The sequence below is a fragment of the Streptomyces sp. NPDC016851 genome (genome assembly GCF_055562795.1).
Genome location: NZ_JBVHEP010000023.1, coordinates 117,498 through 158,210 on the forward strand (window position 1 = coordinate 117,498; position 40,713 = coordinate 158,210).

Genomic DNA, 40,713 nt, shown 5'->3' on the forward strand with positions numbered 1-40,713 from the left:
GGGCCGGGGGGGCGGGGCGCGGGGGGGGCGCCACGGGCGGCGGGGCACGACGGGGCGGTGGGGGGCCGGCCCCGCCACACCGCGGCCCTTTCGTGTGCGGGCTGCCGCCGGGTTCAGCCCTGCTGGAAGAGCTCAGCGGGCAGCGGTTTGAGGAGGGCGTACAGGTCGTCCGTGATGGGGCGGTCCCAGGCGGCGATGGTCACCAGGACGTTGTCGCTGCGGTCGAACTGCACGCAGGAGATGCGGCCCTCGGAGAGCTTGACTCGGCGCACGATCAGGAGGTTGTCGCCCTGCATCACCGGCACGTCCTCGGTGCTGACGACGGTGATCTCCTCGTCGTTCTCCAGCGCCAGCAGCAGCTGGGCCACCTCGAAGGGGACCTGGCCCTCGGGGACGTCCCGGGCCGGTGAGCCTTCCGGCAGATTGCCGATGATCATCGCGGGGCCACGGCCGCCGAAGAGGTCGTAACGCAGGAAGACGCCCTGGCAGGTGCCGTCGGGTGCGGGCAGCAGTCCCGCACCGAGGTTGCCGGGCCAGTCGCCCGGGTCCATGGCCAGTACGTCGAAGTCGGGCCCGGCGGGCGTGGCGCTGCGGCGGCGGAGGAACGACATGCCGCCATGGTACGTGGCCCGGCCTGCGAAGTGCCGCCCGGGCGACGACCCGATCGGGCTCAGGTGGTCTCAGACCGTCGTCCGGTGGCGTTGGTGGTGGCGGGCCACGCGGGCGCGGTTGCCGCAGGAGGGTTTGCACCACTCCTGGCGCGGGTGGTCCTTGAGGAAGTACCGCACGCAGCGGGGTGCGTGGCAGGCCCGCAGCCGGTCGCGGTCGGGGCTCGCGAGGAACGCGATCACGGCGTGCGCGAGGGCGGCGGTCAGGTCGTCGCCGCCGTGTACGGGCTGGTGACGGACGTCGGGTGCGGTTCCCTCGGGCCAGTCCAGGACGGGCACGGTGGGGGTGCGGGCGGCGGCTTCGTTGAGGCGCCGTACGGCTTCGGGTACGGGCAGGAGGCGGGCCGCGTCGGCGGGGCTCGGTTCGCCGGGGCGCACGGCGCGGGCGAAGAGGGCGCGGACGGCGGCCCGCAGGTCCCGGACGGCGGTGAGCTGGGCGGCGTCGGCGGTGAGACGGCCGGCGTCCGGCAGGACCTCGGGGTGTGCCCGGACCCAGGCGGTCAGGCCTGCCGGGTCGGTCAGGTCGTCGGCGACACCGCCGTCGCCGTCGTGCCGGACGGTGAGGGCCAGGTCCAGGGCGAGCCGGGCGTCCCTGCTGATCGGTTCCCGCATGGGCCTAATGATAGGCCTGCCGCTATCCATTACCTCGGGGTCAGTCCTCCGGCGGGGCCGGCGGGACCACCGCGACGGGGCTCGCGGCGTGCAGCAGGACGGCGTGGGTGACGGAGCCCATCATGCGGGCGGGTGCCAGCAGGTGCCGCCGGTGGCGGCCGACGACGACGAGGTCGGCGCCCGGGGACGCCGCCACGAGGTGTCCGGCGGCGTCGCCCGCCGCCGGAACCGTCTCGGCCCGGACGTCGGGGTGCCGTTCGCGGTACGGGGCGAGGAAGCCCTCGGCGAGGACCCGGGTCTCGTCCTCGATGACGTCCTGGTCGACGATCGGCGGGGGCATGTCGCCGGGCGTCATCCAGGGCTGCGCGGGCCACGGGTAGGCGGCGACCGCCTGGAGCCGGGCGCCGCGCAGGGCGGCCTCGGCGAAGGCGAACTCGAGTGTGGCCTCGTCGGGGCCGTCCACCTTCAGGCCCACGACCACGCGCGGGCCGGGACCGGACGGCGCCTCGCCGGGGACGTCGCGTCCGGGCCGGGGCACCACCACGACGGGGCACTCGGCGTCGCGGGCGGCGGCCACGCCGACGGAGCCGAGCAGCAGGCTGGCGAAGCCGCCGCGGCCCCGGGAGCCGAGGACCAGCAGCTGGGCGGAGGAGCTCTGTTCGGTCAGGACGGCGCTGGGCGCGCCCTCCAGGCCGAGGTACTCCGTGTCCGGCAGGCCGTCGACGCCCTCCAGGTCGGCGCGGACCCGGTCGAGCACCGGGTCTTCCTGCGGGTCCGGCGGCCCGGCCGCGAGTACTTCGGGCTGCGCCCAGTGGGCGTACTGGCGTACGTGCACCATACGCAGGGGTGCCGACCGGCGGCGGGCGGCGTCGAGGGCCCACTCCAGGGCGCGCAGGCTGCCGTCCGAACCGTCGACCGCCGCGATGACCGGCAGGGTGCTCATGGGTTCCTCGCCTTCCGGGATACGACCGTGCCTCCGGGGTCAGCCTGGCTCAGGCGCGGGCCCCGGGAGGACGTCTCAGGTCGCGTGTCCGGAAATGCGGGCGGAACACCCCCGGATCGGCGTCAGGTGAGGTCGAACTCCCCTTCCCGCGCTCCCGACACGAACGCGCCCCACTCGGCGGGCGTGAAGATCAGGGAGGGGCTCTCCGGGCGGGCGCTGTTCCGCATGGCGATGAAGCCCTCGACGAAGGCGATCTGGACATCCCCCCGCCCCCGGCTGCTGGACTGCCACTGTGCGTTGGTGAGGTCCAGCTCCGGCTTGTCCCAGCCCGTGAGCGGGCGCTGCTGGGTGGTGGTCTCGGCCACGTCCGTGCTCCTCCCGGTTCGTCGTCCGCGGCCAGCCTAGCGATCGTGCCCCATGGCCGACAGGGCACGTGAGCGGGACCTTTCAGGAGTCCGGGGGCTCGGCTCCCACCAGCCACATGGAGAAGAACTGCGAACCGCCGCCGTAGGCGTGCCCGAGGACCCTGCGGGCGCCGTCCACCTGGTGTTCCCCGGCCTGTCCGCGCACCTGGAGTGCGGCCTCGGCGAAGCGGATCATGCCGGAGGCGCCGATGGGGTTGGTGGACAGCACACCGCCCGACATGTTCACGGGCAGGTCCCCGTCCAGTTCGGTCACGCCCGCCTCGGTGAGTTTCCACCCTTCGCCCTCGCCGGCGAAGCCGAGGTTCTCCAGCCACATCGGCTCGTACCAGGAGAACGGGACGTAGATCTCGGCGCCGTCGATCTCGCGGCGGGGGTCGGTGATCCCGGCCTGCCGGTAGACGTCGGCCGCGCAGTCCTGGCCGGCCTGCGGGGAGACGAAGTCCTTGCCGGCGAAGAGGGTCGGTTCGCTGCGCATCGCGCCGCCGAGCATCCAGGCGGGCGGGCGCGGTGCCCGGGCGGCTCCGGCGCGGTCGGTGAGGATCATGGCGCAGGCGCCGTCGGAGGAGGGGCAGGTCTCCGAGTAGCGGATCGGGTCCCAGAGCATGGGCGAGGCCATGACCTTGTCGAGGGTGATGTCGTGCTCGTGCAGGTGGGCGTAGGGGTTCTTCAGCGCGTTGCGCCGGTCTTTGTAGGCGACCAGGGCGCCGATGGTCTCGGGGGCGCCGCTGCGCCGCATGTAGGCGCGGATGTGCGGGGCGAAGAACCCGCCGGCTCCGGCCAGCAGGGGCTGCTGGAAGGGGATGGGCAGGGACAGGCCCCACATGGCGTTCGACTCGGACTGTTTTTCGAAGGCGAGGGTGAGGACGGTGCCGTGGACGCGGGCCGCGATGAGGTTGGCGGCGACGAGCGCGGTGGATCCGCCGACCGAGCCCGCGGTGTGCACGCGGAGCATGGGTTTGCCGACGGCGCCGAGGGCGTCGGCGAGGTAGAGCTCGGGCATCATGACGCCCTCGAAGAAGTCGGGCGCCTTGCCGATCACGACGGCGTCGATGTCGGCCCACGTCCGCTCGGCGTCGTCCAGGGCGCGGCGGGCCGCCTCCCGGACGAGTCCCGCGATGGACACGTCCCGGCGTGCCGCGACGTGCTTGGTCTGGCCGACACCGACGACGGCCACGGGCTCCTTGCTCATCGGGGTTCCCCTTCGAGGACGGCGACCAGGTTCTGCTGGAGGCAGGGGCCGGAGGTGGCGTGGGCGAGGGCGCGGTCGGACGCGCCGCGGTGGATGCGCGCGGCGGCTTCTCCGATGCGGATGAGACCGGCGGCCATGATCGGGTTGGCGGCGAGGGCACCGCCGGAGGGGTTGACGACGACGCCGTCGCCGAGGCGGAGCGCCTTGCGCAGGACGATCTCCTGGGCGGTGAAGGGCGCGTGCAGCTCGGCGGTGTCGACGGGCCGTTCGAAGGCGCCGGCCCGCTCGGCGGCCAGGCGGGTGGAGGGTGAGTCGGTCAGGTCGCGCACGCCGAGGCCGTGGGCCTCGATGCGGTGGTCGATGCCTCGGATCCAGGCGGGGCGTTCGCACAGGTCGCGGGCCCGGTCGCCGGCCGCGAGGATCACGGCCGCGGCCCCGTCGCCGATGGGCGGGCAGTCGCCGGTGCGCAGCGGCCGCACGAGGTGGTCGCCCTGCGGGACCGGCCCCGTGAGCTGTGCGTGCGGGTTGGCGGTCGCCGCTTCCCGGTTGCGGGCGGCGACGGCCGCGAGCGCCGGTTCGTCGGTGTCGCCGGCGTCGATGAGGGCCTGCGCCTGGAGGGCGGCGAGCGCGACGGAGTCGGGCCACAGGGGTGCGACGTAGTACGGGTCGAGCTGGCGGGTGAGGACGTCGCGGACCGAGCCGGGCGAGGCCTTGCCGTACGCGTAGACCAGGGCGGTGTCGGCGTCGCCGGTGAGGAGTTTGGTCCAGGCCTCGTACAGGGCCCAGGCGCCGTCCATCTCGACGTGCGACTCGGAGATGGGCGGCCAGGCGCCGACCCCGTCGAGGGCGAGGGTGAAGGAGAAGGCGCGGCCGGCGAGGTAGTCGCTGGAGCCGGAGCAGGTGAAGTCGATGTCGGCGGTCTTCATGCCGGTCCGGTCGAGGACCTCGTGCAGCACCGGCATGAGCATCTCCACCTCGGAGAACTCGTCGCTGGTGCGCCGGTGGACGGTTTGGGCGAAGGCGACGACCGCGATCTCGCGGTCCCGCGGTGCGCTCGTCACAGCAGCTCCTTGTAGGTGTCGTAGTCCGCGTCCGGTTCGCCCGTGGGCCGGTAGTGGTCGGGATAACGGCCGCCCTCGGTCCACACGGGCTCGACGCGCAGCCCCATGCGGACCTCGTCGTACGGGATGCCGCCGATCCGGCCGTGCAGGGCGAGGTCCGCGCCGTCGAGGGCGATGTGGGCGTAGACGTAGGGCACCTCTATGTCGAGGTTCTTCGCCTTGATATTGACGATGCAGAACGTGGTCACTGTGCCGCGCGGCCCCACCTCGACCTGTTCGGATGTGGCCACCCCACATGTGGGGCACGCACCCCTCGGCGGGACGTAGACCTTCCGGCAGGACGGGCAGCGTTCGCCGACGGTCCGCCGGCCGCCGAGGGCGTTGATGTAGGCGGTCTGGGCGCGCCCGGGCGAGTAGGTGTAGTCGAGGCGGGCGGCGGCGACGATCCCGGTGACCGGGTCCTCGAACTGTCCCGTGGTACCCGTCAGTCGGGGTGGGTCGCCGTCGTACGGCTCGAAACAGGCGATGTCCGTGATGGCTCCGGTGCGTTCCGCCGCCCAGCGGATGCGGACGCGCATGCCGGTGTGCACAGCGTCGGGGCCCCGGGCGTCGAGGGCGTGCAGCAGGGCGGTGTCGGCGCCGTCGAGGCGGACCAGCGCCCAGGCGAAGGGGGTAGTGAGGGGCTGGCCGCGGCGAGGATCGTGGTTCCAGGCCCAGGTGGTGACCGTGCCGGTGGGGGCGACCTCGACGAGGTCGCGGATCTCCTCGGCGGTGACGGGGTCGTACTCGACGGGCGGGACGAGGATACGGCCGTCGCGGGTCTTCACCCCGAGGATCACACGTTCCCGCAGACCGGTCAGGAAGGCAGCCTGGACGGGCCCGAGGGAGCGGGTGAAGGGAAATTCGACGACGAGCGGCGCCTTGAGAACTGCGGACATTGAGGGCCTGCCTCCTTCGAATCGGCGTGCACGGGCGCGCCCCCAGAGGGGCGCGGGGAACTGCGCGCTCAGCCACCGACGACCCGCAGTTCTGAACCGGCCGAAGCCGGCGCGGCGCCTACGCGCGCTTGTAGACGGGCGGTCGTTTCTCCGCGAAGGCGCGGGCGCCCTCCTTGGCGTCGGCGGTGTCGAAGACGGGCCAGCCCCGGGTGAGTTCGGCTGCGAGACCGTCGGACTCGGTCATCTCGGCGGTCTCGTAGACGGAGGCCTTGACGGCCTCGACGGCCAGCGGGCCGCAGGAGTTGATCCGTTCGGCGATCTCCAGCGCCTTCGCGAGCGCGGTGCCGTCCGGGACGACGTGGCCGATCAGGCCGATGGCGGCGGCCTCGCGGGCGCTGTAGGGGCGGCCGGTGAGGAGCATCTCCAGGGCGTGGGTGCGCGGGATCTGGCGTGGCAGCCGGACCGTGGAGCCGCCGATGGGGAACAGGCCGCGCTTGACCTCGAACAGGCCGAAGGTCGCGGACTCTCCGGCGACGCGGATGTCGGTGCCCTGGAGCATCTCGGTGCCGCCCGCGACGCAGTAGCCCTCGACGGCGGCGATCACCGGCTTGCGCGGGCGGTGGTGGCGCAGCATCGCCTTCCAGTGCAGGTCGGGGTCGGCCTTGAGCCGGTCGCGGTACTCCTCGCCGGCCATGCCGTCGCCGGCGAGGGCCTTGAGGTCCATGCCCGAGCAGAACGAGCCGCCCGCGCCGGTGAACACGATCGAGCGGACCGAGTCGTCCGCGTCGGCTTCCAGCCAGCCGTCGTAGAGGCCGACGAGCATCGGCAGCGAGAGCGCGTTCCTGGCTTCGGGCCTGTTGAGCGTGAGCACCAGTGTGGCGCCTTCGCGCTGCACGGTGAGGTGTTCCGTCCCACCCATGGACAACTCCCCTCTCATGGAACGAGAACAGGTTGCAGTAGGGAGGGAGGCACTTCAAGGGTTTTCTGACAGACAGTCAGATTTCTTCGCGCGAGCCCTTCACAGTTGGACCGCCCTTTGCTCTGATGACCGGCGAACCGTCCGATGCCAGGCACGTCCCGGGGTCAGGAGGAGCGGTGGAGTACAACCTTGCCGACCTGTTCGAGTCGGTCGTCGACGTGGTCCCCGACCGTGAGGCGCTGGTGTACGTCGACCATCCGGGCACGGGCGCGGAACGCCGTCTGACGTACGCGGAGCTGGACGCGGCGGCCAATCGCGTCGGCCACCATCTGCTCGACAGCGGGATACGCCCCGGCGAGCACCTCGGGCTCCACCTCTACAACGGCGTGGAGTACCTCCAGACGGTGCTGGGCTGCCTGAAAGCACGGATCGTCCCGGTCAACGTCAACTACCGGTACGTCGAAGAGGAGTTGGTGTACCTCTACCGGGACGCTGATCTGGTGGCGCTGGTCTTCGACGCGGAGTTCACGGACCGGGTGGCGGCCGCGCGGCCCCGGGCGGAGAGACTGCGGCATCTGGTCCGGGTGGGTGCGCCGGCGCCCGGGGCCGCCGCGGTGCCCTGTGTGGACTTCTCCCGTGCGGAGGCCGCGGGATCACCCGAGCGCGGCTTCCCGGCCCGCTCGGGCGACGACCAGTTCATCATCTACACCGGCGGTACGACCGGGATGCCCAAGGGTGTGATGTGGCGGCAGGAGGATCTGTTCTTCGCGGGGCTCGGCGGGGGCGCGCCGACCGGTGAACCGGTGAAGAAACCGGAGGAGCTGGCCGAACGGGTCGCGGCCGGCGGCTCGGGGATCACCTTCTTCCCCACGGCGCCGCTGATGCACGGCACCTCCACCCTCACGGCGTTCATCGGCTTCAACTTCGGGCAACGGGTGGTGATCCACCGCAAGTTCGTGCCCGAGGAGGTGCTGCGGACCGTGGAGAAGGAGAAGGTCAGCAGTATCTCGCTGGTCGGGGACGCGATGCTGCGGCCGCTCATCGACGCGCTGAGCGGTCCGCTGCGGGACATCGACCGCTCGTCGCTGTTCAGCGTGTCGTCGTCCGGCGCGATCATGTCGGACACGGTGCGCCGGCAGTTCCGGGAGCTGGTGCCGAACGCCATGCTGCTGAACAACTTCGGCTCGTCGGAGTCCGGTTTCAACGGGACGGCGACCGAGGACTCGGGGCCCGAGCGGGGCTTCCGGGTCCGGGTCCACGCGCGCACGCAGGTGGTGGACCCGGCCACGTACGAACCCGTGCCGCCCGGTGAGGTGGGCCGGGTCGCCCAGTGCGGACACGTACCGCTCGGCTACTACAACGACCCGGCCAAGACCGCCGCCACCTTCTTCGAGAAGGACGGCCGGCGGTGGGTCCTGCTCGGCGACATGGCCACCGTCGACGAGGAGGGCGTGGTCACCGTCCTGGGCCGCGGCTCGCAGTGCATCAACACCGGCGGCGAGAAGGTGTACCCGGAGGAGGTCGAGCAGGCCCTCAAGTCCCACCCTGACGTCTACGACGCGCTGGTGGCCGGGGTGCCGGACCCCCAGTGGGGCCACCATGTGGCGGCGGTGGTGCAGTTACGGGAAGGCGCGCGGCGCCCGTCGCTGCAGGACATCCAGAGCCACTGCCGGGACCGGCTGGCCGGATACAAGATCCCGCGGCAACTGGTGATAGCGCCGGCCATCCAGCGGTCGCCGAGCGGCAAGGCGGACTACCGGTGGGCGCGGGAGGTGGCGGTGGCCGCGGACGGCTGATGCCATGGCGCAGACGGAGGGCTCGTTGCGCGACAGGACGCTGACGTGAGCCGGCCTACTTGAGATCCGTGCTCGGCTGACGGCGCCAGTCCCATCCGGGACAACGGTCCATCAGCGCGAGGAACTCGCGGGCCTGCAGGATCTCGTGATGGTTGGTGTCGACAAGACCGTCGAGACCAGGGAGGAGCTCGCTGAGAAGGGCCCGGGCCGCGTCCATGGACTGGCACGACACATAAGCCGCGTACGGTTCGCCGATCCGGGTCGTCACCTCGTCAAGCTCGTCGCGCTCGTAGTCCGCCAGGATCCCGCCCGAGAGGTCGATGCAGTACGAGTACCCGTGCCGGTGCAGCCTGTCGTCGCCCGTCGCAGGATCCGGCACGAGCTCGAAAGCACGGATTCGCCTCTCGAGCAACGGACGCCGCTCCGCGGGGACAAGGATGATCACAGAGGGCCAGGACACGTGTCTACCTCCCCCGTGACCGTAGCCGAATCGGTCCCCCGGCGGCTCCGGACACAGTTGATCGTGGCGGCTTCACCAACTCCCGGATGACGTCTCCTCAGCTGTTCACTCACGAAACCCGTGCCGCGCCTATCATCCTGTGACACGTTGGCACTTGCTCCGGGTGGGGAATGGCTGTGGAGATCCACGTCACCGTAGAGACGACAGGCACCGCAGACGTGCACGACCTGCGGCGGTGGCTCACCGCACAACCCCGCCTGCGGGGCCGCGTGACGCGGGCGGACGCCTCCGCGCCGCCGCGCCCGGGCACCATGGGGCTCGCCGCGGACGCCCTGCTCGCGCTGCTGGCCCCGGGCGGTGTGGCGAGCGTGCTGGCGGGCGCCGTCATCGCCTGGGTGCAGAGCCGGAAGGGCGACCAGTCGGTGACCCTGACCCGGCCCGACGGCACGCAGATCAGCGTGACGTCCACCCAGGTGCGCTCGATGGACCCCGCACAGGTGGAGGCGCTCGTCAGCCAACTCGCCGCCCAACTGGATCCGGCGCAGGATGCCGCCGCCGGCGATCCCGGGCGACAGCAGCCGGATGCCGGTGTCGGCGGGAACGGGGACGGGCACGGGACACCCGACCCGGCGCACCGGTCGGCCGCCACGCCGACCGGCCCCGCCCGCCCCACGGGCACGGGTCCGGACGGCGGGGCACCCGCCCTGTGACGGCCCCGGGACGGGTGCATCCGGACCCGGCCGGATCCGGGCTCTCCCTCGCCGGTGCCCGCGCCGTGCTCACCGGCACCGGGCGCCACCGCAGCGGCTCGCGCCTGGCCGACCTGCCCGGAGTCGACACCACCCTCGACGACCTGGCCCGACTGCTCCACGAACTGTGCGGGATGCCGCCGGAGCATGTCCTGCGGGTGCCGTCCGACGCCGGCCCGGAGGCCGTCGTCGAGGCGGTCACCCAGGCCTGCGAAGAGGCCGACGGCGTGGTGCTCTTCTGCCACGTCGGGCACGGGCTGCTGGGGCCGGGCAACAAGCTGTACCTCGCGACCCATTGGTCCATGGACGCCCAGCGGGTCGCCTCGGCAGTCCCGTACGAGACCGTCAAGGGCCTGCTGGAGGAGGCACCGTCCGGCAGTGTCGTCGTCCTGGACTGCTGCTTCTCCGGCATCTCCCAGGTGCCGCACGGCTCGGGCGCCGTCGGCCCCTACGCCCAGGTCCGCCCGTCCGGCAGCTTCCTCCTCGCCTCGGCGTCGTCCTACGCCCCGTCCTTCGCTCCGGAGGGGCAACGGCACACGCTCTTCGGCGGCAAGCTCATCAGCCTGCTCAGTGACGGCGACCCGGCCGGGCCGCCGATGCTCACCCTGGAGCGGCTCCACCGCGGCATCGAGGAGAAGTCGGACGACACCACTCGCCCCCACGTCTCCAGCGAGGGCACCCTCGGCGGACTCGTCATCGCGCCCAACCGTGCCTACCGGTTCCCCGGTCCGCCAGCCGCCGACCCGCCGGCTCCGCTGCCGTGCCCCTACTTCGGCATGAGGCCGCTCGGGCCGAAGGAGAGCACCTGGTTCTTCGGCCGGGACCGTGAACTGAACCAACTGACCGAAGCCGTGGAGGCGCCGGACGCGGAGCGCCGGCCCGTCATCGTCATAGGAGCCTCCGGCTCGGGCAAGTCATCCCTCCTCGGGGCCGGTCTGCTGGCCCGGCTGGACCATCACCACGCGACGGGACGGACGCGCACCTGGCCCGTCCTACGGATGCTGTCGCCCGGCAGGGCCCCGCTGCGGTCGTTGGCGAGCCAATGGGCCGAGGCGACCGGACTGCCGCCGGACACGGTGCTGGCGGAGCTGGCCGCCGGGCGCTTCCCCGCCCCGCCGGCGGACGCGCGGGGCGACCAGGAGCAGACCCGTCGCCCCGCGGCCGCCGTCCCCCGAGTGCTGGTGATCGACCAGTTCGAAGAGGTTTTCACCACCGCGGCGAAAACCGAGCGGGCGGAGTTCCTCCGTCTGGTGTCCGGCAGCGCCGACGGTGATCGGTCCGGGCCGGACGACGCCAGGCCCCGGATCGTGCTCGCCGTCCGAGCCGACTTCTACGGCGAATGCCTCGCCGACCCCGGACTGCGCGCCGCCCTCTCCTCCAACCCTCCGGTGCACTGTGCCCCTCTGGACGGCCGAGCGCTCAGGGACGCCATCGAGGGTCCTGCCGAGCGGAGCGGGCTGGATCTGGAGCCCGGACTGGTCGACCGCATCCTGTCGGACCTGCGGCGGCCGGACGGGGACACACCCGTCGAGGAGCGGCCGGCCGCGGCACTGCCGCTGCTGGCGCATGCTCTGCAGCGGACCTGGGTGAACCGTTCGGGCGCCAGGATGACTCTGGCCGGCTACCAGGCCACGGGCGGCATCTGGAACGCGGTCACGGAGTCGTGCAAGACCCTGCACGACGGCCTCACCCCCGCCGAGCGCCGATCGCTGCGGACGCTGCTGCTCAGCCTCGTGCACCTCACTCCCACCGGCGAACCCGTCGCCCGACGCGTCACCTTCGAGGACGTGCTGGCGGCACACGGCCCCGACGAGCGGGAACGTCTGCGCGTCGTCTGCGAGTTACTCCGGGAGAAGAGTCTCATCACGCTGGACCGGGACGGCTTGCGCATCGCCCACGAAGCCCTGCTGTACGCCTGGACCGACCTGCGCACCTGGATCCTGGGCGCCCGCGCCCGCCTGCTCGCCCGGCAGCAACTGACCGAGGCCGCCCACGCCTGGGACGCCGGCCACCGCCACCGGGACTATCTGTACACCGGCAACCGCCTGTCCGCGGTCCGCGCCTGGGCAGGAGCGGGCAACGGGCCGGACACCGCGAAGCGTCCGCCCGCTCCGCGGACGCCGCCCGAAGTCCCCTCGAACACGCCCGCGTCGGGGGCCGTCACCACGGACGAGGAGGACACCGGCGGCGACGCACCCCCTGTACTCACCGCCCTCGAACGGGAGTTCCTGCACAGCAGCCTGCGGGCCGACGGCCGGCGCAAGCTCACCCGCGCCCTGCTGACCGGCGGCGTCCTCGCTCTCGCCCTCCTCCTCACCGTCGTCGGGACGCTCGCCTACACCGAGCGCGCCAAGTCCCGGGAACAGGCCGCCGTCCTGGCCTCCGAGCGGATCGCGGCCCAGGCCGACGTGCTCCGCGCCCAGGACCCGGCGGCCGCGCTCGACCTGAGCCTGACGGCGTACCGGACCTCGCCCACCGAGGAGGCGAAAGCGAGTCTGGTGCGCTCCGCCCTGACTCCCGTCCACACCCGGCTCGCCGGACACACCAAGGGCGTCTACTCCGTCGCCTACCGTCCGGACGGAGCGGTGCTGGCCACCTCCGGCCGGGACGGCACGGTGCGGCTGTGGCACACCGGCGATCCGTACCGTCCTCGTCGGGGCCCGGTGATCCGCGTCGGCGCGAACTCGTCCGTGTTCTGGGCGCCCGACGGCCGCAACCTGTACGTCCAGACCGTCAAGGAGCTCCAGGTCTACGACCTTCGGCAGGTCGACCGCCCCCGTCGCACGGCCCGCGCGACCACCGAGGGCCTCGACCGGTCGTACCGGCCCGCTCTCAGCGCGGACGGCACGACACTGGCCGTTCCGCTGGCCCGGGGCCGCATGGTGCTGTGGGACCTGCGGAATCCGGCCGCCCCGGTTCCGCGCACGGTGCGGATGGCGGACGCCTCCCGCGACATGCTGGCGGTCACGTGGCGGCCCGACGGGAAGCTGCTCGCCGTCACGGCCGCGGCCACCAGGCCCGGCGGACGGGACCGCGTCCAGCTCTGGGACACCGCCGATCGCGCCGAGCCACGGCTGCGCACGACCCTGCGGAGGTCGGCCATCGCGATGGCCTTCAGCGCCGACGGCCGGTCGCTGACCACCGCCCTGCCCAGCCGCGGCGTCGTGACGCTCGACGTGTCCGACCTGGGCCGGGTGAAGCCATCTGACGGGCTCAGTGGCTACGGCAACTCCGCTGACGGCCTCTACTGGCAGATCGCCCGTTCCCCGGACGGCCGCCACCTCGTCGCGGCCGGCTCCACGGACGGCAACGCATGGATCTACCAGAACAGCGACGGCGCCACGGAACCGGACAGCTTCTACAAGGGCGAGGTGCTGCCCGGCAGTGTGCCGCTGGTCACCGTGGCCTACCGGCCGGACGGGCGGGGCGTGGTCACCGGTGACGAGAAGGGCGGTGTCCATGTGTGGAGTCCGCCTCCGCACAGTGTGGACGGGGCCTATGTCAGCTCGGATCGTTTCGGCCCCGGTGACGCGTTCGCGCCGGACCATCACCTGCTCGCCGCCGACGGCGACGATCTGAAGACCACCACCATCTGGCGGCTGACGGGGACGACGCCCCGCAAGGTGGCCACGGTGCCCGCGCCGTGGCGGTCCGTCGCCTTCCTGCCGGGCGGGGCGCTCTTCCTGGCCCGGGACCCGGACGGCCGGCGGACCGGCCTGTGGGACCTGTCCGGCGGCCGGCCCGAACTCCGGCACGTCTTCACCGGAACGCACGGTCCCACCGCCATCTCCGCCGACGGCGACCGCCTGGCCCTTCAGACCGGTGAGGACGGCCCTCTGGTCATCTGGGACGTCAGCCGCCCCGACCGGCCGCGCCGCACCGGATCGGTGCCGGTGGACACCGAGGGCTCCCTCACCCCGGTGTTCACGGCGCCGGACGTCCTCGCGGTCCTGTCCGGTAAAGGCACGCAGTTGTGGAACCTCGACCGGCCGGGGAGCCCCCGCCGGGGCCAGAAAGTGCCGGGCTCCGCCGTGGCCGCCGTGCCGCAGGAGGGCAGGCAGCAGGCCTTGTTGCTGGTGAAGCCGGCCAAGGGGCCGAAGGCCGACGAACGTCTGACGGTCTACCGGCTGTCCCCTTCGGCGACGGCCCGCAGGCTCAGGGACGACGTGACCGTCGACCGTCAGCGGTCCACGCTCACCTTCACCGTCCTGGACCACCGCTTCATGGTGACGCTGCCCGCCAAGATCGGGCAGCCCCGCGTGTGGGACCTCGACGAGCCCGCGTCCAGCGACCGCGGGGACCCGCCGGTCGGCCTGCCCGGCTCGCACTTCCTCATGGAGGGCGTCACGGCCGGAGACACGCGGCAGGGCGGGGTGGTCGCCGCCTGGCAGGAGCAGACCGGAGCTCGTGATCTGGCCGTCTGGTCCTTCACGGCCGACGCGTCGTCGGACGCCCCGCGCACCGGCCGCTTCGAGCTGATCTACGACGTCCCCGCCGTGACGGAGGGAATCGGCGGCTTCTCCGTCCGGCAGGTCAGCCCGAACGGAGACGCGCTCGCCCTCTCCACCGGCCCCGGCCTCACCGCCGGGCTCGGCGGCCAACTGGTCCTGCTGCCCACGGATCCCGGCCGGCTGGCGGGACTGCTCTGCACGGTGCGGCCCGGCACCGTCCCACGCGGCGTCTGGACGAAGGCCTTCCCCGACCTCGAGTACCACGACCCGTGCGGCTGAGCGGGCAGCCGCACGGGGACGGCCCGGCGCGCAGTCCCGCCGGAACGTTCTGACCGGTCCGGTTCCCGGCGTACTCTTTGCGCGCGGTTGACCTTCGTCGTTGAACGGGCGGTGACGGTCGGCCGTACGGAGCATGACGGACCCGGCCCTACGAGCTGGTCCGCCGTGCCAGCAGCAAGGCCATGTACGGAAGGAACCTCCGCGTGTCGCACCACACGCCGTCTCGTCACCTGCCCGACACCGACACGGAAGCCGACACCGCCGCGGCCGATCCGGCGGACGACGGCACCGAGTCAGCGGCCCTCGCGACGGAAGCCGCGGCAGCCGAGACGGAGCCTCAGGACGGCAGCGACAGGGCTACGGACGCGGCCGCACCGGCCACCGCCCGGAAACCCGGCCGATGGCGCGTATGGCGGGGATGGCGGGCAAGGAATCCACGCGCCTCACGCGCCCTGAGCGTCGGCACGACCGTCCTGGCCGGCGCGCTCGTGGTCGTCGCGCTGCTGCTGCCCAACCGGGTCGAGCGGATCGAGTTCGCCTCGTTCCTCCGGATTCCCGCCGAGGGCGTACTGCTCGCGGGGCTGCTGCTCGCGCTGCCGCCGAAGCCCCGGCGGATCATGGCGGTGGTCTCGGGCGCGTTCCTCGGACTGGTCACGGTCCTGAAGTTCGTCGACATGGGCTTCTACCAGGTGCTGGCCCGGCCCTTCGATCTGGTCCTGGACTGGATTCTGATCCAGAACGCCACGGACTTCCTGCGGGAGACGTTCGGCCGTACCGGCCAGGTGCTGGCGGTGATCGGCGTGATCGTGCTGTTCGTCGCCGTGCTGGTCCTCACCACGCTCGCCGTGGTGCGGCTGACGAACCTGATGGTCCGGCACCGTCCCGTCGCCGCCCGGACGACGCTGATCCTCGGCACGGCGTGGATCACCTGTATGACGCTGGGCGTGCAGGTCGGCACCGTGCCGATCGCCACCAAGGGCAACGCGGAGTTCCTCGGCAACCGGGTGGAGCAGGTGCGCGCGGGCCTGAAGGACGCGCGGGTCTTCCGGAAGCAGGCCGCCGTGGACGCCTTCGCGAAGACGCCGCCGGACCAGTTGCTCACCGGCCTGCGCGGCAAGGACGTCCTGTTCACCTTCATCGAGAGCTACGGCCGCGTCGCGATCGACGACCCGGCGATGGCGAAGCAGACCGACGCCGTGCTGAAGGAGGGCACCGGCCGGTTGAAGGCGGCCGGGTTCGAGTCGCGCAGCGGCTGGCTGCAGTCGCCGGTGACGGGCGCGGGCAGCTGGCTCGCCCACTCGACCTTCCTGTCCGGTCTGTGGATCAAGAACCAGCAGCGGTACCGCAGTCTGACCACGAGCGACCGCATGACGCTGACCAAGTACTTCGGGAAGACGGGCGCCTGGCGGACCGTCGGCGTCGTGCCGGGCGTGCGCCGCGCCTGGCCGGAGGGGAAGTACTTCGGCCTGGACCACATCTACGACTCGGAGCACCTCGGCTACCACGGCCCGTACTTCAGCTGGACGCCCGTGCCGGACCAGTTCAGCATGGAGGCCTTCCAGCGTCTGGAGCACGGCAAGAAGGACCGTGAGCCGATCATGGCGGAGATCATCCTGGCCTCCAGCCACAACCCCTGGTCCCCCATCGCCCGCATGATCGACTGGGAGGACCTGGGCGACGGTTCGGTGTTCCACCGGATCAAGAAGGAGGGCACCAACCCCACGGAGGTCTGGAAGGACCCGGAGAAGGTGCGCGCCGAGTACCGCAAGGCCATCGAGTACTCGATCCGGAGCCTGACCGAGTGGGTCGAGCGCTACGGCGACGAGGACACGGTGCTCGTCTTCCTCGGCGACCACCAACCGGTGCCGACGGTCACCGCCGGGGACACCGGCAAGGACGTGCCGGTCACGATCGTCGCGCACGACAAGAAGGTCCTGGACCGGGTCGCCGACTGGGGCTGGACCGACGGCCTCAAGCCGGCCCCGGACGCGCCCCGGTGGGGCATGGACAAGTTCCGCGACCGCTTCATGACGGCGTACGGTCCGCAGGGCTGAGGAACTCCCCCACGGCCACGAGGAACTCCTCGGGCCGTGCCTCGTGCGCGAGATGCCCGGCCAGGGTGATGCCGCTGACCCGCACGGTGTGCGGTTCGGTGTCCATGCCGGGCACGGTAGCGGGATGAGGAACGCGGGCCGGACCCGCTCTGCGGACAGCAGAGGATCTCAGTCGCGTTCGAAGTCCCCCTCGGCTTCCCGTCCTTGAAAGAAGCGCACGACCCGTCGCACGAACCACTCCGGGTCGTCCAGCCACGGGTAGTGGCCGGCCCCTGGCTGTACCGCGAGCTCGGCCGCCGGGAACGCCTCGGCCGCACGCCGGGCCAGGTCGGGACGCGGGCCGCCGTCGACCTCACCGGCGAGGACCAGCACCGGGCCGGTGACGCGGGCGAGCGCGGCCCGCGTCGCGACCGGGTCGTAGGCGCCGTCCGCCCCGTAGCGGTCCGCCGCGTCGTCGTTGGTCTCGTCCTCCTCGCGGTCGGCGTGGGCGCGGGCCGTGTCGTCCCACCGGCCGTAGAAGAACGGCAGGAACACGGGGTCGAAGTCACCGGTGCCGGACAGCCAGGCCTCGAACGCCGGGAACGCGTCGGCGAACCAGGGTTCCGGCGCGCGCAGCCGGGCCGCCGCCAGCCGGTCCTCGGCCGTCGCCGGCAGGCCCAGTGCCCACGGGGTGGCGGTGATGAGCGCCAGCCGTCCCAGCCGCTCCGGATACCGGGCCGCGTACAGCAGGGCGAGACTGCCGCCCGCCGAGTGTGCGAGCACGTCCATCCACTCCAGGCCCAGGTGGCGGCGCAGCGCTTCGACGTCGTCCACGAGCCGGTCGCAGCGGTACGTCGCCGGATCGTCGGGCACCGCGGACTGTCCTGTGCCGCGCAGGTCGAGGAAGACCAGCCGCCGGTGGGCGTCGAGTCCGCCCAGGTTCCCGAGGTACGTGGACGCGCGCATGGGCCCGCCGGGCAGCACGAGCAGCGGCTCACCCGTACCGCGTAGGTGACAGGTGAGCCGGGTCCCGTCCGGGGCTGTGAAGATCGGCATGGCGTCGATCCTCACGCCCTCGCGGTCTTCGGCACAACGGGTTTCGCCGACCGGCTGCGCGGTGTCATCCGTCCGAGGCCGCGGGTCCCGCCTCTCCCCCGAGGCTCTTCCTGAGCTCCCGCTTGAGGATCTTCCCGCTGGCGTTGCGCGGGAGGCCATCCACGAACACCACCCGCTTCGGGGCCTTGAAGGGGGTGAGCTTCTCGCGGGTGTGGGCAATGAGTTCGGCCTCGGTGACCTCGCCGCGGGGGACGACGACGGCCGTGACGGCCTCGATCCAGCGTTCGTCGGGCAGGCCCACGACCGCGGCCTCGGCGACCTGGGGATGGGTGTAGAGCGCGTCCTCTACCTGGCGTGAAGCGACCAGGACGCCACCGGAGTTGATGACGTCCTTCACCCGGTCGACGATCGTGTAGTAGCCGTGCGCGTCTCGTACGGCGAGGTCCCCGGAGCGGAACCAGCCGTCGCGGAAGGCCTCGGCGGTCTCCTCGGGCTTGTCCCAGTAGCCCTCGCACAGTTGCGGAGAGCGGTAGACGATCTCGCCGGGGGTGCCGTCCGGTACGTCCTTGCCGTCCTCGTCGACGACCCGCGCGTCGACGAACAGCACCGGACGGCCGCAGGAGTCCATGCGCCCCTTGTGTTCGTCGGGGGCCAGGACGGTGGCCAGGGGCCCGATCTCGCTCTGTCCGAAGCAGTTGTAGAAGGCCAGGTCCGGCAGGCGTTCCTTCAGCCGTTCCAGGACGGGGACCGGCATGATCGACGCCCCGTAGTACGCCTTGCGCAGGCCGCTCAGGTCGCGGGTCGCGAAGTCAGGGCGGTTGGACAGGGCGATCCAGACGGTCGGCGGAGCGAACAGGCTGTCCACGCGGCCCGCTTCGACCAGGTCGAAGAGCCGGTCGCCGTCGGGCGCGTCGAGGATGATGTTCGTCGCGCCGACCGCGAGGTAAGGCAGCAGGAAGACGTGCATCTGCGCCGAGTGGTAGAGCGGCAGCGAATGCGCGGGACGGTCGCCCGCGCTGAGGTCGAGGGCGGTGATCGCGCTCAGGTACTCGTGGACCAGGGCCCGGTGCGTCATCATCGCGCCCTTGGGCAGGGCGGTCGTCCCGGACGTGTACAGCAGCTGCACGAGGTCCTCGGTGCGCGGCTCGGGGCCGTCGTACGGGGGCGCCTCGGCCAGCCGGGTGAGGAGGGAGTCGTCGGCGTCGCGCAGGGGCAACGACCGTACGCCGTCGGGGAGTCGCGCGGCGAGGCCCGGGTCGGCGAGGACGAGGCTGCTGCCGGACTGGCCGACGATGTAGGCGAGGTCGTCGCCGGTCAGGTTCTGGTTGACGGGTACGTGCACCAGGCCGGCGCGTGCGCAGGCAAGGAAGGCGATCAGGTAGGCGTCGGAGTTGTGGCCGTAGGCGCCCACCCGGTCGCCCGGGGACAGCCCCTGGCCGAGGAGGACGCTCGCGGCGCGGGAGACGGCGCTGTCCAGTTCGTCGTACGTCCAGGTGCGGTCGCCGTACTCCACCGCGACGCGCGCCGGGGTGCGCCGGGCGGTGCGTCGCAGGACTCCGTCGACCGTGCTGCCGTGTCCGGGCGTCGTCATGACACCTGATCCTCGGTTCACCGCCGGGCGAGGTCAAGGACCGACCGGCTCAACCCTGCCGCCGCCGGAGGCGTCCGAGGTCATGGTACGGAGGTGCGCACGCGGCACGTCCGTACCCTCAAGTCTCCTTTCCCTCACTGACGTTGGAGGGCACGATGCGCAGCCGCCTGAGACGACTCGTTGTCGGGGCCACGGCCCTGTTCACGGCCGCGTCCGCGTTACCCGCGGCCGCCGCCCCTGGCCCGGGACGGGCGGAGCAGCACCCGTCCCGCGACGGTCTGTCCGCCGTCATCCGCTACACCGAGTACGGCATCCCGCACATCCTCGCGAAGGACTACGCCGGCCTGGGCTTCGGTACGGGCTGGGCGCAGGCGTCCGACGAGGTCTGCACGCTCGCCGACGGGTTCGTGACCCTGCGGGGCGAGCGCTCCCGGTACTTCGGCGCCGCCGCGGCCGCCGGCGGCTCCCTCTCCGGGGCCAGGACGAATCTCGCCAGTGACCTGTACTTCCGCGGGGTCCGTGAGACCCGCACGGTGGAGAAGCTGCTCGCCGAGCCGGCGCCCGTGGGCCCGAGCCGTGAGGTCCGGGACATGATGCGCGGCTGGGCGGCCGGTTACAACGCCTGGCTGAAGCAGAAGAAGATCACGGATCCCGCCTGCGCGGGCGCCTCCTGGGTCCGTCCGGTCACCGAGCTGGACGTGGCGGCCCGTGGCCTCGCCATCGCCTCGATCTCCGGCGAGGGACGCTTCGTGGACACGATCACGGCCGCGCAGCCACCGGCCGGAGCCGGCACCGCCTCCGGCACCCCGTCCTCCCGGCCCGCCGCCCGCACGCCGGACGCGAAGGCCGTGGCGACGGCGGCCGACGAGCTGTGGGGCGACCCGGACATGGGGTCCAACGCGGTCGCCTTCCGCGGCGACACCACGGCGAACGGCAGCGGTCTGCTGCTGGGCAACCCGCACTACCCGTGGCAGGGCGGGCGCCGGTTCTGGCAGTCGCAGCAGACGATCCCCGGCGAGCTGAACGTGTCCGGTGGCTCTCTGCTCGGTACCCCGGCGATCTCCATCGGGTTCAACGCACATGTGGCGTGGAGCCACACCGTCTCGACCGGGGTACCGGCCAACCTCCACCAGCTGACGCTGGATCCGGCCGATCCCACGACGTACCTCGTGGACGGCGAGCCGGAGCGCATGAAGAAGCGGACCGTGACGGTCGCGGTGAAGGACGGCGCGCCGGTGACCCGCACCCAGTGGTGGACCCGCTACGGCCCTGTCGTCACCTCCCTGAACTCACAGGTCCCGCTGCCGTGGACGGGGACGACGGCCTACGCCCTGCACGACCCGAACGCCGCGAACCTCCGCTTCGCCGACACCTCGCTCGGCTTCAGCAAGGCGCGCAGCACGAACGACGTCCTCGGGTCCCTCGCCCGGCACCAGGGCATCCCCTGGGTGAACACGATCGCCGCCGACCGCGCGGGGCATTCCCTCTTCACCCAGTCCCAGGTGCTCCCGCGCATCACCGATGAGTTGGCGGGGCGCTGCTCGACGGCGCTGGGCAGGACCACGTATCCGGCGTCCGGCATCGCGATCCTCGACGGCTCGCGCGGCGACTGCGCCCTGGGCAGCGATCCCGGCGCGGTGGCGCCGGGCATCTTCGGGCCGGCGCGGATGCCGACGCTCAAGGACGCGCCATACGTGGAGAACTCCAACGACACCGCGTGGATGACCAACGCCGACCGGCCGATCACCGGATACGAGCGGGTCTTCGGCACGGCGAAGACGGAGCTCGGCCTGCGCACGCGCGGCGGGATCGAGGACGTGGCGGCGATGGCGGACCGGGGCCGGCTGACCGTACGCGACCTGCAACGGCAGCAGTTCGCCAACCGGGTGCCCGCCGGTGATCTCACTGCGACGGACGTCGCACGGGCGTGCGCCGCGCTGCCCGGCGGCACGGCGGCGGGCAGCGACGGCAAGGCGGTCGACGTGTCGGAGGCCTGTGAAGTGCTGACGGCGTGGGACCGCACCATGAACACGGGAAGCAGGGGCGCGCTGCTGTTCGACCGCTTCTGGCGGAAGCTGGAACGGGCGGTGCCGGAGGCCGAGTTGTGGAAGGTGCCGTTCTCGGTTGCGGACCCGGTGCGTACGCCGAACACGCTGAACACGGACGCGCCCGGCTTCGCCGTCGCCCTCGCCGACGCGGTGGCGGAACTGCGCGCGGCGGGCATCGCGCTCGACGCGCCGCTCGGTGCGCACCAGTTCGTCGTCCGGGGCGGTGAGCGCCTTCCGGTGCCCGGCGGCTCGGGGCGGATCGGCGTGTGGAACGTGCTCGAACCGCAGTGGAACGCGGCCCAGGGCGGCTACACGGAGGTGCCGTTCGGCAGCAGTCACCTCCAGGCGGTGGGCTGGGACGGCAGCCGCTGCCCGGTGGCCCGCACCCTGCTGACGTACTCCCAGTCGTCGAACCCGGGGTCTCCGCACCACGCGGACCAGACGCGGCTGTTCTCCGACGAGAAGTGGGTGACGTCGCGCTTCTGCGAGAAGGACATCCTGTCCTCGCCGAAGCTGAAGGTCGTCCGGGTGCACGAGCGCCGCTGACCACGGCCGGCGGGGGTGCCGCTTCCGGTGGAGCGGCACCCCCGTTCGTCTCGTCACCCCCGTTCGTCTCGTCAGCCCCGGTCTGCCCGGGGCCCGTACATCAGCCGGCGCAGGACCGCTTCGGCGGGGCCCCGGCGGCCGGCCCGTTCCAGGGCGTACGCCCCGGCCACGGTGACCAGCCAGACGGCGCACGCGAAGAGCGCCATGGTGGTGCTGCCCAGGTGTGCGCCGAGGCCGAGTCCCCAGGCGGCCAGCACCGGGGCGAAGAGCAGCGAGTGGGCGAGGTAGCAGGACAGGGACCGTTTGCCGACCGCAGCCACCGCCGTCACCGCCGTCGCGCCGCGCCGGGGCCCGCGGGTGGTCCACCAGTGGGCGAAGAGGGCGACGGCCGCGACATAGCCGAGGCCCGCGGCGTTGCCGGTGATGTCGCGGAGGGCCGTGAGCGCCCCGGATTCGCTCTGCATGTCGTCCGGCACGTCGAGGACGCCGACGTGGGCGAGGGCGGCGGGCAGTGCGCCGAGCCAGCCGACCGTGATGCCGATGACCGCCGTCCGTCGCAGCAGCGTGCGGTGGCGCCCCGGTTCCTCCAGGACGCGGCGGCGCGCGGCCCAGAAGCCGAGCAGGAAGACGATGTATCCGCCGCCGACGAGGGTCAGCGCGGCGGCCCCCAAGGTGATGAGCAGGCCGGTCTGGAGCCGGGTGCCCGCCGCGGTGAGCCAGTTCTCCTCGTCCGATGCGAACGCCTTGAAGCCGGCCTCGGCGTCGGCGTCACCCAGCGTGCCCAGCTCGCCCTGGAGCAGCGCGGCGATGACCGGCCCGGCCGTGACGAGGACCATCAGGGCGACTCCGATCCAGATCCACCAGGTCAGGGCTCGGTCGCTGCGCCGCAGGAAGACCAGGCCCAGTACGAGGCTCAGGACCCCGTAGAAGCCGAGGATGTCCCCGGCCATCAGCAGGGTGGCGTGGGCCAGGCCGATGACGATCAGCCAGAGGCTGCGTCTGCGAAGGGCCTTCGCGGCGTCGCGCCCGTCGGTGCCGGCGGCGGTCTGCCGGAGGTAGAGCTGCATCATGCCGTAGCCGAAGAGGAAGGCGAAGAGCGGGTAGATCCGCAGGTCGAGCATCATGATCATGGTGAACTGCACGGCGTGGTCCAGCCATGAACCGTCCACGGGCTGCCATCCGGAGGGCCCGCGCCGGGCCGCCCACAGATGGAAGGCCGTGTTGGACAGCACGATGAACAGGAGCATGATCCCGCGGGCGAGATCGGGGGCGAGGGCCCGTTCGCCCGGCCGTACGCCCCCGCGCCGCAGCGGTCCCTCTTCGGTCGCGATCGTCATGGCTTCACGCATCGTCATGGCTTCACGCTAGGAAGGCGGGGCCCGGCCGGACATCGGCCGGAGGGCGAGCGGGCGCCGACCAAAGGATGACGCCCGGGCCCGCCGGTGCGACCAAAGCCGCACCGCCGTGTCACACCGGCCGGGTCCGGCCCTCCCAGTACGGCTCCCGCAGACGTCGCTTGTACAGCTTGCCGTTGGGGTCACGGGGCATCTCGGTGATGAAGTCGACGCTCCTGGGCCGCTTGTAGCCGGCGAGCCGGTGCGCGCAGTGGTCGAGGAGGTCGGCCGCGAGGGCGGGCCCGGGCCGGTGTCCGGGGGCCGGTTCGACGACGGCCTTGACCTCCTCGCCCCAGTCGTGGTGCGGGATGCCGAAGACGGCGGCGTCCGCGACGGCGGGGTGGGCGAGCAGGGCCGACTCGATCTCGGCCGGGTAGATGTTGACGCCGCCGGAGATGATCAGGTCGATCTTGCGGTCGCGCAGGAAGAGGTAGCCGTCCTCGTCGAGGTGGCCGAGGTCGCCGACGGTGAAGAAGTCGCCGATGCGGTTCTTGCGGGTCTTGGCCTCGTCCTTGTGGTAGGAGAAGCCGCCGGTGTTCATCTTCATGTAGACGGTGCCGAGTTCGCCGGGCGGCAGCCGGTTGCCGTCGTCGTCGAAGATCGCCAGTTCGCTGATGGGCCAGGCCTTGCCGACGGTGCCGGGCTTCTTCAGCCAGTCCTCGGCGGTGGCGAAGGCGCCGCCGCCCTCGCTGGCCGCGTAGTACTCCTCCACACAGGGGCCCCACCAGTCGAGCATGGCCCGTTTCACGTGGTCGGGACAGGGGGCGGCGCCGTGGATGGCGTGCCGCATGGAGGACACGTCGTAGCGGTCCTTCACCTCGTCGGGCAGGGCCAGCAGGCGGTGGAACTGGGTGGGGACCATATGGGTGTGGGTGCAGTGGTGGCGGTCGATGAGGCGGAGCATCTCCTCGGGCGTCCACTTGTCCATCAGGACCAGCCGGTGGCCGATGTGCAGGGACGCGCCCGCGAACTGCAGGACGGCCGTGTGGTACAGCGGCGAGCACACCAGGTGGACATTGTCGTCGAACGGCCGGATGCCGAAGATGCCGAGGAAGCCACCGAGGTACGCCTCCTCCGGGGGCTTTCCGGGCAGCGGGCGGCGGATGCCGCGGGGGCGGCCGGTGGTGCCGGAGGTGTAGTTCATGACCCAGCCGAGGGTGCGGTCGGCGGGCGGCGACTCCGGCTGCCCGTCGAGGAGTTCGGCGTAGGGGCGGAAGCCCTCGACCGGGCCGACGGCGTACCGGTGGGTGGCCGGGAGACCCGCCTCGTCCGCGGCCGCGCGTGCCGCGTCGGCGAAGCGCTCGTGGGCGAGGAGGACCTTGGCGCCGGAGTCGGAGACGATCCAGGCGATCTCCGGTCCGACCAGGTGGTGGTTGACGGGGACGAGGTAGAACCCGGCCTGGCTGGCGGCGAGGTACGCGGTGAGGAACTCGACGCCGTTGGGCAGGACGACCGCGAAGGTGTCGCCGCGTTCCAGCCCGGCCGCGCGCAGGCCGTGGACGAGCCGGTTGGCTGCGGCGTGCAGGCGTCCGGCGCTCCACTCCTCGCCGTCGGGGGCGACCAGGACCGCGCGGTCGGGGTCGGCGGTGGCCTGGGCCCAGAAGCCCGCGGGAACGCTGCTGCTCACTGGCCGCTCCTTCCGGCGATGCGGTTGACGCGGTCCACGGCCTGTTCGAAGCCGCGGGTGAGGTCGTCGAAGACGGCCTGGACACTGCGTTCGCTGTTCATCCGGCCGACGATCTGCCCGACCGGGGTGCCGAGCAGCGGGTCGACCTCGTACTTCTGGATGCGCGAGACGGCCTCGGCGACCAGCAGTCCCTGCAACGGCATGGGCAGCGTGCCCGGGCCGTCCGGGTCGTCCCAGGCGTCGGTCCACTCGGTGCGGAGCTGGCGTGCGGGCTTGCCGGTCAGTGCGCGGGAGCGGACGGTGTCGCCGGAGCCGGCCGCGAGCAGCTTGCGGGTGAGGGCGGGCGAGTGGAGGTCCGCTTCTGTGGTGGTCAGCCATAGGGAGCCCAGCCACACTCCTTGAGCGCCGAGCGTGAGTGCGGCAGCCACCTGCTGTCCGCTGCCGATGCCACCGGCGGCCAGCACGGGCAGCGGGGCGACGGCGTCGACGACCTCGGGGGTGAGCACCATGGAGGCGATCTCGCCGGTGTGGCCGCCGGCCTCGTAGCCCTGCGCGACGACGATGTCGATCCCGGCCTCTTGGTGCTTGCGGGCGTGCCGGGCGCTGCCCGCGAGGGCTGCGACGAGGACGTCCTGGTCGTGGGCGCGGGCGATGACGTCGGCGGGCGGGGAGCCGAGGGCGTTGGCCAGAAGCCGGATCGGGTAGTCGAAGGCGACGTCGAGCTGGGAGCGGGCGACCTGCTCCATCCAGCCGGTGATGCGCCAGCCGGACGCCTCGCCCTCGGCGAGTTCGGGCACGCCGTGTTTGGCGAGGGTGTCCCGGACGAACTGCCGGTGCCCCTCGGGGATCATCGCCTCGACATCCGCCTCGGTGACGCCCTCGACCTTCTTGGCCGGCATGACGACGTCCAGGCCGTAAGGGCGGCCGTCGATGTGCGCCTCGATCCAGTCCAGGTCGCGTTTGAGCTCGTCGGGGGCGGTGTAGCGGACCGCGCCGAGTACCCCGAAGCCGCCGGCCCGGCTGATGGCCGCGGCGACGGCGGGGAACGGCGTGAAGCCGAAGACGGCGTGCTCGATTCCCAGTTTCTGGCTCAGCTCCGTCTGCATGGGCGCAGGATGCCGGAGTCCTCCGGAGGATGGAAGGGGTTTTCTGATGCACCGTCAGATTTATGGGCGGTGCTCGGGGACATACTGTCCGGGACGTCCAGGGCGGTTCGGCGGAAGGATGCGCGGTGACCGAAGGCACGGCAGACAGAGCGACGACGAACGGCGGGCTGACGCGCAGACGTGCCCTGGTCCTGGGTGGCGCCCTGGCCCTCGCCCCCTTACCCGCCGAGGCAGCCCCGGTCACGGGACGTCCCACCCTGCGGCACGGCTCGGCCGCCCGTGCCGGGCTGCTCCCCTCCCATCTTCGGCAACTCGTCACCGACGCCGAGACGTTCCTCGGCCCCTCCCCCAAGCACCCCTGGTACGCGGGCGCCGTCCTGCTCGCCGGACGGGGCGGCACCGTCGCCCTGCACCGGCCCATCGGCATGGCGGTGCGCTACAGGGCCTACGACGAGAAGACCGACACGGGCGTCGAGTTCCCGGCCGGCGAGCAGATCCCCATGGCCGAGGACACCGTCTTCGACCTGGCGTCGGTGTCGAAGCTGTTCACCTCGATCCTGGCCGTGCAGCAGATGGAACGGGGCGGGCTGGAACTGGAGGCGAAGGTCGCCTCGTACCTGCCGGACTTCGGGCGCGCGGGCAAGCAGGACATCACGATCCGTCAGCTGCTGACGCACACCTCGGGCTTCCGCGCCTGGATCCCGCTGTACAGCGCGCCGACGTACGAGGAGAAGCTCCGGCTCATCTGGGACGAGGCACCGGTCAGCGCGCCGGGCACGGCGTATCTGTACTCGGACCTGAACCTCATCTCGCTCCAGCTCGTGCTGGAGCGGATCACGGGCCGCTCCCTGGACGTCCTCCTGCGCGACGAGATCACCGCCCCACTGGGCCTGCGCCGCACCCGCTACAACCCGCCCGCCTCCTGGCGGCCGAACATCGCGGCCACGGAGGACGCGCGGGCGCCGTGGTCCGGGCTGGACCGGGGCCTGGTGTGGGGCGAGGTGCACGACGAGAACGCCTTCAGCCTCGGCGGGGTCGCGGGCCACGCGGGCGTGTTCTCCGACGCCTGGGACCTCGCGGTCCTCGGCCGTACGCTGCTCAACGGCGGCGTGTACGGGCGGGCCCGGATCCTGACGCCCGAGTCGGTGGAGCTGTTGTTCACCGACTTCAACACCGCGTTCCCCGGGGACGAACACGGCCTCGGCTTCGAGCTCTACCAGCACTGGTACATGGGTGCGATGGCCACCCCGCGCAGTGCCGGGCACACCGGGTTCACGGGCACCTCGCTGGTGCTCGACCCGACGACCGACTCCTTCCTCGTCGTCCTGGGCAACTCGGTGCATCCCGTGCGGAGTTGGCGATCCGGGTCGGCTCCGCGGGTGGCCGCCGCGAACAACCTGGCACGGGCCGTGCCGGTCCGGCCGGCGCGGGGACGCAGGGCCTGGTTCTCCGGCATGGCGGTCTCCAACACGGCGACCCTCACCCTGCCCACGCTCGACACGTCGTCCGGCCGGGGGCGGCTGCGCTGCGCGCTGTGGTGGGACACCGAGCCCAAGTCCGACGTCCTGGTCCTGGAGGCCACGGCCGACGGCGGTACGACCTGGCAGCCGGTGCCCTTCACGACGTCCCGCCGGGGCGAGGCCCCCCGGCCGCACCCGTCCGGCTCGGTGACCGGCTGGTCCGGCCGCGTCTGGCACGGCCTCACCGCCGGCCTCCCCGCCGCGCGCCGGCTCACCGTGCGGTGGCGGTACGCGACGGACCGGCTGTACGTCGGCCGCGGCGTCTACGTGGACGGGCTGCGCGTGGACGCGGCCGACGGCGTCCTCTTCGACGAGGCGCGCCCGGCGGACGCGTCGCGCGTCGAAGCGGTGGGGTGGACGCCGTCGGCCGACTGAGCGGGCCGGGTCACTGGTTGAAGACGGCCTTCTGCACCTCGTTGGGGCCGTCGAAGCGGTCCTCCTTCAGGCCGTCGAGGGTCCTGACGACCTTCTCGTCGGCGTGGTTGTTGCGGGCACGCTCCACCAGGTGCTGCTTGTCCGTGGGGTAGTCCATGCCCTTGAGGGCCTTCTGAAGGTCGGTCGGGCTGAGCTCGGCCATGAGATCCTCCCGTAGCTGGTACGACCGTCCGCGCGGGGCGATCGGTGGTACGGATGCCTTCGTCTGTCGGAGTGCCCCACAGGAGGGCAGTGATTCAGTCGCTTCCGCTTTCGAGCACCGCCATGGCCGCGTTGTGCCCCGGCACCCCGCTCACTCCGCCCCCGCGCACCGCGCCGGCCCCGCACAGCAGCACGTTCGCGTGCCGGGTCTCCACGCCCCAGCGGCCGGTGCCGTCCTGGGTGTGGGGCCAGCTCAGCTCGCGGTGGAAGATGTTGCCGCCGGGCAGCCCGAGGTCCCGTTCCAGGTCGAGCGGGGTCCGGGCCTCGATGCAGGGCCGTCCGTCCGCGTCGGTGGCCAGGCAGTCGGCGAGGGGTTCGGCCAGATGGGCGTCGAGCTGGGCGAGCGTCGACTTCAGCAGCTCCTCGCGTACGGCGTCGTTGTCCCGCTCGAACAGGCGGGCCGGGGTGTGCAGGCCGAACAGGGTGAGCGTCTGGTAGCCCTGGTCGGCCAGGTCCGGGCCGAGGATGGTCGGGTCGGTGAGCGAGTGGCAGTAGATCTCGGAGGGCGGCGCGGCCGGGAGGTCACCGGCGGCGGCCTGGGCGTGGGCGGTGGCCAGCTGCTCGTAGCCCTCGGCGATGTGGAAGGTGCCGGCGAACGCCTCGCGTGGGTCTACCGCGCTGTCGCGCAGCCGCGGCAGCCGCTCGAGCAGCATGTTCACCTTGAGCTGGGCGCCCTCGGCGGGAGACGGGGGTGTGTCGCCGGTGAGCTCCGCCAGGGCATTCGGGGAGGCGTTGACCAGGACATGCCGGGCGGCGACGGTCCCCTCGCCGTCGGCGGTGCGGTAGGTGACCTCGGCCTTCTGACCGTCCGTGGCGACGCGCAGCGCCTCGTGTCCGGTGGCGAGGACGGCGCCCGCCGCGCGTGCCGCGTCGGCCAGTGCGTCGGTGAGGGCGCCCATGCCGCCCACCGGCACGTCCCAGTCGCCGGTGCCGCCGCCGATCACGTGGTAGAGGAAGCAGCGGTTCTGCTTCAGCGACGGGTCATGGGCGTCGGCGAAGGTGCCGATGAGCGCGTCGGTGAGGACCACGCCGCGCACCAGGTCGTCCGTGAAGCGCTCCTCGACGGCGACCCCGATCGGCTCCTCGAACAGAATCCGCCAGGCCTCCTCGTCGTCGAGGCGGCGGCGCAGTTCCTCGCGGGTGGGCAGCGGCTCGGTGAGGGTCGGGAAGACCCGCTGGGCGACCCGGCCCGTCATGCCGTAGAACTCCTGCCAGGCCCGGTACTCGCGGTCGGAGCCGGTGAGCCGGGCGAACGCCTCCCTGGTCCGCCGCTCGCCCCCGCCGACGAGGAGCCCGGTGGGACGGCCGTCGCGTTCGGCGGGCGTGTACGAGGAGATGGTCCGGGTGCGTACCCGGAAGTCCAGGCCGAGGTCCCGCACGATCTTCTTCGGCAGCAGGCTGACCAGGTACGAGTAGCGCGACAGCCGGGCGTCGACTCCGGCGAAGGGCCGGGTGGACACCGCCGCGCCGCCGGTGTGGTCCAGCCGCTCCAGCACCAGCACGGATCGGCCGGCCCGGGCCAGGTAGGCGGCGGCGACCAGGCCGTTGTGGCCGCCGCCGACGATGACGGCGTCGTACGTCCGGTGTGCGCGGGGTCCCAGGGGTGCGGTCATGGTTCTTCGTAACACGGGGTGATCCAGGTCGGCCAGACGACCGCGCATGTGCGCACGCGTCCGTCGGCGGGCCGACGCCGGTCACCACTCGGCCACGTCACCTCGGCGGGGGCGAGCGCCACGCGGGACGGTGCGGAGGACTGGGCGCGGCCTGGGCGGCGGCGGTCCCGCGCAGCCTGGCCGACAGGGCGCTCCCCCATACACGCCACCCCCCTGGTCACCACCCAGCCGACGCGCCCTCCCCGTACACGTCCACCGTCACCACGCCACCCCCGCGCCTCGTCACCGCCCGACAGCCGCCCCCTGCCCCCGCAGGGCCGCCACCCTGCGGTACAGGGCCACGGCCTCCTCGCCGCGGCCCAGTTGCTGGAGGCAGTGCGCTTCGTCGTTGCGGCTGGCGAGGGTGTCGGGGTGGTCCACGCCGAGGACGCGTTCGCGGGCCGCGGCCACCCGGCGGTACTCGGTGAGCGCGTCGGACCAGCGGCCCAGCCAGCCGAGGCCGACGGCGACCTCGCGGCGGCTGACCAGGGTGTCCGGGTGGTCGGGGCCGAGGACCCGCTCGCGGGCGGCGCTCACGGCACGGGACTCGGCGAGTGCCTCCTCCCAGCGGCCGAGCCGGCCGAGGTTGACGCAGCGGCCGTGGCGGGCGCGCAGGGTCTCGGGGTGGGCGGGGCCCTGGACCCGGGTGCGGTCGTCGGTCAGGGCGCTGTAGTGGTCCAGGGCCTCGGCGCTGCGGCCGAGGCGGCCCAGGCTGATGCCGATCTCGTGGCGGGCGGCGAGCGTGTCGGGGTGGTCGGGGCCGAGCGCGCGGGCGCGGGCCTCGGCGACCTCGCGGTACGTCTCCAGGGCCTCGGCCCACCGGCCCAGCTGGCCGAGCGCGTAGGCGACCTCGTAGCGGGTGACCAGGGTGTCTGGGTGGTCGGGGCCGAGCACCCGGGCGCGGGCGGCGGCCACCTCGCGGGCCAGGCGGTGGGAGTCCTCCAGGCGGCCCAGGCGGCTGAGGTTGAAGGCGAGGTTGTGCCGGCAGCGCAGGGTGTCCGGGTGGTCGGGACCCATCGTGCGCTCACGGGCGGCGAGCACGGCCGTGTACACCCGGTGCGCGTCGAAGGGGCGGCCGAGCTGGCCGAGCACGTAGGCCATCTCCTGGCGGGCCGCGAGTGTGTCGGGGTGGTCGGCGCCGAGCGTGCGGATCCTGGCCTCGGTGACGTGCTTGTACTCGCGCAGGGCGTCCGGGGCGCGGCCGGTGCGGCTGAGGGTGAAGGCGACCTCGTAGCGGCTGGCGAGGGTGTCCGGGTGGTCGGGGCCGAGCAGGTGCTCGCGTTCGGCGGCGACCGCCCGGTGCACCTCCCCCGCTTCCGCCCAGCGGCCGAGCCGGCCGAGGCTGAGGCCCGCGTTGTGCCGGCCGGCCAGGGCGGTCAGGACTTCCGGGGGCGGGGCGGGCCGCTCCTCGGGGACGGGTTCCTCGACGGGGCCGGTGGCGGGCCGTGCGATCCACTCGCCGGACAGTCCGGCCGCCGGGTCGGCCGGCGTGCCGCGCAGCCCGGTGCCGGCCGCCTTGCGGCCCGTGGTCATGCCGTGGGTCCAGGACGGCAGCCGGCCCGCGCGGGCCGGTTCGTCCGGGGCGGGGCGGGCCGCCACGAAGGCCGGCACGTAGGCGGGCGCGGCCCGGTGCGCGCTGATCCGGCGCGCCAGCTCGCGGGCGTCGCCGGGGCGTTCACCGGGTTCCTTGGCGAGCAGGTCGAGGATGACCTGCTCCAGGTACCCGGGCAGTTCGGGGCGGTGCTCGCGCGGCGGGCGGGGCGGGGTGTCGCGGTGGCCGAGGAGGATCGCCCAGGCGTCGTCGAGGTCGAACGGCGGTACGCCGGTGGCGATCTCGTAGAGCACGCAGCCGAAGGAGTACAGGTCGCTGCGCTGGTCGACCTCGGTGCCGCCGATCTGCTCGGGGGACATGTAGTGCGGGGTGCCCATGGCGATGCCGGTGCCGGTCAGCCGGGAGGTGAAGCCGATGTCGTGGCCGAGGCGGGCGATGCCGAAGTCGCAGATCTTCACCGTGCCGTCGCCGATCCGCACGATGTTGGCGGGTTTCAGATCGCGGTGGACGATGCCCTGTTCGTGGCAGTAGGCGAGGGCTGCGGCGACCTGCTCGGCGATCTCCACGACGTCCGCGACCGGCAGCGGGTGCTGCTTGTTGTCCTCCAGGAGCTGGCTGAGGTTGCGGCCGTCCAGCAGCTCCATGACGAGGTAGAGGACGCCGTCGGACTCGCCGAAGTCGTGCACGACGGTGATGCCGCGGTGCTGGAGCGCGGCGGCCACCCGGGCCTCACGGCGGAACCGCTCCCGCAGTACGCGGGTGAACGCGTGGTCGTGGTTCGGGCCCAGCGGTTTGAGGCACTTGACCGCGACGTGCCGGCCCAGGGACTCGTCCCGGGCCCGCCACACCTCGCCCATGCCGCCGCGCCCGATCCGGTCGAGCAGCCGGTACCGGCCGTGGATGAGCCTGGTCTCCCCCATGTCGCGCGACGCTCCCCCCGGTAGCTGTTCGCCCGCCCCTCCCCTGGTCCACCCAGTATGGCGGTCTATCGTCCGAGTTTGTACGGTGCCGGCCGCGCGTCCGGGCCGAGCCTCGCCATGGCGCGCAGGATGTGTTTGGGCGGGAGTTGCCACCGCACACGTGCGGGAACGCGGCGCAGCAGGAGGCCGGTGAGACGCAGTTGCCGGGTGGCGGTGGCGGGTGCCGGGGCCGGTCTGCCGTACAACTCGTGGGCGTACGGAGGCAGAGAGGCGTACGCCAGTTGTGCCACGCGCCGCCACAACACCTCGCGCAACGGTACGAGAAGGGGATGCGCCGGCGGGTGGAGCAGGAAGTCGTCCACGTCGCGCGCCTCGGGCCCGGCGGCCAGTTCGGGGCGCACCTTCTCGAAGTACGCCGCGAGTTGGGCCCGGTCGGCGGGCACGGCGGCGGGGTCGAGGCCCACCAGGCGTGCGCTCTCCCGGTGTTCGGCCACGTAGCGGTCGGCCTCGGCGTCGGTGAGCCGGAATCCGGACCTGCGCAGGACGTCCAGGTAGGAGTCGATCTCGGCGCAGTGCACCCAGAGGAGCAGGCCGGGTTCGTCGACGCCGTAGCGCTCGCCGGTGTCCGGGTCGGTCGCCGTCAGCATGCTGTGGATCTTCCGGACGCGGGCGCCCGCCCGCTCGGCGGCCTCGGTGGTGCCGTATGTCGTGGTGCCGACGAAGTTCGCGGTGCGCATCAGGCGGCCCCAGGCGTCGCGCCGGAAGTCCGAGTTCTGCATGACGCCGCGTACCGCGCGGGGGTGCAGGGCCTGGAGGTAGAGCGCCCGGATGCCGGCGATCCACATCATGGGGTCACCGTGCATCTGCCAGGTCACCGAACCGGGACCGAACAGCCCGGGGTCCGCGCCGGTCATGCGACTCACCTCCGCCCGGCGCCCACGATGGCACAGTTCGAACAGCCGGTCGATACCGCCGTCTTCACCCCCGAACCGTCCGGTTGTTGAGATTTCACCCACCCGGTACGGGGTTTGGTAAGGCTCTCCTTATATGCTGTCGCCGCCGATCAAGCCCCTCCGGGCCGCTGCGGCATGCCCGGCCCCCGCACGACAGGACTGACATGCGCACCACCTCCCGCGGCCTCATAGCGGCGCTCACTCTCACCCCTCTGCTGGCCGGCTGCTTCGCACCGGGCGACAGCGACGACGGCGCCGGGGCGGGATCGGGCGGGCGGCTGCGGATCGCCATGGCCGTCCCTCCCGTGCAGGCCCTCTCCCCCTACAGCAACGACGCCACCGTGCTGAGCAAGCTGTCCGTCGCCGAGGGCCTCACCGCCCTCGACAAGAACGGCACGGCCAAGCCCGCGCTGGCGAAGTCCTGGAAGCAGGACGACGCCACCACCTGGACCTTCGAGCTGCGCAAGGCCGAGTTCCAGGACGGCACCGCACTCACCGCCCAGTCCGTCGTCAACGCGCTCGACCACGCGGGCGCGGCCAAGCCGAAGCCGCGTGTGCTGAGCGACGTGACGCTCACCGCCAAGGCCGACGACGCGGACACCGTCACTCTCACCACGAAGTCACCCGACCCGGTGCTGCCGCTGCGACTGGCCAGTCCGGCGCTGGCGGTCCTGTCGGCCAAGGCGTACGCGAAGGACGGCAAGGTCAGCCCGGTCGGCACCGGCACCGGCCCGTTCGAGATCACCCGGCTCGGCGGCAAGACCAAGGCGACGCTCGACCGCTTCGACGGCTACTGGGGCGGCAAGGCGAAGGCTCCCGGCATCGACGTGAGCTGGATCGCGGACGGCACCGCCCGCGCCAACGCCCTGCGCGGCGGCGAGGCCGACATCGCCGAGTGGATCCCCACCGCCCAGGCGAAGCTGCTCGACAAGGACACGCGGCACGAGGTGCCCTCCGTACGCACCGACAGCCTGATCCTCAACACCGGCAGCGGCCTGTTCACCGACGCCGGTCTGCGCGCTGCCGCCCGGGAGGCAGTCGACGGTTCCGCCCTGGTCGACTCCGTCTTCGGCGGGTACGCCGACCCCGCGCAGGGCCTGTTCGGGCCCGCCGTGCCGTGGGCCGCCGACAAGCGGGTGGACGTGACCGGCCGCTCCAAGGCCGACACGACCGCCCAGGTGAAGGCCGGGACCAAGGGCAGGACGCTGCGGCTGGCCACCTACACCAACCGGGCCGAGCTCCCCGAGGCCGCGACCGTGCTCCAGCAGCAGTTGGAGAAGGCCGGGTTCACCGTGAAGCAGGACGTGCGCGAGTACACGCAGATGGAGGCCGACCTGCTCGCCGGGAAGTACGACGCCCTCGTCTTCTCCCGGGTGACGCTCCTCGACACCGGTGACGCGGTCGACTACCTCGCGAGCGACTTCACCAGCGAGGGCGTCTACAACATCCCCGGGCTGAAGGACGCCGCGGTGGACAAGGCCATCCGGGCCGCCGCCGCGGAGCGCGACACGCAGCGCCGCCAGGAGAAGATCATGCGGGCGGAGGCGGCGATCCTGCGCACCGACGCCGTCGTGCCGCTGGTCCACGAGCAGGTGGTGCAGGGTATCGCCACCGGTGTCGAGGGCGTGATCCTCGACCCACGGGAGCGCTCGCTCGTCGACGTCGACACGCACGCCGGGTAACGCATGAGCGTCGCCCACGCCCCCGCCGCCCGCCTGTCCCTCTGGCCGGCGGCGGCCGGCCGTGTGCTCGCCGGAGCCGTGCTGCTCGCGGCGGTGGCCCTGCTGCCGTGGCTGACCGGCGCCGACCCGGCCCGCACGGTGCTGCGCGCCCGCTCCGCCGACCAGAACCCGACCGCCGCGGAACTCGCCACCGTACGCGAGCAGTTGGGGCTGGACGAGGGGCCGTTCGCGCATCTCGCACACTGGCTGGGCGGCCTGCCCCGCGGAGACGCGGGTGTCTCGTGGGTCTCCGGCGAACCGGTCATGCCGCAGGTGGGGACCGCCCTGTCGGTCTCCCTGACGATGATGCTGGGCGCGCTCGTGGTGACCGCGCTGGTCGCCGCGCTGGTGTGTGCCCGCACCGTGTTCCTCGGCTCCCGGCGCCGGCTGCGGCAGGACCGGACGGGCACCACGGCCGCCGTGCTGGCCGCGCTGCCGAAGTTCCTGCTCGCCTCGGTGCTGGCCACCGTGTGCGGGGTCTGGTGGGGATGGTTCCCGTCCAGCGGCTGGGAGGGGCCGCAGTCGATGGTGCTGCCCTCGCTCGCCCTCGGCATCCCCTCGGGCGCGATGCTCGGCGGGCTGCTCGACCAGGCGCTGCCCGCCGCCTTCCACGAACCCTGGGCGCGCACGGCGTACGCCGTCGGGCTCCCGCCCGGCAACATCGCCCGCAACGCGCTGCGCCGCACCCTGCCCGGCATGATGCCGCAGTTGCTGCCGACGGTCGTGGCCCTGGTCGGCGGTGCCGTCGCGGTGGAGAAGATCTTCAACATCCCGGGGCTCGGCCGGCTCGCCCTGGAGGCCGCCGTCGCGCAGGACCTCCCGGTGCTCCAGACCGCGACCCTGGCGCTGGTCCTGCTCGGCGTGAGCGCCGGCATCCTGATCCGGGCCCTGCGCCACGCCCTCCTCGGCCGCCCCCTGCGCGACGGTGCCCTGCCGGCCCTGCACCGGCCCCCGCTCGTCCCGCCGCGCTCCCTGCGCTGGATCACCGCGGTGTGTGCGGTGGCCCTGCTGGCCCTCGTCACAGCCGGCCTGCTCCGCGACCCCTTGCAGGTCGACACCGCGGCGCGGCTGGTGTCACCGTCCCTCGAACACCCGCTGGGCACGGACGCGCTGGGCCGGGATCTGCTGGCCCGGCTCGGCCACGGGGCGCTGCGCACGGCCGGTGTCGCCTTCGCCGTGACGGTGGTCAGCGCGGTCAGCGGACTCCTGCTGGGCATGGCACCGCGGGCGAGCGCCGGCCCGACGGAGGTCGCGTCGACCCTGCCCGCGGTCCTCACCGGACTGCTGATCGCGGGCGTGACCGGGCCCTCGGTGTGGGGCGCGGCGATCGCGGTCTGCGTGGTCGGCTGGAGCCCGTACGCCGCCCAGACCGCCGCCCTGCTCGAACAGGAACGCGCGAGCGGTCACATCGCCGCCTCCGTCGCGCTCGGCGCGGGACGGCTGCACCTGTTGCGCCGCCACCTGCTCCCCGCGGTGCTGCCGGCCCTCCTGCGCAACGCCCTGCTGCGGCTGCCGACCGCCGTCCTGGTCCTGGCCTCGCTCGGCTTCCTCGGCCTGGGCGAACAGCCGCCCACCCCCGAGTGGGGCAGGCTCCTGTCGGAGAACCAGCCGTACGCCGAACTGGCCCCCTGGACGGTGCTGGGCCCGGCCGCCGCGCTGGTGGTGCTCTCCGTGCTGGCGGTGACGGGCAGCGCGCTGGGACGCGAGAAAGGCGAGTAACAGGCGCCCCGGCCCGTTCAGTCCATGGGCCGGGGCGCCTGTTGCCCGCCCTTCAGACGGGGCGCGTCTCGTCGACCACGTAGCCCCGCCGCTTGTCCACGACGTTGCGCAGGGGGCGGCCCTCGATGTGCCGGGTGAGGTTGTCGAGGAACACCTCGACGAGCGCCTCCCGCTCGCCGGTGGTCTCGCCCGCCGTGTGCGGGGAGATCATCACGCCGGGCATGTCCCACAGGGGTGATTCGGCCGGCAGCGGCTCCTGGCCGAAGACGTCCAGGGCGGCGCCGGCGAGCCGGCCGGCGGCGAGGTGGTCGATGAGCGCCTCCTCGTCGACGAGTCCGCCCCGGCCCACGTTGATCAGCCGTGCCCCCGGCTTCATGGCCGCCAGCACGGAGGCGTCGACCATGCCCCGGGTGCCCTTGGTGAGGGGCGCGGCCAGGACGACGTAATCCGCCTCCTTCAGAGCCGGGGTCAAGGTCGCCGAGCCGTGGACGGTGCCGAAGTCGGGATCGTCCGTGCGCGCCTTGCGGCCGGCGCCGCAGACCCGCATCCCGACGGCGCCCAGCAGCCGGGCGATGGCCCGGCCGATCGGCCCCGTCCCCCAGACCAGCACCGTGCGTCCGGTGATGCCGTCGCTGAAGCGCGGACGCCACTCGCGACGCCGCTGGTGCTCCCAGGTGCCGGGGAAGTCCTTGGCGAGGGCGAGGATCAGACCGAGGACGTACTCGGCGGTCGGCTCGTCGTACACCCCGCGGGCATTGGTGAGGACGACACCCGGATCGTCCACCAGGGCGGGGAAGAGGAGGGAGTCCACGCCCGCGGAGGACGCGTGCACCCAGCGGGGCGCCTTCTCGGGGTTGTCGGGCCAGGCCTCGCGGATGGCCGGGGTGATGGTGACCCAGGCCAGGAGGGCGTCGGCGCCGGGGAGGAGGTAGGGCAGTTCCTCCTCGGTGGCGTAGACGGTGTCCGCGAGGCGTTCGATGAGCCCGGTGGCGGGTGGCCGGTTGCCCCGGTAGAGGACGACGAGTCGCTCAGGCATGTCATGCTCCGACGGGAACGGCGATGTACTTGTACTCGAGGAACTCGCCGATGCCGACGCGTCCGCCTTCGCGGCCGAGGCCGGACTGCTTGACGCCGCCGAAGGGGGCGGCGGGGTTGGAGACGAGGCCGGTGTTGAGGCCGATCATGCCGCTTTCGAGGCGTTCGGCGACGCGCAGCGCGCGGTCGAGATTCTGGGTGAACAGGTAGGCGGCCAGGCCGAATTCGGTGTTGTTGGCGGCGGTGACGGCCTCGTCCTCGGTCTCGAAGGTGAGGAGGGCGGCGACGGGGCCGAAGACCTCGGTGTCGTTGATGACGGCGTCGGCGGAGATGCCGGTCAGGACGGTGGGCGGGTAGAAACAGCCGGGGCCTTCGGGCAGCTCGCCGCCGGTGAGGACGGTGGCGCCGCGCTTGACGGCGTCGCGCACCACGTCGTGGGCCTTGCTGCGGCCGGCCTGGTCGATGAGGGGTCCGACGTCGGTTCCGGGTTCGGTGCCGTCGCCGACGGTCAGGCCGGCCATGCGGGCGGCGAGGCGGGCGGCGAACTCCTCGGCGACGGAGGTGTGGACGTAGATGCGGTTGGCGGCGCAGCAGGACTCGCCCATGTTGCGCATCTTGGCGACCATGGTGCCCTCGACGGCGACGTCGAGATCGGCGTCGTCGAAGACGATGAGGGGGGCGTTGCCGCCCAGTTCCATGGAGGTGCGGACGACGGTGTCGGCGCACTGGGCCAGCAGGATCCGACCGACCTGGGTGGAGCCGGTGAAGGACAGCTTGCGGATCTGCCCCCCGCGCAGCAGCGGCTCGACGACACCGGCGGCGTCGGTGGTGACGACGACGTTCAGGACGCCGTCGGGCAGACCGGCTTCCTTCAGGATCGCGGCGAGGGCGAGGCTGGTCAGGGGGGTCTGGGGAGCGGGTTTGAGGACGATGGTGCAGCCGGCGGCGATGGCGGGGCCGATCTTGCGGGTGCCCATGGCCAGGGGGAAGTTCCACGGGGTGATCAGCAGGCAGGGGCCGACCGGCTGGCGGGTGACCAGGAGGCGGTTCTTGCCGTCGGGGGCAGTCATCATGCCGCCGTCGATACGGACGGCTTCCTCGGAGAACCAGCGGAAGAACTCGGCACCGTAGGCGACTTCGGCACGCGACTCCGCCAGGGGCTTGCCCATCTCCAGCGTCATCAGCAGCGCGAGGTCCTCGGTGCGCGCGATGATGAGGTCGTAGGCGCGGCGCAGGATCTCGCTGCGCACGCGGGGCGGAGTGGCGGCCCAGGAAGCCTGCGCGGCGACCGCCGCCTCGACGGCACGCCGGCCGTCGGCGGGTGAGGCGTCGGCGACCCGGCACAGCTCCTCACCGGTGGCCGGGTTGTCGACGGACAGCGTCCGGCCGGACTCCGCGTCCTGCCAACCACCGCCGATGAACAGCTGCTTGGGAACATCACGGACAACAGTCATCTCGAGGTCTCCTTGTATGCGTAGAGGTGCGCTGCCGCACGGTCAGCGGATGCGGTCCAGCGTCTTGTAGTAGGCACCCGCGAAGGGCAGGAACCAGGCGGTGCCGTTGTAGAGGGGGATGCGGGGCGGGGCCAGGTCGCGCACCGGGCTGACCTCGGGGTGGCCGTCCATCACCTCAGCCATGACCTGACCCATGTGCGTCGCCATCTGCACGCCGTGGCCCGCGTATCCCATGGAGTAGTAGACGCCGTCCTCGGTCTGCCCGGCGTGCACGATGCGATCCATGGCGAAGCCGACGGAGCCGCCCCACACGTACTCGACCTTCGTCCGGGCGAGCTGGGGGAAGATCTCGCACATCTCACGGAACAGCACGGCCCCGCTCTTCTTGTCCGAGGTGGGGTCGGACGGTGCGAAGCGGGCGCGGCCGCCGAACAGCAGCCGGTTGTCCGGGGTGAGCCGGAAGTAGTGGCAGACCTGGTTGGAGTCGACGATGAGCCGGGCCTTGGGGATGATGTCCCGGGCGAGCTGCTCGCCGAGCGGCTCGGTCACGATGATGAAGCTGCCCAGGCAGACCTGCTGGCGGCGCAGCCACGGGAAGTTCTTGTCGGTGTAGGCGTCGGTGGCCATCATGACCTGCCCGGCACGGATCACACCGCGCTCGGTGCTGACCTCGAAACGGCCGGAGGCGGTGCGCCGGACGCCGATGGCCGCGTTGCGCTCGTGGATCTCGACACCGGTGCGCTCGCAGGCCTCGGCCATGCCGCGCACGAAGCGGCCGACGTGCAGCGCGGCGCTGAACGGGTCGAGCAGGCCGCCGTGGTAGGCGTCGGATCCGATCTCGGAACGCAGCTCGGACTTGCTGACCAGTGTGGTCTCGTGGCCGAAGTACTTGGCCAGGTCGCGCTGTTGGGCCTTCTTGCTCTCGAAGTGCGCCGGGCGGGAGGCCACGCCCAGGCGTCCGACGCGGCTGAACTGGCAGTCGATGGACTCCTCGTTCACGAGCCGCTCGACGGTGTCCACGGCCTCGCCGTAGGAGTTGTAGATCTCGCGGGCCCGCTCGAGTCCGTACCGGCGGATGGCCTGGTTCACGCCGATCGTGAAGCCCAGGTTCGCCATGCCGCCGTTGCGTGCCGAGGCACCGGAGCCGATCTGGCCCTTCTCGACGAGGGTGACACGGGCGCCCTTGCGGGCGGCGTGCAGGGCGGTGGACAGACCCGTCAGGCCGGCGCCGACGACCACCAGGTCGGTGTCCTCGGTCAAAGGCTTGCCGGACCGGTCCGGGAATGCCCCGGCGGTTTCTATCCAGTAGGGAATCGTCTTCATTGCGGGTCTCCTGCGAGGAAGTCTTCGGGGGATGCCGGCCGGGCACCCGCTCGGGGGCCCGGCCGACGGCGCTGTCAGCGGTAGCGCGGCCCGTGCCGGCGCGCGGCTCAGGTGAGGGGCACCAGCGGGTGCGGCTGAGCGGTGGCGGCGGTCATACGGCCTCGCCTGTGGGGGTGGCGATGCCTGCCGTGTTCTCGACCGACAGCAGGGAGTTCTGCCGTCCGGTGCCGAGCCAGCGCACCAGGGCCACCAGGGCGAGGGCGAGGATCGCGAAGGCGATGAGGATGGCGCTGACGGCGGTGACGCTGGGGTCGATGTCGAAGGTGAGGGAGTTGTA

Annotated in this window: 30 protein-coding genes and 1 pseudogene; 8 read left to right on the forward strand and 23 right to left on the reverse strand. The window is 72.6% G+C overall.

Annotated features, from left to right (window positions below):
- Positions 1 to 113 precede the first annotated feature (113 nt).
- The 8 genes from ACZ3I3_RS31205 to ACZ3I3_RS31240 all read right to left on the reverse strand — a co-directional run bounded on the left by ACZ3I3_RS31205 (position 114) and on the right by ACZ3I3_RS31240 (position 6,755).
- Positions 114 to 611, reverse strand: a complete 498-nt coding sequence (locus ACZ3I3_RS31205) for a hypothetical protein (RefSeq protein ID WP_467370538.1) — start codon at positions 609 to 611, stop codon at positions 114 to 116.
- Positions 612 to 680: 69 nt separating this feature from the next.
- Positions 681 to 1,280, reverse strand: a complete 600-nt coding sequence (locus ACZ3I3_RS31210) for a CGNR zinc finger domain-containing protein (protein WP_467370540.1) — start codon at positions 1,278 to 1,280, stop codon at positions 681 to 683.
- A gap of 40 nt (positions 1,281 to 1,320) precedes the next feature.
- The gene (locus ACZ3I3_RS31215; RefSeq protein WP_467370542.1) at positions 1,321 to 2,223 is read right to left on the reverse strand and encodes a universal stress protein; all 903 of its coding nucleotides are present in this window, start codon (positions 2,221 to 2,223) and stop codon (positions 1,321 to 1,323) included.
- 122 nt (positions 2,224 to 2,345) lie between these two features.
- The gene (locus tag ACZ3I3_RS31220) at positions 2,346 to 2,588 is read right to left on the reverse strand and encodes a DUF397 domain-containing protein (RefSeq protein WP_010033039.1); all 243 of its coding nucleotides are present in this window, start codon (positions 2,586 to 2,588) and stop codon (positions 2,346 to 2,348) included.
- Positions 2,589 to 2,670: 82 nt separating this feature from the next.
- The gene (locus ACZ3I3_RS31225; RefSeq protein WP_467370544.1) at positions 2,671 to 3,837 is read right to left on the reverse strand and encodes a thiolase domain-containing protein; all 1,167 of its coding nucleotides are present in this window, start codon (positions 3,835 to 3,837) and stop codon (positions 2,671 to 2,673) included.
- Positions 3,834 to 4,898, reverse strand: coding sequence for a thiolase domain-containing protein (locus ACZ3I3_RS31230; protein ID WP_467370546.1), 1,065 nt, complete (start codon positions 4,896 to 4,898; stop codon positions 3,834 to 3,836). The genes ACZ3I3_RS31225 and ACZ3I3_RS31230 overlap by 4 nt, the downstream gene beginning before the upstream one ends.
- A complete protein-coding gene (locus ACZ3I3_RS31235) occupies positions 4,895 to 5,836 on the reverse strand; it encodes a Zn-ribbon domain-containing OB-fold protein (protein WP_467370548.1) in 942 nt (313 codons plus the stop codon). The genes ACZ3I3_RS31230 and ACZ3I3_RS31235 overlap by 4 nt, the downstream gene beginning before the upstream one ends.
- 118 nt (positions 5,837 to 5,954) lie before the next feature.
- Positions 5,955 to 6,755, reverse strand: a complete 801-nt coding sequence (locus tag ACZ3I3_RS31240; protein ID WP_467370550.1) for a crotonase/enoyl-CoA hydratase family protein — start codon at positions 6,753 to 6,755, stop codon at positions 5,955 to 5,957.
- 176 nt (positions 6,756 to 6,931) lie between these two features.
- On the opposite strand from ACZ3I3_RS31240, the gene ACZ3I3_RS31245 reads away from it, so the two are divergent.
- Positions 6,932 to 8,551 carry an acyl-CoA synthetase gene (locus ACZ3I3_RS31245; RefSeq protein ID WP_467370551.1) on the forward strand — a complete coding sequence of 540 codons (1,620 nt, stop codon included), beginning with the start codon at positions 6,932 to 6,934 and terminating at the stop codon, positions 8,549 to 8,551.
- A gap of 55 nt (positions 8,552 to 8,606) precedes the next feature.
- Here the strand turns inward: ACZ3I3_RS31245 and ACZ3I3_RS31250 are convergent, their stop codons facing one another.
- Complete coding sequence (locus tag ACZ3I3_RS31250) at positions 8,607 to 8,930, reverse strand: hypothetical protein (protein WP_467370553.1); 324 nt, start codon at positions 8,928 to 8,930, stop codon at positions 8,607 to 8,609.
- 251 nt (positions 8,931 to 9,181) lie between these two features.
- Here ACZ3I3_RS31250 and ACZ3I3_RS31255 point away from each other — a divergent pair, with 251 nt between their 5' ends.
- The 3 genes from ACZ3I3_RS31255 to ACZ3I3_RS31265 all read left to right on the forward strand — a co-directional run bounded on the left by ACZ3I3_RS31255 (position 9,182) and on the right by ACZ3I3_RS31265 (position 16,544).
- Positions 9,182 to 9,721: an effector-associated constant component EACC1 gene (locus ACZ3I3_RS31255; RefSeq protein WP_467370554.1), complete on the forward strand. Its 540-nt coding sequence runs from the start codon at positions 9,182 to 9,184 to the stop codon at positions 9,719 to 9,721.
- A complete protein-coding gene (locus ACZ3I3_RS31260; protein ID WP_467370556.1) occupies positions 9,718 to 14,490 on the forward strand; it encodes a caspase, EACC1-associated type in 4,773 nt (1,590 codons plus the stop codon). The genes ACZ3I3_RS31255 and ACZ3I3_RS31260 overlap by 4 nt, the downstream gene beginning before the upstream one ends.
- 203 nt (positions 14,491 to 14,693) lie before the next feature.
- Positions 14,694 to 16,544 carry an alkaline phosphatase family protein gene (locus ACZ3I3_RS31265; RefSeq protein WP_467370557.1) on the forward strand — a complete coding sequence of 617 codons (1,851 nt, stop codon included), beginning with the start codon at positions 14,694 to 14,696 and terminating at the stop codon, positions 16,542 to 16,544.
- Here ACZ3I3_RS31265 and ACZ3I3_RS31270 read toward each other — a convergent pair.
- The 3 genes from ACZ3I3_RS31270 to ACZ3I3_RS31280 all read right to left on the reverse strand — a co-directional run bounded on the left by ACZ3I3_RS31270 (position 16,516) and on the right by ACZ3I3_RS31280 (position 19,170).
- Positions 16,516 to 16,650 (reverse strand): hypothetical protein, encoded by a 135-nt coding sequence (locus ACZ3I3_RS31270; RefSeq protein WP_467370559.1) that lies wholly within the window; start codon positions 16,648 to 16,650, stop codon positions 16,516 to 16,518. The two genes, ACZ3I3_RS31265 and ACZ3I3_RS31270, sit on opposite strands and share 29 nt — an antisense overlap.
- 62 nt (positions 16,651 to 16,712) lie before the next feature.
- Positions 16,713 to 17,579, reverse strand: a complete 867-nt coding sequence (locus tag ACZ3I3_RS31275) for an alpha/beta fold hydrolase (RefSeq protein WP_467370560.1) — start codon at positions 17,577 to 17,579, stop codon at positions 16,713 to 16,715.
- 64 nt (positions 17,580 to 17,643) lie between these two features.
- On the reverse strand, positions 17,644 to 19,170 hold the full coding sequence (locus ACZ3I3_RS31280; protein ID WP_467370561.1) for an acyl-CoA synthetase: 1,527 nt from the start codon (positions 19,168 to 19,170) through the stop codon (positions 17,644 to 17,646).
- Positions 19,171 to 19,325: 155 nt separating this feature from the next.
- On the opposite strand from ACZ3I3_RS31280, the gene ACZ3I3_RS31285 reads away from it, so the two are divergent.
- Positions 19,326 to 21,764 carry a penicillin acylase family protein gene (locus ACZ3I3_RS31285; protein WP_467370563.1) on the forward strand — a complete coding sequence of 813 codons (2,439 nt, stop codon included), beginning with the start codon at positions 19,326 to 19,328 and terminating at the stop codon, positions 21,762 to 21,764.
- A 71-nt stretch (positions 21,765 to 21,835) separates the two neighbouring features.
- Here the strand turns inward: ACZ3I3_RS31285 and ACZ3I3_RS31290 are convergent, their stop codons facing one another.
- The 3 genes from ACZ3I3_RS31290 to ACZ3I3_RS31300 all read right to left on the reverse strand — a co-directional run bounded on the left by ACZ3I3_RS31290 (position 21,836) and on the right by ACZ3I3_RS31300 (position 25,891).
- Positions 21,836 to 23,119 carry a DUF418 domain-containing protein gene (locus tag ACZ3I3_RS31290; protein WP_467370564.1) on the reverse strand — a complete coding sequence of 428 codons (1,284 nt, stop codon included), beginning with the start codon at positions 23,117 to 23,119 and terminating at the stop codon, positions 21,836 to 21,838.
- Positions 23,120 to 23,231: 112 nt separating this feature from the next.
- On the reverse strand, positions 23,232 to 24,785 hold the full coding sequence (locus ACZ3I3_RS31295; RefSeq protein WP_467370566.1) for an acyl-CoA synthetase: 1,554 nt from the start codon (positions 24,783 to 24,785) through the stop codon (positions 23,232 to 23,234).
- Positions 24,782 to 25,891 (reverse strand): NAD(P)H-dependent flavin oxidoreductase, encoded by a 1,110-nt coding sequence (locus tag ACZ3I3_RS31300; RefSeq protein WP_467370568.1) that lies wholly within the window; start codon positions 25,889 to 25,891, stop codon positions 24,782 to 24,784. Before ACZ3I3_RS31300 ends, ACZ3I3_RS31295 begins: the two co-directional genes overlap by 4 nt.
- Before the next feature lie 62 nt (positions 25,892 to 25,953).
- On the opposite strand from ACZ3I3_RS31300, the gene ACZ3I3_RS31305 reads away from it, so the two are divergent.
- Positions 25,954 to 27,786: a serine hydrolase domain-containing protein gene (locus ACZ3I3_RS31305; protein ID WP_467370570.1), complete on the forward strand. Its 1,833-nt coding sequence runs from the start codon at positions 25,954 to 25,956 to the stop codon at positions 27,784 to 27,786.
- A 10-nt stretch (positions 27,787 to 27,796) separates the two neighbouring features.
- On the opposite strand, the gene ACZ3I3_RS31310 is transcribed toward ACZ3I3_RS31305, so the two are convergent.
- The 4 genes from ACZ3I3_RS31310 to ACZ3I3_RS31325 all read right to left on the reverse strand — a co-directional run bounded on the left by ACZ3I3_RS31310 (position 27,797) and on the right by ACZ3I3_RS31325 (position 33,085).
- Complete coding sequence (locus ACZ3I3_RS31310) at positions 27,797 to 27,988, reverse strand: DUF2795 domain-containing protein (RefSeq protein WP_356929280.1); 192 nt, start codon at positions 27,986 to 27,988, stop codon at positions 27,797 to 27,799.
- Between the two features lie 94 nt (positions 27,989 to 28,082).
- Positions 28,083 to 29,660 (reverse strand): phytoene desaturase family protein, encoded by a 1,578-nt coding sequence (locus tag ACZ3I3_RS31315; protein WP_467370572.1) that lies wholly within the window; start codon positions 29,658 to 29,660, stop codon positions 28,083 to 28,085.
- A gap of 282 nt (positions 29,661 to 29,942) precedes the next feature.
- The gene (locus ACZ3I3_RS31320; RefSeq protein ID WP_467370573.1) at positions 29,943 to 32,171 is read right to left on the reverse strand and encodes a serine/threonine-protein kinase; all 2,229 of its coding nucleotides are present in this window, start codon (positions 32,169 to 32,171) and stop codon (positions 29,943 to 29,945) included.
- Between the two features lie 65 nt (positions 32,172 to 32,236).
- Positions 32,237 to 33,085, reverse strand: coding sequence for an oxygenase MpaB family protein (locus ACZ3I3_RS31325; protein ID WP_467370575.1), 849 nt, complete (start codon positions 33,083 to 33,085; stop codon positions 32,237 to 32,239).
- Between the two features lie 203 nt (positions 33,086 to 33,288).
- Here ACZ3I3_RS31325 and ACZ3I3_RS31330 point away from each other — a divergent pair, with 203 nt between their 5' ends.
- Complete coding sequence (locus tag ACZ3I3_RS31330) at positions 33,289 to 34,806, forward strand: ABC transporter substrate-binding protein (RefSeq protein WP_467370577.1); 1,518 nt, start codon at positions 33,289 to 33,291, stop codon at positions 34,804 to 34,806.
- Between the two features lie 3 nt (positions 34,807 to 34,809).
- The gene (locus tag ACZ3I3_RS31335; RefSeq protein WP_467370579.1) at positions 34,810 to 36,564 is read left to right on the forward strand and encodes an ABC transporter permease subunit; all 1,755 of its coding nucleotides are present in this window, start codon (positions 34,810 to 34,812) and stop codon (positions 36,562 to 36,564) included.
- A 52-nt stretch (positions 36,565 to 36,616) separates the two neighbouring features.
- On the opposite strand, the gene ACZ3I3_RS31340 is transcribed toward ACZ3I3_RS31335, so the two are convergent.
- The 4 genes and pseudogenes from ACZ3I3_RS31340 to ACZ3I3_RS31355 form a co-directional block, all read right to left on the reverse strand.
- Positions 36,617 to 37,600: a D-2-hydroxyacid dehydrogenase gene (locus tag ACZ3I3_RS31340; RefSeq protein ID WP_467370581.1), complete on the reverse strand. Its 984-nt coding sequence runs from the start codon at positions 37,598 to 37,600 to the stop codon at positions 36,617 to 36,619.
- A gap of 1 nt (position 37,601) precedes the next feature.
- Positions 37,602 to 39,053: an NAD-dependent succinate-semialdehyde dehydrogenase gene (locus tag ACZ3I3_RS31345; RefSeq protein WP_467370582.1), complete on the reverse strand. Its 1,452-nt coding sequence runs from the start codon at positions 39,051 to 39,053 to the stop codon at positions 37,602 to 37,604.
- Between the two features lie 42 nt (positions 39,054 to 39,095).
- The gene (locus ACZ3I3_RS31350) at positions 39,096 to 40,376 is read right to left on the reverse strand and encodes an NAD(P)/FAD-dependent oxidoreductase (protein ID WP_467370584.1); all 1,281 of its coding nucleotides are present in this window, start codon (positions 40,374 to 40,376) and stop codon (positions 39,096 to 39,098) included.
- 151 nt (positions 40,377 to 40,527) lie between these two features.
- Positions 40,528 to 40,713, reverse strand: a pseudogene (locus tag ACZ3I3_RS31355) (ABC transporter permease); the annotation flags it as partial.

What these genes read in the sequence shown, in the direction of transcription:
- ACZ3I3_RS31345 (WP_467370582.1), bottom strand. Translation starts at nt 39,053, where the DNA reads ATGACTGTTGTCCGTGATGTTCCCAAGCAGCTGTTCATCGGCGGTGGT.
- ACZ3I3_RS31205 (WP_467370538.1), bottom strand. Translation starts at nt 611, where the DNA reads ATGTCGTTCCTCCGCCGCCGCAGCGCCACGCCCGCCGGGCCCGACTTC.
- ACZ3I3_RS31290 (WP_467370564.1), bottom strand. Translation starts at nt 23,119, where the DNA reads ATGACGATGCGTGAAGCCATGACGATCGCGACCGAAGAGGGACCGCTG.
- ACZ3I3_RS31210 (WP_467370540.1), bottom strand. Translation starts at nt 1,280, where the DNA reads ATGCGGGAACCGATCAGCAGGGACGCCCGGCTCGCCCTGGACCTGGCC.
- ACZ3I3_RS31315 (WP_467370572.1), bottom strand. Translation starts at nt 29,660, where the DNA reads ATGACCGCACCCCTGGGACCCCGCGCACACCGGACGTACGACGCCGTC.
- ACZ3I3_RS31310 (WP_356929280.1), bottom strand. Translation starts at nt 27,988, where the DNA reads ATGGCCGAGCTCAGCCCGACCGACCTTCAGAAGGCCCTCAAGGGCATG.
- ACZ3I3_RS31280 (WP_467370561.1), bottom strand. Translation starts at nt 19,170, where the DNA reads ATGACGACGCCCGGACACGGCAGCACGGTCGACGGAGTCCTGCGACGC.
- ACZ3I3_RS31255 (WP_467370554.1), top strand. Translation starts at nt 9,182, where the DNA reads ATGGCTGTGGAGATCCACGTCACCGTAGAGACGACAGGCACCGCAGAC.
- ACZ3I3_RS31350 (WP_467370584.1), bottom strand. Translation starts at nt 40,376, where the DNA reads ATGAAGACGATTCCCTACTGGATAGAAACCGCCGGGGCATTCCCGGAC.
- ACZ3I3_RS31235 (WP_467370548.1), bottom strand. Translation starts at nt 5,836, where the DNA reads ATGTCCGCAGTTCTCAAGGCGCCGCTCGTCGTCGAATTTCCCTTCACC.
- ACZ3I3_RS31225 (WP_467370544.1), bottom strand. Translation starts at nt 3,837, where the DNA reads ATGAGCAAGGAGCCCGTGGCCGTCGTCGGTGTCGGCCAGACCAAGCAC.
- ACZ3I3_RS31340 (WP_467370581.1), bottom strand. Translation starts at nt 37,600, where the DNA reads ATGCCTGAGCGACTCGTCGTCCTCTACCGGGGCAACCGGCCACCCGCC.
- ACZ3I3_RS31320 (WP_467370573.1), bottom strand. Translation starts at nt 32,171, where the DNA reads ATGGGGGAGACCAGGCTCATCCACGGCCGGTACCGGCTGCTCGACCGG.
- ACZ3I3_RS31300 (WP_467370568.1), bottom strand. Translation starts at nt 25,891, where the DNA reads ATGCAGACGGAGCTGAGCCAGAAACTGGGAATCGAGCACGCCGTCTTC.
- ACZ3I3_RS31240 (WP_467370550.1), bottom strand. Translation starts at nt 6,755, where the DNA reads ATGGGTGGGACGGAACACCTCACCGTGCAGCGCGAAGGCGCCACACTG.
- ACZ3I3_RS31335 (WP_467370579.1), top strand. Translation starts at nt 34,810, where the DNA reads ATGAGCGTCGCCCACGCCCCCGCCGCCCGCCTGTCCCTCTGGCCGGCG.
- ACZ3I3_RS31215 (WP_467370542.1), bottom strand. Translation starts at nt 2,223, where the DNA reads ATGAGCACCCTGCCGGTCATCGCGGCGGTCGACGGTTCGGACGGCAGC.
- ACZ3I3_RS31305 (WP_467370570.1), top strand. Translation starts at nt 25,954, where the DNA reads ATGGGCGGTGCTCGGGGACATACTGTCCGGGACGTCCAGGGCGGTTCG.
- ACZ3I3_RS31330 (WP_467370577.1), top strand. Translation starts at nt 33,289, where the DNA reads ATGCGCACCACCTCCCGCGGCCTCATAGCGGCGCTCACTCTCACCCCT.
- ACZ3I3_RS31275 (WP_467370560.1), bottom strand. Translation starts at nt 17,579, where the DNA reads ATGCCGATCTTCACAGCCCCGGACGGGACCCGGCTCACCTGTCACCTA.
- ACZ3I3_RS31325 (WP_467370575.1), bottom strand. Translation starts at nt 33,085, where the DNA reads ATGACCGGCGCGGACCCCGGGCTGTTCGGTCCCGGTTCGGTGACCTGG.
- ACZ3I3_RS31285 (WP_467370563.1), top strand. Translation starts at nt 19,326, where the DNA reads ATGCGCAGCCGCCTGAGACGACTCGTTGTCGGGGCCACGGCCCTGTTC.
- ACZ3I3_RS31270 (WP_467370559.1), bottom strand. Translation starts at nt 16,650, where the DNA reads ATGGACACCGAACCGCACACCGTGCGGGTCAGCGGCATCACCCTGGCC.